The organism is Paenibacillus sp. PAMC21692 (assembly GCF_014303795.1).
In the GTDB taxonomy this organism is placed as follows: domain Bacteria; phylum Bacillota; class Bacilli; order Paenibacillales; family Paenibacillaceae; genus Pristimantibacillus; species Pristimantibacillus agaridevorans.
On record NZ_CP060293.1, the window covers coordinates 1,617,672 to 1,675,342 of the forward strand.

Consider the following 57,671-nt stretch of genomic DNA (forward strand, 5'->3'; position numbering starts at 1 on the left):
AGAGGTTCCCCAACTTCCCGGTGGTTACTTTACAGGCAGGTATTTGGATATCGCGTGGAATAAAGTCGTGCTGGAGAAGAAAAATCCGCGCGTCGTTATGGAACAAGCGGTTGCCGATATTAATCGGGAACTGGAACGGAAGCAGGTCGAGTTCAAGCTGAGAGATCGCGATGGTACAGTGCTGCGTACACTTGATATTCCGCAAATTGTGCAACCTTGGAAAGGAGGAGCGCCATGAATTCCACTGTATCAATCAAACAGAGATGGCAAGCATTCACGACGACGTTATGGAAGCAGCGGGTTTCCTATCTGTTCATCGCGCCCTTTCTGATCTGTTTCACGGTTTTTATCGTTATTCCGATCGTTCTGGCAAACGCACTGGCATTCTTCTCGTTCGATGCTATTTCCAGGCCGACCTTTATCGGATGGGATAACTTTTTGACCATTTTGGCGCGGGATCGCATCTTTTTGCAAAATGCGATTCCGAACACATTTAAATTTGCGATTATCGTCGGACCCTTGGGGTATGCGTTGTCTTTTATACTGGCATGGTTGATTCATCAGCTTCCCAAACGTATCCGCGATATATTCACGATTGCAATATACACGCCATCTTTATCTGCGGGTGTTGCTATGTCGGTCGTATGGCTAGTCATCTTCAACGGTGACCGAGTAGGCTACTTAAACAACTTCCTTTTGTCAATCGGTGTGGTGAGAGATCCGCAACTATGGCTTCAGGATCCGCAATATTTTATGAATATTATGATTATCGTTTCATTGTGGGCAAGTATGGGCGTAGGATTCCTAGCGATGCTTGCCGGCCTGCAGACTGTAAATACGGAATTGTACGAGGCCGGCGCAATCGATGGAATATCGAACAGACTTCAGGAAATTTATTATATTACGATTCCGGCTATTAAACCGCAAATGCTGTTTGGCGCGATCATGTCGGTCGTCGGGACGCTGAAGGCGGGATCGATCGGTGCCATGTTGGCCGGTTCGCCGATTACGCCGCAGTACTCCGGTCATCTTATTACAAACCATATCGATGACTACGCATTTATTCGTTACGAGCTTGGTTACGCGTCGGCGTTGTCCGTCGTTCTGCTTCTTCTCGTCTACGGAAGCTCTAGGCTGTCTTTCCGGTTATTTGCAACGAAGGGAGATGAATAAGATGGAGCCGAATCTTGTTCATATTCCGAAACCCAAGACCGGATTGAGGATAAGGCTTTCGCGAATCCGTTGGAAAAAGATCGATCTGTTTCAAGTTTTTGCAATGATCGGGCTTACTTTGCTGGCGTTGTTCATGCTGTTGCCGATAGTGTTTATTATCAACCATGCTTTTAAACCGATTAGTGAATTATTTCTATATCCTCCAAGATTCTGGTCGAATCAACCGACGTTGTTCAACTTTCAACAGCTGATTCTGAAATCGCAGACGACGGTTATCCCGTTTTCCCGTTATTTGTTTAACAGCGTTCTTACGACCTTAGTTACAGTAGCAGGGGTTATTTTCGTTAGCTCGTTGGCCGCCTACGCGTTTGCCAAGCAACGGTTCATAGGTCGCGAGCTTTTCTTTTCCTTTACAATAATCGCCCTAATGTTTGCTCCGGAAACTGTCGCTATTCCGCGCTATTTGGTCATAGCGAATTTGGGCATTATGGATACTTATCTTGTTCATGTGCTGCCGCTTCTTGCCGCGCCCGTAGGCGTTTTCTTGATGAAGCAGTTTATGGATCAAATCCCTAACGAACTGATCGAAGCGGCGAAAATTGATGGTGCGAAGGAATGGGTCGTCTTTTTCCGAATTGCGTTGCCGATTTGCATGCCAGCGGTAGCCACCATTGGGATTCTTGCTTTCCAGGGATCATGGGCGCAGACAGAAACGTCGGTACTGTTCACCTCTACCGAATCGATGAAAACACTTCCTTATTACACGATGACGCTAACGAACGGGTTGGCCAATAATGTGGTCGGACAAGGGGTTGCTGCCGCTGCGGGATTGATTATGTTTGTTCCGAATTTGGTCGTTTTCCTGCTGTTTCAACGCAGAGTACTGAATACGATGGCTCATTCGGGCATCAAATAAAGGAGTGGAACGATGCCTACAAGCAGCAAGACGCTCAGGCGAATGATTAAAATACTGTTGGCCGTTGTCTTGGGAGTCGTTCTCTTCTTGGGAGCGGATCGGCCAGCTTATGCCGAACTGCCCTATACGACCTATTCAAGCGATACGAATGACGTAAGGATCAGAACCCCCAATGCCTTCGTTCCGAAAGCCGTGTGGGGGGGGCTAAACCATCCGGAGGATTTATTCATGACATCCAAGGATGAGCTGTATGTCGCGGATGCAGGCAATAATCGTATCGTGCAGCTTGACTTGGAGGGGCGTATGGTACGGACGATACCTGAATCGACTGATCAGGATCCCAAGGCAAAGCTGCGAAAACCGGAAGGCGTATTCGTGACGGAAGAAGGCGAAATCTATGTCGCGGATACCGGGAGCCGTAGAGTCGCCGTTTTCGACCGTGAAGGAAAGTTCGCGAAAGAGCTGCTTGCCCCGTCTTCTGAGCTGCTGCCGAAAACGTTTGTGTATGCGCCTTTGAAAGTGGTTGTCGATCAACGCGGATATATTTACTTGGTTACAAAAGGCGGTTATCAGGGACTGTTGCAGCTTGCGCCCGATGGAACGTTTGCGGGTTTTTATGGAGCCAATAAAGTTCCGACCAGCTGGCTGGACAGCTTGAAGAGGAAGTTTTTCACGGAGGAGCAACTGAAGGAAGAGCTTTCGCGCTTGCCGGGCGCGGTTACGAATGTGACTCTTGACGCCAAGAAATTTATGTTCACGGTCAACAAAGATTTGAAGAGCGGGCAGTTGAAGCGGCTTAACTTCGGCGGGGTCGATCTCCTGATGAATCATAATTTCGCACCTTGGGTGAAGCCTTTGGAGCGGTTTTCTTTTCAAGATGTTCACGTGGATTCGCATGGGGTTATGTCGGTGGTGGAAACTGCTGGGGGGAAGATATACCAGTATGATAAATACGGCCAGCTGTTGTTCCTTTTCGGAGCGACTTCCGTAGGCTCGGAACAGCGGCTAGGAATGTTCAAACGGATGACAAGTATCGTTGCAGACTCGAACGGCACCCTCTATATAGCCGATGGGGAACTAAATCGCATCCAAGTCATGAAGCGTACGCATTTCGGAGAACTGGTCCATCAAGCCTCTTATTTGGATAACCAGGGAAAATACGAAGAAGCCCGGAAGCTGTGGGAAGAAATTCATCGCTTGAACGGGATGTACGACAGAGCTTACTTGGGTATAGCCAAAGCTATGTTTAAAGCAGGGGAAAACGAACAGGCTATGGCGTATTTCGAACAAGCGAAGGATAAAGAAGGCTATTCGGAATCGTACTGGCAGGTGCGGATGGACTTTCTTCTTCAATACTTCGGTACGGCAATGACGGTGCTGACTATTGTTCTTATCGGCTTTATTCTTGGCCGGAAAATCATTAGAAGCCGCAAGAAACCGGGGCTTACCGACGATCAGAGCGAGGCATCGGCGGTAAATCTACCGCAGAGAAATAGTCGCTTGGCATTCTGGGCACGCATGCTGGCCGAGCCGTGGAAGCAGATGCTCGCCATGCTGCGGCATCCGATGAACGGGATGTACGACATTACTGCATCGACGCAGGTCAGATGGCGATTCGCTTTGTTTTTTGTAGTGCTCGGCTTTGTAGTCATCATTGCGGGCAAAGCACTCGTAAGCATGCTGTTCGCCGCGCAGCGGTTCGAGACATTGAATCTGACAACGGAGGCCATGAAATATTTTCTGCCCTGGATTTCCTGGATCGTCGCCAATTATTTGACGGGCTCAGTTATGCGCGGCGAAGGCTCGTTCGGCAAAGTTTTTGTCGTGAACAGCTATGCGTTGGCGCCGTACATATTATTTATTTTACCGATACAATGGTTGTCGAACGCGCTGACTTTGCAAGAAGGGATTTTTTACACTGCGGCTCATTATTTGATCATCATCTGGGTGTTTATTCTGATCTTTGTCGGCACCCAAAATGCACACAATTATAATCTGAAAGAAGCGATCGGCATGATGTCGGTTTCCGTAGTCACGTTTCTCTGCCTGTGGGTATTCGGTTTCATTCTGATCGGATTGGTCTATCAGGCGACCGACTTTGTTACTGGCTTTGGGCGGGAGGTGTGGTTACGTGTTCGATAAAGCAATAAAGATGTTCGACCGGAGGCATTGGAAAAAAGGAACTGCGGCGTTGGCCGCCATTCTGATCATCATCTCAGCTGTCTTGTGGATGAACCGGCCCTCTTCCGTTGTCGTGAATTCTGACATTTATTCAACGACTGATGCTATGGCCTTCTTCTCCAGCTTGGACGTTACATCGGATGTACCTCAAGTGGAGTCCCGTAATTTAGATGGCGTGCAATGGTTCAAAGCGTATGAGCAGAAGATGGCTGCTTTATGGTTTGATCCGCAGACCGGACAGGTTGCGGTCGAGGATAAACGCAGCGGAAAGATGTGGCGAAGCAATCCGGATTCCGCGGCGCTGGCGATGGATCAAACAAAAGGATTATGGCGCTCTCATCTGGAGTCTCCTATCGTTCTAAGTTACTTTAACGCCGATAGGACTTTAATCAAAGACACGAATTTGAAAGAATATCCGACGACTGTAAAATGGCATAGCATCGAAGAAGGAGTCGCCTTGATGTACGTTATCGAGGAACTCGGCTTCCAGTTTTACGTCGAATACCGACTGGAAGACAATCAACTGGTTGCCCGCATCCCGGAGCTTGGGATTATAGAAACGAAAGAGAATTTGTTGATGGAGCTTAATTTCCTTCCTTTTATGGGGGCAGCCATGAATGGGTCTGACGGTTATTTGCTTGTACCGGATGGTCCGGGCGGTCTGATCCGCTTTAACAAAGAAGGCCTCGATTTAATAAATGCCTATAATTACCCGGTGTACGGTCAGGACTGGTCGATTCCCGCCACGACTCCCTCAACGAGAAGAACACCGGTTTCCTATCCGGTATTCGGTCTTAATTCGGGCGAGGAAGGTTATGTTGCCGTTATCGAGGAAGGAGCTTCCAGAGCGAATATTGTAGCTACTCCGGCCGGTATTTCGACGCAATTCAATGAAGCGCATGCGAAGTTCGTATACCGTCGAATTTATAGTCAGCCGACAGGTCAGACATCGAGTATCTTATCGTATGAAAAAAAGATGCCGTACGAAGCCGTTTCGGTTCGCTATATTTTCCTCGATCAGAAGGATGCGGACTATGTGGGCATGGCGCAAGCCTATAGGGACTACTTGATGACACATCGTAAAGTAGAGAGGCTCGATTCAAAACTCAATCAGTCGCCTTTGCAGCTCCAGTTCGTCATAGGCGCAGGCGAATCGACGCCGCTGGGAGAGAAGCTTAGAGTCGCAACGACTTTCAAGCAGGTAGAGGAAATCGTTCTAAGCCTTGTGGACCAGGGCGTTACCAACATCGAGGTCGGGTTGGCAGGCTGGCAGAACGGTGGAGATCCGGGAAACTTGCCGAAGCGTTTCCCGATTGAAGGGGAGGCGGGAGGCGAGCAGGAGCTTCGAAATCTGATTGCCCAGTTGGGTGCGCAAGGCATTCAGATAAGCCTGAACGATCGTATTGATACGGCTTCCATCTCCCGGAACAATGGATTTTCTCCCGGAGACGATGGTATACAATCCATCGTAGGTACGCCGCTAATCTATAGGAACGCCGCGGACGAAACCATATACTTGGTCAGTCCGGTTAGGAATATACAGAAATACGTGCCCGACCTGATCGAGAAATGGAAGGAAATAGGGATAAAAAGCGCCAATCTGATTAACATGGGGACCCAGCTTAACAGCGATTATCACCCGAATCGAAAAATAAGCAGGCTGCAATCCATCTCTTACTCGCTCGAGATAACGGATACTGTGCGCCAAGCATTAGGGAGTGTCAAAGTATCGGGAGGGTTTGACTTTTTATTAGGCCACGTTGATCATATGTTCGACTTTCCCCTTGAATATAATTTCGATCTGATTGTGGATGAGCAGGTCCCTTTTTACCCGATAGCCGTACATGGCCTGGTCCCCTATTCTTCAGGCCCGGCTAATCTGAGAGAAGATCAAGCTGTGCAATTTTTGCGGGAAATCGAATATGGGGCAGTTCCGCGATTTTCGCTGACTTACGAGGATCCGCGAATGTTGAAGAGGACGTCGTATGAAAACTTTTTCAGCTCCCAATATGATGTTCTCGAACAACAAATTTTGGCCGAATACGAGGTGTTATCGAAGACGGGAGTCAGGAACAGCTTCATCACCGGGCATCGCAAGCTGGCTGAAGGCGTTTTTGAGACCCGCTATGAGAATGGGCGAAAGGTTCGGGTGAATTACAATAATGACCCGTATCAGGGGGAAGGTTTTACGATTGAGCCCATGTTCTACCAAGTTGCAGAGGAGGAGGAAAGATGAGCCGGATGAACATGGGTACGTTAATGACTAAAGAAGATCATGCCCGGCACAGAAGAATGCAATCGTTAAAGGATGCTTTGCGAGGCTACCTTTTCCTCCTGCCCTGGATGATCGGGATCGTTATGTTTGTCGCCTATCCGTTAATCTATTCCTTCTTTATCAGCTTTCATAAGGTAGGAGTCAAGATCGACGGATCAGGGTTGAAATACGATTTTGTAGGGATGACCAATTATAAACATGCGTTTGTAGTTGATAACGTTTTTCCGATAGAAATGTTTCTGTTTATGCGTGAAGTGATACTGGTCGTGCCGATTACCGTCATTTTTGCTCTCCTGATCTCCATCATGCTGAACCAGAAGTTCAAAGGAAGAATGCTGTACCGAGCCGTTTTTTTCCTTCCCGTTATTTTCGCTTCAGGTCAGGTGCTGCTCGAATTGTTCAATCAAGGGCAGGGCTCATTGCCTCTAGTGGAGAGATACAATCTGACGGATGTGATCTATGATGTACTGCCGTTAACCGCTGCCGGAACGGTTGTGGATTTGCTCAGCAAATTCGTCATAATACTCTGGTTCTCCGGCGTGCAAATCATTTTGTTTCTGGCGGCATTCCAGACAATCTCCAAGACGATTTACGAAGCAGCTCAGATCGATGGGGCGACGCCATGGGAATCATTTTGGAAAATTACGTTTCCAGCCATTTCACCGTTTATTATTTTGAATCTCATTTATACGTTGGTGGAGCAGTCCTCCAACCCGTTTAACCCCGTTATAAGCCATATTCTGGAAAATACAACTAATGCAAATACAGGATACGGTTATGCCAGCGCTTTAGGATGGATTTACTTTGCATTTATTATGTTGCCAATATTAGCACTAGTCTTTATTGCAAGACGTCAAAGCAAGAAAACGGAGGTGACGAGATGAGTGATGGGCAAATCCCGACTAGCGAAAAAAGTAAAGTGGGACATTCTAGCTTGAAGCGTTTGGACGATTGGCGCATCAGGCTGAGGACAAGCGAAGGAATGCAAAAAAGCCGCATGCTTATATTCGGAAGGCACTTTAATGACGGATGGTTATTCAAACTGGCCATCTACATCATCCTATCCGCAGCTGCGTTGTTGTATCTGAATCCTGTTGTCTATATGTTGACGACTTCCTTGAAGCATGGAACCGATCTAGTGAATCCCATGATCCAGTGGATTCCGAGTAAGCTTGAGTGGTCCAATTATGCTTCAGCTATCATCGGCTTGCATTATTGGAAGTCCCTTATACAGACGGGATGGATTTCAATCGCTGCTTCGCTCTTGCAGATGGGGTCGTGCGCGATTGCGGGCTACGGTTTTGCCAGAATGCGGATTCCGGGGAAATCCGTTTTCTTCTTCATCGTATTGCTGACTTTTCTGATCCCGCCACAAACGTTATCCATTCCGTTATATGTACTCTATTCCAAGCTGGGTTGGCTAAACACGCCGCTGCCCTTGCTCGTTCCCGGCTTGTTTGCACAAGGGCTGAAGGGCGCGATATTTATTATTATTTTTCGTCAGTTTTTTGCTACCTTGCCCAAGGAGTTGGAAGAATCCGCTCGCATGGACGGAGCGGGTCCTCTAAAGACGTTCTGGCGTATTATGCTGCCGTTAGCTAGACCCGCGCTGTTGATCGTCTTCCTGTTTTCTTTCGTGTGGCACTGGAACGACTACTACGAGCCTGCTTTATATTTAAAAAACGGCGATTTCACTTTGCTGGCACAAAGCATGCAGTTTTTGCAAGGGAACTTAAATTCGGCTGCTGCCACAGGTTCTTCCATGGGCGGAAGTTATTTCAGCTTAAACGAGTCGATTACGATGGCGGCAGCCTTCTTGATTATCGCTCCGCCGCTAATCGTGTATATGTTCGCGCAAAGATATTTTGTCGAAGGTATTGAGCGCACGGGTATCGTGGAGTGATGAAAGATGATGACTTGATGAATGAGGAGTGATTATAGGCATGAAACCGGGCGTAAGCACTTATAGTTTGGTAGATAAAATCGTATCCAGGCAGATGGGCGTGCTGGACGTCATCCAATGGATAGCTGATCAAGGTGGCGAACATGTCGAGATTGTTCCCGCGGGATACGACTTGGAGAACAATATGGAGCTTGTTGATGCTATTCGGCTTAAAGCTGAGGGGCTGAAGTTGGATATATCCAACTACGCGATCACTGCTAACTTTGTCGCAGGGGATGCACAGGCTTGCGAGGCTGAAATTGCGCGTGTCATGAAGCATGTCGATATCGCCAATCGGCTCGGCGTGAAGCTGATGCGCCATGATGTGGCTTTCCGGCCGGCCGAGGAAATGACGGAGTCCTATTTCCTTGGCGATCTGGATCGAATGGCTGATGCTTGCCGTCGAATTGCCGATTATGCTGCGCAATACGGCATTACAACCAGTGTAGAAAACCACGGACATTACATTCAGGCAAGTGAGCGGGTTGAACGTCTAATTCGCCATGTGGATCTACCTAATTTCAAAACGACGGTGGATATCGCGAATTTTATGTGCGTGGATGAAGATCCAATTCAAGCATGCAAGCGCAACGTGCCCTACGCATCGATGGTTCATGTGAAGGATTTCTACGTGCGCCCTTCGGACTTCGATCCGGGAGAAGGATGGAGCAAATCTGCAGGTGGCAACTACCTCAGGGGGGCGATTCTGGGTCATGGGGATATCAATGTTAGGGAAATATTGAACATGATCAAAGCTTCCGGCTATGACGGCTATCTGTCTTTGGAATTCGAAGGCATGGAGGATTGCCTGACAGGTACTAGAGTGGGACTGGACAATCTGAAGCGGTTATGGTCGGAAATATAAATTAGTTGGTTAAGAGAGGGATGGAGCTAGAGATGAGCATCAGGATCGGATTTATTGGCGTGGGCGGCATTGCCCAAGATCACATTCGCGTACTTATGAAGATGGAAGATACCAAGATCGTCAGCGTGTTCGATCTGAATGCGGATAATGCAAGGCGGGCAGCCGAGGCGACCGGAGCCGAGGTGATGGACAGCGCCGATCAAGTGTTGGATAAACAACGGATCGATCTCGTATTTATTTGTACGCCGCAGTTTGCCAGAGGAGACTTGGAGGTCGTAGCGGCTCGCCGTGGAATTCCGTTCTTCGTCGAGAAGCCGCTTGGGGTTGATGCAGAGGTGGTTCGGCAGAAAGAGCAGATCATTCGCGAGACGGGAATCATTCATGCGGTGGGTTATGTGTTGCGCTACTATGATACGGTTCAGCAAGCGAAGCAATATTTGCAGGGAAGGCGCCCCCATCTCATTCAAGGCATCCGCATAGGTGGCTCGCATCCCGCTAAGTGGTGGAAGCAGTTGGACATGTCGGGCGGGCATTTGGTAGACACCGCCACTCATCAGGTCGATATGATCCGTTATCTCGCCGGGGAGATCCGCGAGGTTCAGGCTGCATTCGGGCGCGTGTCCTTTGATCAGATGGAGCCGGAAAGCACGATTCCCGATGCCGGCGCCATCAACTTCTTGATGGACAGCGGGGCTGTAGGCTCGCTTGCAGAAACTTGTTTGTCGCCGTTCTATGGCGGCTCGGACATTAAGTTTTTCGGTCCTGATTTCTATGTCCATTTAAGCCAAAACGGTAGCCACTTAACGCTGATCGACAACGAACAGAGCTTAAGCGTAACGGCACAATCGGATCCCGGCTATGAGCAGTGCAGAACGTTGGTCGACGCCGTGAAGTCTGGAAATCAAAGCTCGATTTTATGCGATTATGCCGATGCGCTTCAGACGTTGAAGGTTACACTGGCCGCGAACCGTTCTTCGGCCGAACAAGCCGGGTTATCTTTGTAACAAGCATAATAAGAGGAGGCGTTTCCATGTCAATCTTGCGATTCGCAGTGGTAGGAACCGGTTGGGTAGCGGGTGAGTATTTGAAAGCGATTGATGCGCGCCAAGACGCGGAGGTTTATGCCGTAGTCAGCGCCCATCAGGCATATGCCCAGCAACGACTTGCGGAGCTGAACATAAATGCGCGCGTATTCGAGCGCTACGAGGATGCTGTAGCGGATCCGCAAGTGGATGCCGTAGTTCTCTGCTCCACGCCCGGCATCCGTCCGGAACAAGCGGTGCTGGCCGCGCGTCATGGCAAACATATCGTCTTTGAGAAGCCGCTGGCTATGAATCGCGAAGAATTGTGGGAGATTGCGAAGGCACTTGAAGATAATCCGGTGCATACGATCGCCGGTTTTGTTCTCAGATGGAACCCCTCGTTCAACAATACGAAAGCGTTGATCAATGACGATGCAATCGGCCGGGTGTTCATGGCGCAGATCGATTACTGGCATAACATTGGTCCACATTATCCACAGTATCGGTGGAGCAAGACGAAGGCGCTTGGAGGCAGCAGCATGCTATCTGCCGGCTGTCATGCGGTAGATGCTGTCCGCTACTTCGCGGGAGAGATCGAAGAAGTGACCGCATACAGCTGCCGGACATGGGCGGATTCCGAATATGAGTTTGATTCGAACGCGATTGCGATATTAAAACTCCGAAACGGTGGGATCGGCAAAGTATCTTCTTCACTGGAATGCAAGACGACATACAAATTCAACATTCACCTGCTCGGTGAAAAAGGCGCCATCATGAACAATCAACTGTACAGCCACAAGCTGCCGGGTCAGACGGATTTCGCTTTAATTCCGACGATCTTACCGGATAGCGGTGATGTCTCGCACCATCCCTTCGCTGAGGAAATCGATGATTTCATGATATCCCTTCAAGGGAAGACCAGGTCTCGCTGTGATTTCTTCGATGCCATGCAAACGATGGAGGCGTGTTTCGCTATCGATGAGTCCATAGAGAGCGGCCGGAAAATTACGTTGCCGTTGGTCAGATAATGAATAGCCATTAGCAGGCAGCTAGCATCCATTAACCATTCGAGAATTTTAATAGAAGGAGTTGTTTTTTTAGTGTCAGATTCCCGTCAAACCGAATCCAGTTGGAACCGGATTTCAGGACTGTACCCGCGAACCCGATCTAAACGCGTTTATATCCATCCACCTTTGTCAGACACCTTGGTTGAAGTTCGGCCGGATTTCACCTTATTGATCAAAGACGCGCTTGGCCGTAGAGGGGATTTGCGGCGTGGACACGGTTTCTTTATCGGCGAGGAGCAGGGAGCGGAGCCGCGGTTTCTTGATTTTCAAAGCGTTGAGCAATCGCTGTTGTCGCCTCAGGAACCGATTTTGTGTTCTTCGATCAAGCAAGCGGATTTCGATCATAACGTGACTAGTTTAACGTTAAAAGCGTCGGATGGCGGCCTGCGCATCTATCAATATTTGTCGGTAACGAACCTCCACCCGACGCAAGCGAGAACGGGCGAGTGGTATTTCCTGAACGTCGAGGCTAGCCATCGCGATTTCTATCGACATGTGAATGAGGACTATGTGCCCTACGAAAGTAGGGCTGAGGCTTGGTTTGGCGGAATGCCTTTAGCACAGCGTGCGATCAATGAAGCGTCCGGTTGCTTGGTAGATGGGGAGGGCGAAACCATCCTTCGTTACAAAACCGATCCATCCTTCCACGTGGAGTATGTAGCGGAAGCCGGCGATTACCGGAACGTCCTGAAATTCCAAATAAATCTCGCACCGGGCGAGACCAAGCAAATCCGGATCGAGATTTTCGACACGCTTGTTCACAAGAGAGGCAATCCTGAAGCAAGCGGGAATGACCTTTTCCTGGATGAGCAATCCGCAATTTGGCAATCCAGGAAAATCTGGAGAGATGCCTTATCGGGAATGGCAGGTATCCAAGTTCCTGAACAGGTGATTCAGTCGATTTTCGATACCGCCAAGACGAATACACTGCAGTTGATCGCCCAGCAGGATGATGGCTCGGCACTTCCGGGGCAGGGCGGTTTTAATGATTATACGGTTGTGTATACATGGGAAGCAGCTGTGTATTTACGGATACTCAGCCGGTTAGGAGCCACGGATACCGTCAAGAAAACGCTACAATACTTCTTAAGCACGCAAGCTGGAAGTATCGGTCCTGCAGGCGACATTATGTCACCTGAGGGTTCGTTCCGCGCGCATATTTTCTGGATGGGAGAGACGGGATCGGTTCTGGCATTGCTGGCGGATTATTATTTAATGACCAAAGATCGGGAATGGTTAGAGGCCAATCTGTCCATCATTCTTAAAGCCTGCGACTGGGTGAGCAGGGAGCGCAATGCCACTAAAGTGTACGAAGAGGACGGCACTAAAGTGGCCCACTACGGATTGTTGCCCAAAGGGCGCGTACATGATTGGCCGGATAAAGGCTATTTCTTCCTCTCGAACGCGACGACGTGGCAGGGCTTCGACCTCATGGCTGCTGCCTTGGCCGACATCGGCCATCCTGCTGCCGCCCAGTATGTAGCCGAGGCTAACGATTACAAGCAATGCATTCTTGCATCAGTGAAGCAAGCAACCTACGAATTGCCCGAGGATAGGCTCGTCAGGTGGATATCCAACGAAGTGTACACGAAGCCCGATGTCAGGGCAGCCGTGTATGCGATAGACGGCCCGACATATTTAATGGAAACGGGACTTATCGATGCTTCGGACGATATCGTCCCGGAGATCGAATACGTGATGCGCAAGCGCTATGCCATGAGCGATTTGTTTGCCGTTAAGCTGCCGGGGATGGAGGATGCGGAGTTAGGAGAGCTGCAGGAGGCATGGGCGGGAGCGCCGATTGATCTGTATTACGTGAACAATACGGATAAAATATGGCACCGCGTCTGGAGCATGCGGGGCGAGCGGGAAAAAGCGCTGCGCTACTTTTATGCGACGATGGCTTATTCCACGACGCTTGATACAATGCACGTACATGAACGATTTAGTCCGCAGCTGCAATGGTTGTCGCCTTGGCAGCCGAACGGCAGCGGGAATGGCCGGATCATGGAAATGATATTGAACTCCCTATATTTATTGGAGGGAAATACGCTTCATCTTCTGCCCTGTATTCCTGCGGATTGGCTAGATGTTGGCAAAGCCGTGCAAGTAAGCGGAATGGCTACGTTCAATGGAGCGCTTTCGTTCCGCTTGGAAAGAAGTTCGCAGACTACGATTGACGTGGATATTCACCTGCCTGCCGGGATCGAGGAAATGTCCTTACATTTATTTACGAAAGACGAGTACGTAATACAAGCGGTAGAAGCGTTAAGCATGGATGGTCAGGCAGCGGAGTGGAGCGGAAGCTTGAGCGCAAATACGCTGAGATTGACTGCTCCCCGTCGAGAACTGAAATTTAAGGTGGCGCTGTCGGCTCAGGAGGCGCTGTACGAATGTTGAAAAACAGGGAAACGTGGACAAAAGGCTGCTTATCGTTCTGGTCCTGGAACGATAAGCTGGAACCGGAAAAACTGATCGGACAGCTGGAGCAGTTTCGCAAAGCCGGCATGCACGGCGTATTCCTGCATGCCAGGGGCGGGCTGCAAACCGAATATATGGGAGAAGATTGGCTTGCGGCCGTCGGAGTTTGCGTCGACTATGCTCGCCAATATGACATGGAAATATGGCTGTATGACGAAGATGCTTGGCCGAGCGGATTTTGCGGCGGGAAAGTACCGCAGACAGGGGAGCGGCACCAACAAAAATGGCTGGAATACGAATGGATTGCTGCAGGTTTGGCGGCCCCCGGCCCCCGGACCATCGCTTTGTATCGCAAGCAGGACGGGGGACGCTGGACGATCGTGAGTCGTTCAGAATCGCTGCCGGCAAACGAGGAACTGCTCCACGTCTATTATAACTGCAATTCCTATTACAGCGATCTGCTTAACCCGCAGACCGTCCGTTTGTTCATCGATTCGACTCACGAAGTATATAAGAACAATTTTTCCGAAGATTTCGGCAAGACGATTCGCGGTATATTCACGGATGAGCCGCAGTATGCAGCCGGCAAATATCCATGGTCGGAGGCGATTGCTCCTTATTTTGCTCAATTGCAAGGGTATGACTTGTTGTCAATCCTGCCGGATCTGCTGGTTGGCTGCGAAGATGCGATGCCCGTCAAACATGATTACTGGCAGACGATATCCAGCTTGTTTGTGAAGTCTTATGCCGAGCAAGTCGGAATGTGGTGCGACGAGAATCGTCTTTGCTTCACCGGACACTTCGCATGCGAGGATACGCTGAAATTTCAAATGACGGCAGTCGGGGACGTCATGCGCAAGTACGAGTGGATGCATATGCCCGGTATTGATCATTTAGGCAATCGGACGACTAGACCGGTCATTCTGAAGCAGGTTGCGAGTGTAGCTAATCAGTTGGGCAAAAAACAAGTGCTGTCGGAAATGTTCGGATGCAGCGGTTGGAGCGTGAGCTTTCGCGATTTGAAATATATAGCCGACTGGCATTACAGCATGGGGGTTAATGTTCAATGTCAGCACTTGGCCGCCTATTCGCTGCGGGGGAGAAGAAAGCGCGATTACCCTCCGTCCTTGTCTTATCACCAGCCGTGGTGGAAGGATTATACGTTATATACGAATTATGCGGAGGAAGCCCATCGCTGGATTACCCGCGGCCAAGCCGCATCTAATGTGCTTGTGTTGCATCCGCTCACCAGTGCTTGGTGCGTACATGATTCTGGAAATCCCCGGGAGGTATGGGAATTGGATCGGCGTCTGGGAGAGTTGACAGAGCTTCTGGCTTCGATGAAGGTTCAATTCGATTACGGCGATGAGCATCTGCTTCAGAAGTATGGTGAAGTTAACGAGGGTACGCTGCGGATCGGCGAGATGAGCTATCGCGCAGTCATTTTGCCCTCGTTGCTATCCATAGAGCCTGCAACGTTTGCCATTCTCAAGCAATTCCGCGAACAAGGCGGAACGATTATTAGTGCAGGGGAAAGTCCTGCGCGAATCGCGGGTTCGCCGTCACCGGAGCTGAAGCTGTGGTGCAGAGAGCATATCCGCCAAGTCATGCCGATAAGAAAAGCGCTGGAAGCCGTACTTCCCGAAGAGCTGCGACAGCTGACAATCTATAACGGCAGCGGAGCGCTGGACGATATTTTATATGCTAATGAAAGACATGACGGGGAAACAAGCATTTATTTCCTGTATAACCGGGAGAAGCACAGGCAATGGTCGGGAATGTTGCAGTGGAAGGGCACATACCGGATCAGCCTTATTACTATCGGCAACGATGATGCAACGGATCTCGCCGTCACTTATGAAGACGAGCAATCGTTAGTGCGCTTGGACATGGAAGGAGGAGGGTCCGCATTGCTAGTCGTTGTTCCCGTTCACCTTGAAGCAGAGGGAGGACCAGGCGTGTTGCATCGTTCTCAGGAAGTCATCCCCACACCCTATGCGCACTATTCTTCTAGGACGACCATAGCCCTCACGGATACATGGGAGTTGACAACGCCGCTCGATAATAGGCTAGTGCTCGATTACTGCCAATATCGATTACACGAATCGGAGCAATGGAGCGAACGAATTCATCATCTACGACTTCAGGAACAGCTAACCGAGCTACGCCGGCAAGTGGAAATCCAACTTCGCTACGAGGTCCACATTCAGGAAGATTTCGACCTACGGCATTCTCTCCGTATAGTTCTAGAGGATGCGGAGAAATGTACCCTTTATTTGAACGGTAATCCGTTATTTGTCGATGATACGCACGAATGGCTGGATCCGGCGATGCTGTCGATCAAGCTTCCTTCGGGGCTGAAGCACGGCATTAACGAATTAATCATCCATCGTACTTTCCGATCCGGGGAATCCGACCATAGTTATTCGGATGAAGACGATGTATTCGAGACGGAGACGAATCGGTATTTCCAAGCGACGGAGCTGGAGTGCATCTATGTGACGGGGGAATTCGCGGTTATTCCGGGCAGCAGCAGCTTTCAGGATACGAATCTAGTGCACGTTTGTCGGACGCAGCATTTCATCATTGCTCCACAGCAGAACAAGATTAAGCCAGAAGATTTGACCTCGCAGGGTTTCTGGTCTTATGCCGGGGAAGTTGAGATCAAGACGAACCTTCCTTATGCGGCCGGCGATGATGAAGAAGAAATCTATTTGGAGCTGGCATCCCCTCAGGCAACCGTAATTGGGCTGGATGTGAACGGTCAGCAGCTAGGATCACGCGCTTGGGAGCCCTATTTGTTCCGGTTAACACCATACCTAAGGGAAGGAAATAACGTTGTGACGCTTCGGCTAACAAGCGGATTGCGTAATTTGTTAGGACCGCATCATCATGTCGACGGGAACCCTTCCTTCGTTGGGCCCAGTAGCTTTAAAGGGAAGAGTGGATGGGAGGATCACATTTTTGCTTATAATCCGCCGGACGTAACCTGGAGTGATCACTACCACTTCGTTCCTTTCGGAACGGGTCAAGCACCGATAGTCCATGTAGTTTCAGGAAAGGTGGTGGTGACCACATGATTGTGGTTGATCGCTGAAAAACGGATATTCAGTTGCCGGATTGGACGAATGACCTTTCAGCAGTATACGTAGTAAATCATTCGGAAAGGAGGAAGCATAATGGCAGGAATCGGAACGACAGGCTTGATCGTCATAGTTTTTGTAGCATTGCTTTTGTTCGGTCCAAGTAAATTGCCCGAATTAGGAAGGGCATTCGGCCGCACGCTGAAGGAGTTTAAGAACAGTGCGAAGGAATTAACGTCGGACAAAGAACTCGTGTATGAGAGCAAAGATATACCGCAAATCGAGAAATAGTCAAGTACGCCTCCGGAGATCGTTTCGGATTTTCTCATTATTATTCCGTTAATCGTTTTGTTCGAGTTCAGCGTACTGCTTACCATCATGGTGTATCGTAAGCAGCACTCGGTTGTTGGGGAGATAAATGCAACACCTATGAATGCAAAATGAAAAATGAACAATGAACAATGAGGAGGATGTTAGATGAGAGAAGACAATCAAGATTATCTGCAGTCCGAACAAGAGGGGAGTCAAGATACCGGAGGGAAATTGATTAGCAGAAGGAAAATTCTAGGCAGTATTGGCGCGGCAGGTGCGGTCACGGCAGGAGCATGGCTCTTGGGATCGTTCGGAGGAAAACTGCCTGAGGCAAACGCAGACGGGGCATATGCAGAGTGCTGCAAGATGGTTACGATCGCACAATTGAGAGCCCTAACAACGCCGGAAACCGATCGTATTTATTTCGTGAAGGATCGCGATCAGGAAGGTTCTTATTATTACGATGCTAGCGATACGTCTTCCGCAGATAATACGGGGATTATCCTCGTATCGACTTCAGGCGCCAGATTCAGACGGATTTTCGAAGGACCTGCCCATGTCAAATGGTTCGGAGCGAAAGGTGACGGAACGACAGACGACACAGTGGCTATTCAGTTGGCTATAAATTCGTATTCACACATTTATTTCTCTCCCTCCTCCTACAGAATAACGGATTACGTGTTTTTGCAGGATAATTCCCGGATAGAAGGTACTCGGTCTTCCAAGATATTCATGTCAACGAATCCCAACGGAGTAAATTTAATTTCCGCGAAGGATAAAGTGAATATTACGATCGATAACCTATGGATTGAAGGGGTATACGGTGTTGGTAATCCTTTTCCGGTACCTGGAGTGATGGAGGGTCAGGGCGTTACGCTCGCGGTCTATGGGTGTAGGAACGTAGTGATAACCAATTGCTATTTTACTTACAACGGAGAAGGTTCGGGGAATATTTACGTATCCAAATGCAAAGATGTCGTCGTTACGAATAATTTCGTAGAGAAGTCGATGAATGGCATTTGTTTCGATAATTGGTACGGTGATAATGATACCCCTGGCGGAACGCATGTGTTGAATGTGACTGTTGCCAACAATGTGGTCAGTGATATGGGCGGCAGAGCTATTGCATTTGATCTGGATGACAAAAATTCCAACATCGCTGTTGTGGGCAATACGGTTCGGGCAGCTGCTTATGCTGCTATAGCAGTTAATGCCACTGGTGTCACTGTCGTAGGTAATATTATCAATGGCAAAAGAGATGGTGGCATATCCACAGTAGGCGGTCAGCAGTCTCTACCAACCTATTATGGATTTTTATCCAATTTCCATTGTGAGCACGTTCATCTTGCGGACAACATATTTGAAGAAATTTTTATGAATGGTGTAAAGATTTTAAATGGATCAAGTGTATCGATTGTGAATAACAGCTTTTCATTTGCACTTAAATATTTGAATCAAAATAATAACCAAGTATTAGACCTACATGAGCCCAATAATCAAATGATTTCCTTGGAGTGGGATACGAATGCCTACACCTCTCCCTTTACGATTAAGATCGATAACAACACAATCGTTAATGACAGGAATCCGACAGGTCAACTTCCAATCGCCGAGCTTATCTCTTTAAAGGATATTTCTAACAGCGCGGAAAAGGCTGCCTCTTCATTTATCCATGTGACCAATAATCAAATAAGATCGAAGAAAATATCAACGGCTATACAGTATGCCAAATCGTTGTATCAAGAAGGGGGAACCGGTAAATTGTATATTACCGGAAATACCATTTATTCTCCCGTCAAGTCAGGCACTGCTATTTTAGCAACGAGACTTGAGGAGCTCCACATTGAAGGAAATAAAATTAACGGCATCGCTATCGCGATTGAAATGGGGACAGGGGGGCTTGCGAATTTTTCTAGTAATGTCATTCGCAACTATAACACAGCCTATTTCTTCAACGTATCCAATTTACTCAATGAAATCGACCAGCTCATTGTACAAGATACGATAATAGGCAATCCAGCGGAAGGATCATATGTCTTTACTGGACTTGTAACCAACTCCTACATCGTAGCATCTTCGAATGGAGCGGGCATGAAATTTATCGACGTGAATGTGAATCAAATCAAAGGGACTTATTATCCGGAAAGCCTGGTAGTAGAAGGCACTAATTCGGCTCCTACGGCAGGCAGATGGGCAGTTGGCGATCGTGTGACGATCAAAAATGTGACTGCTGGCGGGTATTCGGGATTCATCTGCACGACTTTAGGTACGCCAGGCATGTGGAAACAATACGGCGCGATACTTGCTTGATTGGATAAGCGAGTTTTGCGATAGCGACTTAAAGGAATCAAGGTCATTCAGAGCCATCATGTTCCTTGTATGCTGCTGCCAAGGGTGGAATTGAAGACTTCACAAGAACACTGGCGACGGAGGCTATTTCCACATATGGCTAAAAATCAGCGGCAATCTTGGACGAATCCTAGACTGCCGCTGATTTTTAGCCCTTTTCAGCTCGTCCTTAATACCGATTCTGCTTGCGGAACTCGGATGGGCTTATGTCCATCGCTTTGCGGAACACGCGGCTGAGGTAGAAGCCGTTTTCGTAGCCGCAATTTCCGGCAATGACGTCAAGCGTCCAATCCGTGGTCAAGAGCAGTCTGCACGCATGCTTGACCCGGTACGACGTTAAGTATTGCAGCGGGTTGACGCCATAGCTCTTTTTGAACTTGCGAATCAGCTTCACGGGCGTCATCCCGAACTGCTGCGCGACATCGCGGATTTCGATCATTTCATGGGCATGTTTGTGCAAATAGTCCACGACATCGCGAATGGAGTCGTCATGCCCCGCTATGAGATCGGTGTCAGGGGATTCCATCGCCTGCCGCGTAATCATGAGCCAAATATCGATCAAATAATGCTGCCGCAGCTTTTGAGTTTTTGAATTGTAGGACAATTGCTGATCCGTTTGTCGTAAACTGCTGTAGTTTTCGGACAGTCGCCGGATTTGCGGCAGCCTGATTTTTCGCTGTGCAAGAAGGGATTGAATCTGCTGCGCTTCTCCTTCGGGGAGCAGGAACGTAAGGGAATGAAAGGATAAAGGCGTTAACACATTCCGATGAAAAGTAATTTGGGGCGGGCATACGACCACGTCTCCGAACTCCGCAACTCCGTAATCTTCTCCGATCTGGTATTCAAAACTCCCTTCTTCCACCGCGAAAAGCACCCACGTCGCATAGTTATCCGCTTCCATCAGAAATTTATCTTTTTTAATCCAATAGTTATGCCATATGAGCTCGGGCAAGGTTGCGGGCATCTTGGTTCACCTCGTCGATTCGATGAAATTTTGGATATGGAAAGTAAATTTTATGAATTCAAATGCGATAATAAAAGATAGTATCATTTAATTAAAGATATAGTATAGCAAGCAAAGGAGTCAATAAGATGGGACCGACTGATACGAAAATATGGGATACGGATGTTTTGATCGCCGGCGGAGGGATGACGGGAGTAGCAGCCGCATTAGCAGCAGCGCGCAATGGCGCGCGCGTTATATTGTGCCAGGATCGCTCCGTACTGGGCGGGAACGCCTCGTCGGAGATTCGCATGAATATATCCGGCGCTTCAACCATCGGAACGATACTGGAAGCGGAACGAAGAGAAAGCGGTATCATTGAGGAAATTATGCTGGAATGCGCTGTACGAAATCCGCAACGAAGCGCGAGCATGTTGGATTTGATCTTGTATGAGAAATGCCGCGCCGAACCGAATTTGACGCTGCTGTTGAACACGGCGGTTGTCGGAGCCGATGTCGAGGATTCTCGAATCCTTGCCGTTCATGCGGTTAGAGAGAGTACGGAAGACCGATTTACGATTCATGCTGCCATTTACGCGGATTGTACGGGCGACGGCAGGCTGGGGTTTGAAGCGGGCGCCGCGTTTACAACCGGTCGCGAAGCGGCTCATGAATTTAATGAATCCGGCGCGAATCTGAATAGAGACGCATACCGGCTGGGATCCTCCCTCTTATTCACCTCGAGGGATATGGGCCGCCCGATGCCTTTTGTTCCACCGCCGTGGGCTCGCAAGTTTACGGAGGAGGATTTGCAGTTTAGAGACCACAATGCTTGGGAGTTCGGTTATTGGTGGGTGGAATTCGGAGGGACGCTGGATACGATCAAGCATAATGAACATATTCGCGACGAATTGCTGGCGATTATGCTCGGGGTATGGGATCACATCAAAAACAGCGGCAATCACCCGGATTCCGCCAATTGGGCGCTGGACTGGTTCGGTTTTCTGCCAGGCAAAAGAGAGTCCAGACGTTTCATCGGTCAGCATGTCCTGACCCAAAACGATATTCAACAGGCTGTCGATTTCGAAGATGTAGTCGCTTATGGCGGTTGGTCGATGGATACGCATCCTCCCCAGGGGATTGATGCGAAAAACGAAGAGCCTTGCAATCAACCGTTTACGCCGTATTTGTATAGTATTCCGCTGCGCTCGATGATAAGCAACAATATTGCGAATCTGATGTTCGCGGGCCGCAATTTGTCGGCTACTCATATCGCCTTCTCCAGCACGAGGGTAATGGCGACTTGTGCGGTCATGGGAGAAGGGCTTGGAACATTCGCGGCAACGGCGGTGAAACGCAAGCTGCCGCTAGAGCAAGCATTTTGTGAAAGCGGTGTCGTGAAGGAGGCGCAGCAGCAATTATTGCGGCAGGGCGCGTTTTTACCGGGCCGTATGTTGGAAGGAAATCTCGCGCAGCTTGCTCGAATTTCCGCATCGTCCGAGCAAAAACAAGGAAAATGCAGTAATGTGGTGAATGGGCATACTCGCGCGGTACACGGAGAGAAGGGAGTACGTCCCGACTTGACGACGGCGGGCACGCATCGCTGGATGTCGGAGCCGGGAGACGACAGTCCGTGGCTGGAGCTTGAGTGGGCGGAGCCGGTAACGGTTTCCCGGATTACAATCGTACTCGATACCGGGCTGCACCGATTGCTTATGTTATGCCATCTGGACGTGCTCCAGAAGCATATGCAGTGGGGACGGCCGCAAGCCGAGACGCTGAAGGAATTCAAGTTGATTGCGCAGGACGAAGATGGAAGAAAGGAAGTGGCTCATTTTAAGGATAATTACGAGCGAATGGTTCATTTGCCGACAATGCTGAAAAATCTGAAGACGCTGCGTCTGGAGGTCATCGCGACGAATGGATTGGACCATGCGCGAGTGGTTGAAATCGTTTGCGAGTAATTGCTTTGCGGCAGCGTCCTCGGGAGGAGAATGTGGATGAATAACGGCAAAGCCAGTTCCGTCTGGCTCTACATGAGAAAAAACAAATGGCTGTATCTGTTGCTTATACCGGGATTTCTTTATCTGTTTATTTTCAAGTACGTTCCCATGTTCGGAATTATTATTGCATTCCAGGATTTCAATTTGATTAAAGGCATAACGGGAAGCGACTGGATCGGCTTCGAAAATTTTCGTTATCTGTTCCAGTCGGACGATTTTTTCATGATTTTACGAAATTCGCTCGTCATCAGCTTTTATCAGGTGTTGTTCGGATTCCCGGCGCCGATTCTGCTGGCCATTTTGCTCAACGAAATACGCAGTCTGCTGTTTAAAAAATTTGCGCAAACGGTGCTGTATTTGCCGCACTTCATATCATGGGTTGTCATTGCCGGCATCGTTATTAATATGTTGTCCCCGTCGTCAGGCTGGGTCAACCGGTTGATTGTCGATTTTGGCGGGGAGCCGATTCATTTCCTGCTCAAGCCGGAATATTTCCGGACGATTCTCATTTCCGCAGAAATATGGAAGGAGCTTGGTTGGGGAACGATCATTTATTTGGCCGCGCTGACGACCATCGACCCGTCGTTTTACGAAGCGGCCACAATTGACGGAGCCAACCGGCTGCAAAAAATATGGTATATTTCGCTTCCTAGCATCGCGTCGACGATCATCATCATTTTGATTTTGCGGGTCGGAAGCATTCTGGATATCGGTTTCGAGCAAATTTTCCTGTTGTACAATCCCGCCACGTACAAAGTGGCCGATGTGTTTGAAACTTACACGTACAGGGTGGGGCTGCTGGAAGGAAGGCTCGCTTTTACGGCTGCGGTCGGTTTGTTTAAATCGGTAGTTGGACTCATTATGATCGTGCTGGCTAATCGGATTGCGCGTCTGTTCGGCAAGTCATTATGGTAGGAGGTGAAGGAACTTGCGCAAGAGAATCGAGCTTTTTGACATCGCCGTCTATCTGATTGTATCCGTGATCTGCATGGTCATGCTGTATCCTCTGCTGAACGTTGCCGCGGTCTCGATCAGCTCTCACACCGCGTATATGCAAAACCCGATGCGCATATGGCCGAGTGACATCACATTTGATGCCTATAAGGATATCCTTTCGCATCCCGTGCTGGCAAGAAGCTATCTCAATACGATCATGATTACGATCAGCGGCGTGGCAATTGGGATATTTCTGTATATTATTACTGCTTATCCGCTCTCCAAGGTACATCTGAAAGGCAGAGCGATTATGATCAATTTGGTTATTTTCACGATGCTGTTCAACGGCGGACTCATTCCGAATTTTTATTTGATCCGCTCGCTCGGCATGGTGGATACGCTGGCTGCACTCGTGTTTCCTACGCTGTTCTCGGCGTTCAGCTTGATTCTGATGATCAATTTTATGCAGAACATACCGGAGGAGCTGGAGGAAGCCGCGAAAATCGACGGAGCCTCAGAACCCTACATTTTATTTAAAATTGTCGTCCCGCTTTCGATGCCGATTATCGCGACATTGACGTTGTTCGCAGCAGTCGGTTATTGGAACAGCTTTTTCTCGGCGATCATCTATATTCGCAGCGTGGAGAACTGGCCGCTCATGCTGTTTCTGCGGGAGGTCATCGAGGGAGCCAAAATGCTGCAAATTTCCGCAGGAGGCAACAATGCCGAGATTGGCAATATGAACGTCATGCCGGAGACGCTGAAATATGCGACGATCATGATTGTCATTCTACCGATTTTGTCGGTGTATCCATTCCTGCAACGTTATTTCGTCAAAGGGATTATGCTCGGGTCCGTCAAGGGATAACTCCTTCCGGCCCCTGTCATAGATAAACATAATTAAGGGAGGCTGAATCAAGGTGAAATTAAAAAAAGCAATAGCTTGCGTGGGCGCTGCAGTGCTGCTTGTCGCAGTTACCGCGTGTGGAGACAAAGGCGGTCCGGTGGAAATCGACGACCCGAAGCCGACGTCGGGGGCAGCGGGGGAAACCGCCAAACCGAAAGTAAACATGACGATTATGGGAGAGTTCGCGTCATCCAACTTGTCGGAAACGGACAAGCTGCTTGTTCAATCAATCGAGGAAGCGACGAATACGGCGATCAAATTCGATATCCCGCCGTCGACTGGTTATACCGAGCGGTTGCAATTATCGCTGACAACCGGCGATCTTGCCGATGTCGTCTGGTTTCCAAGTCCGGATGATGCCTCGTTTTTGAAAGCGGTTAAGGATGGCGTTATCATTCCGATCGACGAATATTTGAATGAAGCCGACAATATCCAGAACTATTCCTACGACATTTCCTGGGACGCTCTGCGCGTAAACGGCGACGACAAAGTTTACGGCATTCCGCGTACAACCGTAATCCGTTCCGACGGGTACTGGTTCCGCAAAGACTGGCTCGATAAATTGAATATCCAGATCCCGGATAATAACGAGATTACATTTGATCAAATGCTCGATATCATGACCAAATTTTCGAAGGAAGATCCGGACGGCAACGGGAAACACGATACGTACGGATATGGATGGGCCGCGCAGCCTGACAAATCGATCAGACCGGTTTTCCAGAATGAGCAGGGACTTTACGGCTGGCAGGAGTCCGACGGGGGAGAGTACAAGTATATGAATCCCCAATACGATCTGAACTCGGATAAATACACGAAGGCTTTGGAGCTGACGGCCAAGCTGTTCAAAGAAGGAGTGATCGATCCGGATGGCCCTACGCTCGACGGAGGCAAAGTTCTGGAACAGTTTCAAAGCGGTAAAACGGGTGTAATTGACGGGTTTGCAGGTCATTACGAAACTTTTCTGAATGCCGGTAAACAGATCAATCCGGATTTTGAGCTTGCCTATGTTTTCGTCAAGAACGAGCAAGGCGAGATGAAAGGATTAGGGCAAGGTACGGGCTTATGGGGATTCTGGGCGGTAACAAGCAGCGCGAGTGACCCGCAAAGAGTGGTTGACGTATTTAACTATATGCTTTCGGATGAAGGTTGGGATTCCATCTACACCGGCATTGAAGGGCATGACTACAAGGTGGAAAACAACCAGCGCGTCTACTCGGCAACACCGCTGGAGACATTCGTCCGCAAAAATATGGTTCGCCGCGCCAATGACTTCATGTTCTTTATTAATCCTGCTATGTCGGAGGAACTGAAGCAGAAGCTCCTGCCGAATATCGAGAAGGCCGTAAAAAGAATCGTGATGTCCAAAGATCGCAATTACACGCCAGCCATTGCGAAGACGCCGCCTTACCTCGACTTTAACAAAAAGTTCAGCGAGGTTACGACAAAAATCATTATCGGCGATGCGCAGTCATCCGAGTACAAAGAGGTGCTGCAGGACTGGAATACGAAGTTCGGTCAAACGTATCTGAAGGAAATGAACGAATATATTGACCAAATGGAAAACAAAAAATAAGTAGCAGGATGTTTGTTCATATTTCCTTTTGCCCCACGTTCTACATGAATAAAACGGATGCGCTTTCATGCGGAACGTGGGTTTCTTTTGTTGCGTCCAATCACGATTAGAAGGAGATGATTATTGTGATAAGAAAGCGCTTTCTTTGCTGGGGGATGATTATTATGCTGTTGTTTTCCGTAGTTCCCTCGGTTTTGGCGGAAAATGGCTCAACCGGTTTGCCTGAGGAGATTGGTATGGAGGCTTTGAACACAGTGCCGAATGATACGGGTCCTAAGCTCGCATTGGTCGAGAACGGAGAATCCCGGTCCACGATCATCTTGTCGCAAAGCGCAACCGAACAGGAACAGAAGGCCGCGCAGGAACTCAAAGACTACATCAAACAAATATCTGAAGTTGAGCTGCCTGTTGTGAGCAATTCGATCGGCGTGGACGGAATCAAGATCTATATTGGAAGTGCTGCCCCAGACCTTGATACAGCGAAGGCCGCGATCCGGGCGGAGGGAGATGAACCCGACTCATTCCGGCTGCATGTAGAGGAGGGAGCCATAAACCTGGTAGGGTTGGACGACCGCGACAAAGGAAGCCTTTATGCCGTTTACGAGCTCCTCGAGCAAATGGGCGTACGGTGGTTTATGCCTGGCGATATCGGAACTGTCGTTCCGGAGCTGGAAACGATTGAGGTTAACTATCAAGACACCATTCAGCACGCGGGTCTTTCTTTCCGTTTTTTTCAAGCTACCACGCCATATTTATGGGCTGCCGGTATGCCGATGGGGAGCAATCTCGAAGAGGCTGCACCCTGGGTCGAGCATATGCGCCTTAATCAAAAGACAGTAGGTGCGCATGAATTGTTGAGCTCCCCTCCATCGAGATCAACGCGAGCGGATCTGTATCTGCCCAACGCCGACGGAACACCTTCGTTACACCTCGACGTGACGAAGCCGGAGGTGCTGGATATGGTTGTAGCAGAGTCACTTGCAAAAATGCAGAAAAATCCCAACCTTGAATATCTGAGTATAGGACCAAGCGATGGGCATGTGGTGGTACTCAAGCCTGACCCTGAATGGGATGGGGATGATAGGGATGTATTAACAGGAGCATTATCAACGACGGATCGTTATATAAAATTTTTTAATCTTGTTTTGGAGGAACTTGAAAAAGAAGGCTATCAAGATGTGAAAATTGTTTTCTACGCTTATAACACTTACTATAATCCGCCGGTACGGTGGACGCCAAATCAACGAATTGTACCGATGATTGCTTCCCTCACCCTGGATCGGATACACAGCATCGGAAATCCGCTTGCATGGGAGCGCAACTATCTAAAAGAAGTTATTGATGGCTGGAATGAAGTAAGTCCCACGGTAATGATTTACGACTATCTGTATAACCCTGCTGATCCGGGCCTGCCTGTTTCGCTGGCAGAAAGAGTAGGTACAGAGTACAAGTACTTCAAAGAACATGGAGTTATAGGTATACGCGCCGAGACTACGCCGGAGTGGGGGTATGGAGGCCTGGGACTTTATCTGGCGGCCAAGATGATGTGGAACCCCGATCTGGACGTGGACGCTTTGCGGGAGGATTACTTTACAACGTTTTATGGACCTGCGGCATCGCCGATGAAGGAGCATTTTGAAATCTTGGAAAATGCTTTTGCAAGAGCGGATTATTCCGCCGGAAACATTTATGATTTCCAACACATTTTGACCGATGAGGTCATGCAAGAATTGGCAAGAACACTTGGGGAAGCAAAGGCGAAGGTGGCATCGGATTCGGTATATGCCAAACGGATTGATATGATCAGCATCGCTAATGGTTTCAGTGAAAACTTTCTTGAAATGCTCGAACAGTTCAATCTTTTTCATTTTGATGCGGCAAAGGAAAAGCTTAATAACGTTTATGATTTCAGGGAACAGGCCGTTCTTCACTCCCCAGCCATTTTAAGCAGCTATAAAGCTTATACCTATGTAGAGTGGTTTTTTGACAGAATGGTAAACGGAGGAAAACAACGGGTCAGCAATGGAAACCAAATTGTTGCTGAGTTGCCGGATGAATGGAATGTCAAGCTGTTCCCAAATGCATCCGGCGTTGACCTGGGGCTTTGGAAACCTGGCTTGGGGACAGAATCCTGGAGGAAGCTGAAAACTTATTCAAAGACCTGGTCCGCCCAAGGGCTTCGTTATTACAAGGGACATGCCTGGTACCGGACAACGATAGATATCGCCGAGGAATTTGACACAGGAAAACCGATTCGGCTTTGGTTCAGCAGTATCGATGAGACAGCCAGGGTTTGGATAAATGGCGAAGAGCTGTCATTGGTGCAGAAGGGGACGGGTTTGACAAAACCTTGGGAATTCGACGCTACGCCGGCGGTTAAATTTGGTGAGCCCAATGTCATTGTTGTTGATGTGCGTAATGAAGACATAGATGAACTGGGTACCGGGGGGATCATGGGTCCCGCCATACTTTGGCAGGTCAATACGGAGTTGGATTATCTCCCGCCTGCAGATGTGAAGAACTTGAAAGCTGTACACATCCCCGGTACCACCACCGTGAAAGTAACCTGGGATATACCCACAGATAATACAGGAGTTACAGGATATCAGTTGGAAATGCTGAACCGGGAGAGCGTAGGGGGAGTGCTTGGATCGGTAATCACTACGACAAATGAATATATCGACACCGGTATGGAACCCGGCATGGAACGCAGGTACAGGGTAAAGGCAATCGATACTGGCGGAAATAAATCGGTTAACTATAGTGCTTACGCACGTGTAACCATGAATCCGCCCTCAACGGTGACGGGTTTGAAGGTTAAGCAAACCTCAGCCAACCAGGTTTATATAAGCTGGGACCCTTCTACCGTTTATGAAGATTTCGAAATTGCCGGGTATAGCCTAGAAGTGCTGAACCAGAATCCTCCGGGGGGAGTGCTGGAAACGATAAAATCGTCAACGAATGCGTATATCCTCAGCGGACTGCAACCCGGTATGACACGAAGGTTCAGGGTGAAGGCAATCGATACTGCCGGAAATATGTCTGCTGATTATAGTGCCGTAGTACAGATAACAATGGCGGAAAATGTAACACCTGCCGGCCCGCCTACAACCCCAACGGGTTTGAAATCGGAGCCGCTGGCTAACGGCGCGATGAAATTAAGCTGGGATCCGGCGACATCTGATGTAGGGATTGCCAAATACGTGTTGGAGGTGTGGGATGTAGACGGCGGAGCGGGACAACTTATGACGGTAGAAGCAACAACAAATGAATTTATCTTCACCGATTATTTTAAAATGGGCATCGTACGCAAGATAAGGGTACTGGCAGTTGATAATGCTGGAGGTCAATCTGCCGTGAGTGCTTTCATGACTCTAAAAGTCCCGCCTACAAAGCCTACACTGACCGTTGAGCAGATCTCGGACACCGAGGTGAAAATAAGCTGGACTGCATCCGAATCGGTTTACGGAATGAGGGAGTATGTTTTGGAATTGCTGAATCCGGTCCCCCCGGGAGGAGTCAACAAAGAACTAATGAGAGCGTTAGAAACGGAATTTACCCACACCGGACTGGAAGCTGACGGTAAGACGCTTAGGTACAGGGTAAGGGCAATCGATCATTATAGTACGGCGTTCCCTAATGTAAGCTCTAGCGACATAGTGGAAATCATCATGCAGCCCCAATGACCCTCTAAATTATGGATGATAGGAGTTGAGCATCTTGACAAGAAAACTTTTTCTTTGCTGGGGATTAATCATTGGGCTGTTGTTTGCTTCGGTGCCCCAGACTTTGGCTGCAAATGGCCCTACGGATCCCAAGCTCGTCTTGGTGGAGAACGGAAAATCACGGTCTACGATCATCTTGTCGCAAAGTGCAACCGAATATGAAAAGAAGGCGATGCAGGAACTCAAAGACTTTATTCGGCAAATATCCGGAGTAGAACTGCCTGTGGCTGACGACACGGCCGAGGTGCAGGGCACAAAGATCTATATCGGAAGAGCCGCTCCAGATCTTGATGCAGCTAAGGCTGCAATCCGTGCCAAGGGAACTGAACCCGATTCATTCCAGCTATATGTGAAGGAGGGGATCATTCGATTAGCAGGATTGGATGACGATGACAAAGGAAGCCTTTATGCCGCTTACGAACTCCTGGAGCAAATTGGCGTGCGGTGGTTCATGCCCGGTGATATCGGCACCGTAGTTCCGTCTATGCGTACAATTGCGGTCAGTTATCAGGACAACATCCAGCACCCGGGCTTTGATTTCCGCTTTTTGCAAGCTGTTGCGCCATATGTCGTGGGTGCCGGTTTGCCGGTGGGCGTCAATCTGACAGAAGGTGTACCTTGGGTCGAACATATGCGTCTGAATCAGAAAACGTTAGGAAATCATGGATTACTGATTACATCGCCTACGAATAAAGAACGTCCTGATTTGTTTTTGCCTGATGCCAAAGGAAATCCGACTGGACAATACGATGTGACCAAGCCGGAAGTACTGAGCCTTGTTGTGGCGGAGGCAATCAGAAGATTGGATGCCGATCCCAAGCTTGAATATCTAAGAATGGGACCCAATGACGGGCCCGTAACGGTACTCCAGCCTGACCCTGAGTGGGACGGGGATTTTAAGGGCGCCATACATGGAGGAACATTATCGTTAACAGATCGCTATATGAAATTTTTTAATCTTGTTTTGGAAAAGCTTGATGATGCCGGATATCATGATGTGAAAATTTCTTTCTTTGCCTATGACGAGTATTATTATCCGCCAGTAAAGCATATGCCGGATCCCAGGATAGTACCGATCATCGCTTCCATTAGAACGGATAGGATGAAAAGCATTGACAATCCGCTTTCGTGGGAGCGACAGCACATCAAGGACATGATTGACGGCTGGAAAAGGGTAAGTCCTAACGTAATGATATATGATTATCTTTATAATCTTGCTGATCCAGGGCTACCTTTTTCACTTACAGAAAGAATAGGCACAGAATACAAGTATTTCAACGAACAGGGTATTATCGGCATACGCGGCGAGGCGCTTCCGGCGTGGGCCTATCATGGACCAACGCTCTATTTGGCGGCCAAGATGATGTGGAACCCCGATCTGGATGTGGATGCTTTGCTGGAGGACTACTTTACAACGTTTTATGGATCTGCCGCAGAGCCGATGAAAAGACATTTTGACATTTTGGAAAATGCTTTTGCCCAAGCAGATTATTATGCGGGAAGTATCAATGATTTTCAGCATATTTTAGTTGACAGTGTCATGCAGGCAATGGAGCAGTCGCTAACGGAAGCTGAAGATGCGGCGCAACGGGCAGCGGATCCAGTATATGCCAGACGGGTCAATATGGTGCGTGTTGCTTTTAGCTTTGGCGATAACTTCCTTCAAATGAAGGAACGGATCAACAGCTTTAAGTTTATTGAGGCTAAGGAAAAATTCGATCAAATCTCTAAAGTAAGAGAACAGGCTATTATTCACTCACCTGTCATTCTCAATACCCTTGCCTCCTATAATTATACGGACTGGTTTTTTGATAAAATCACAAATCAGGGAAGTCAACGGCTCAGCAACGGCAACCGAATGGTTGCCGAGTTGCCGGACGAATGGAATGTTATGCTGTTCCCGAATGGTTCCGGGGATAAATTGGGGCTCTGGAAACCTGGGTTGGGAACGGAATCCTGGATGAAACTGAAAACCTATTCGGAGTCCTGGTCCGATCAGGGGATTGGTTATTACAAAGGACATGCCTGGTACAGAACAGCGGTTGATATTGACTCGGAGTTTAATACAGGAAAGCCGATTCGGCTTTGGTTCAGCAGTATTGATGAGACAGCGAGAGTATGGATGAATGGTACAGAGCTGACATTAGTTCAGAAGGGCTCTCCTCTGATGAAACCGTGGGAGTTTGACGCTACGCCGGCGATTAAATTTGGCGAACCGAATTTGATTGTCGTTGATGTGGGAAATGAAGTCCTGGATGAACTGGGTACCGGGGGGATCACCGGTCCTGCAATGCTCTGGCAGGTCAATACGGAACTGGATGTAACACCGCCAACGGCTCCGGAAGGTTTGAAAGCCGAGCAAATCTCCGGCAGCGAGGTGCGTGTAAGCTGGTCGCCGGCTACCGATGATGTAGGCGTTGTCGGATATATTCTGGAAGTGTTGAACTCGCCGGAGATAGGCGGGATTAATGGAACGGTCAGAACGGATTCAACAACATATATTCACGCCGGATTGGAGCCCGGTACGGTACGCAGGTACAGGGTAAAGGCCATTGATGCGGCCGGAAATATATCCGGGATTAAAGATGTCGTTCTTATAAAGACGGTGAACGGGACGACAAGTCCGGGGACGCCTTCCCCGACACCAACACCAACATCTGTGCCTGGAACAACGGTTGAGGATGGACGTGTAACAACGACTATACCTGTAAAACCTGCTACAGATCAGAACGGAAAGGCTGTAGCGCAAATTTCCGAGAAACAGGTAGAGGATGCCATCGCGAAGGCTGAGGCTGAAGCGGCAAAGCAAGGTGCGGGAACAGAGACGACAGTTAGAATTGAAGTGAACGCGGGGGCGGATGCCGGGACGGCGGGTATTAGACTGACAGATGAAGCCCTAAAAGCATTCATAGATAGCAAGGCGGATACCTTGGTCGTTTCTACACCGCTTGGAACGATGACCTTGGATGACAGGACGGCAGAAGGACTTCTGAAACAGTCGGCGGGGACCATAACCATTACGGCTGCGAAGGAGAAAGACACCGGATTGCCGGCTGAAATTCGGAGCCAGGTTGGCAGCAGACCGGTAGTGAGCTTTGATATTACAAGCGGAGAAAAGGGAATACCACAGCTTGTAGGCAAAGCGGAAGCAGCTATTCCGTATACACTGAAAGCAGGAGAAAATCCGAATGCCATTGTCGCCTATGGCATCAACGAAGAGGGGCTACCGGTGATAGTGACCAGTGGCATCTACGACCCGGCAACAGGAGCTTTGACCTTCAAGATAGAAGGAGCCTCGAGGTTTGCAGTCGCGTACAACAAGGTCGACTTTGCAGATGCGGCAGAGGGCGCATGGTACTATGATGCGGTAACCTTTGCGGCGGCAAGAGGAATCACTACAGGGGTGGGCAATGGAAACTTCGGCTCGCATGACAGCGTAACCAGAGCGCAAGCCTTGGTCATGATGATGAGAGCTTTTGGCATCAGTCCTGACGGAAACGCCGGACACAACTTCAGTGATGCAGGGAACACCTACTACACCGGATATCTTGCAGCGGCGAAGCAATTGGGAATTACCAACGGAGTAGGCGGCAATAAATTTGCCCCTGACAGACAGGTGACCAGACAGGAATTGTTTGTGTTGGCATACAATGCGCTTACGAACATCAATGAATGGCCGGCAGCAGGCAACGTCAAAAATCTGTCAGACTTCAAGGATGCAGGGAAGATTGCCGATTATGCCAATCACGCCATTGAACAGTTTGTGAAAGCGGGAATAATCTCCGGTACCAATGGCAACATCCTGCCGCAAGATTCGGCAAGCAGAGCGCAATTTGTACAGATACTCTACAACATCATGACTAAATCATAATAACTAGGCGGAGTGAAAGGGTAACGAACGGAGAACGGTGAGGGCAGGAGGATCATACGTGTACAAAAAGAGCTTAGAGAATAAGGTTATTTGGATTACCGGCGCATTGGGACTGATAGGCAAAGCTTCAGTCGAACACTTCCTGAAAGAGGGAGCATTGGTGATTGGTTCCGATTTGCACGAGCTCTCCACAGTTGATGAGTTCTTGGAATGGAAACGAATTTACGGGGAACGATTGGATCTGTATGCGTCAGATGCGACAAATGAAGAACAAGTTAAAGATGTAATTCAGCAAATAAAGATCAAATACGGCCGATTGGATGGTTTGTTCCATAACGTCTACACCCAAATCTGGAAGACGATTTCCGAGGCGTCGTTGCAGGAGTGGAACCTTGTCATCGAGGGAACGTTGACAAGCACGTTTCTTGTCAATAAATATGTCGTGGAGATGATGAAAGAGTCGGGTGGAGGGACTATCGTCAATACATCTTCCGTGCTCGGCAATATTCCGCTCAAGAATGCTCCGATTGCTTACAGCTCGGCGAAAGCAGCGATCAATCATCTGACTCGTATTATCGCGGTTGAGCAAGCGCCGTTCGGCGTGCGTGCTAATGCGATCGTGCCGGGAGATATCAAATCCCCCGATGGTCTTCAGTCCAATCATAACCTGATCGGGAGAAGCGGCCGTCCGGAAGAGGTCGCCTGTTTGGCGGCATTCTTGCTCTCGGATGACTCTGCTTACGTTACAGGCTCACTCTATCCAATAGATGGAGGATTCATGTGTTGAACGGAATAGACTTTGGCGCATACACACGCGAACAATTGAAGCAATTCGCCAATGACGGTTACACTGTGGTCATTCCCTTGGCCGCTACGGAGCAGCATGGCCCGCATCTTCCGGTGTGGACGGATACGGTGATCTGCGAACGAATATGCCGGGAGGCAATTGGAATCGCCACAGGTGCTGGGGCGAAACTCCTGATGGCGCCGGTGCTTGGCATCGGCTGCTCGGAGCATCATCTCGCGTTCGGGGGAACGTTGTCCATTTCATCAGAGGTATACCTGAAGATACTGATGGACATTGGACGGAGCTTGTGTCTTGATGGTTTCGGGAAGCTCGTCTTCGTGAACGGCCACGGCGGTAACGAGTGGGTGATGCAGCAAGCAGCAGTGGATCTGACTTTACAATATCCGATGTGGACGGCTGCTGCGTCTTATTGGAACTTGGCGAAGCAAGCATTGGTGGACGCTAATGCCGGGGAGATCGGTCCGGTGCCTGGCCATGCTGGCGCATTCGAAGCAGCCATGATGATGGCGCTCAATCCGGAAGTCGTGACCGGCCCCTTCGAGAAGCAGGAGCATCCCGCCATTACTTCGATCGCGCGCGGGATGACGAATGTCTTCGTCGGCCGTCGCGGCATCATTACCGGCTGGGACGGTTATACCGACTCGCCGGGCGGGGCGACGAAAGAGCTGGGCGAGCACTTTTTTTACGTAATTGCAAGGGCAGTTGGGGAGTGGCTGGTCTCTTGCTGCAGTTCTATGGAGAACATTGGGCAGGCAGGGAGTGCGGAGAAGGTGGATCGGGAGAAAGGGGGCAATCGATAATGGGGCAAACGGGTGGATCGGCCAAGCCGAAAGTAGCCGTTATTATAACGGAGTATCGTTACAACTCACATGCCGAAGTCATTGTCGGGCGTCTGTTCGGACAGCTCGGATTCAAGCCGCGCATCGAGGTCGCGTCGCTTTATTTGGATCAATTTCCTGATAACGATATGAGCAGGGAGGAGGCGGCGCGTGCAGGAATACCGATTTGCGGGACGATTAAAGAAGCGATTGTCGAAGCTAACCGTCACGGTCAGGGGCTTGCAGGCGTTCTGATTATAGGAGAGCATGGGCAGTATCCGATGGTCCCGAACGGTCAGAAAGACTATCCGCGCCGGCGCTTTGTGGAGGAAACGCTGAATGCGCTCGATGAGATTGGCGTGCGGGTCCCGATCTTTTCTGATAAGCACTTGTCGTGGCATATGGACGATGCCTTATGGATATACCGGTCATTGAAAGCGCGCGGAATTCCTTTTTTGGGAGGCTCTTCGATTCCGCTCGTTCCGCTCGTTCCGGCCGTCAACGAAGCGTCGTTGCAGAAGCCGCAGGAACTGCTTGCGGTTAGCTTTGGGGGAACCGAGGATTACGGTTTTCACGCCTGGGATGCTTTACAGTCTTTAGCGGAGAGACGTTCGGGAGGAGAAACCGGCGTAACGTCCATTCGAGTTGTCCAAGGCGAACAAGTCTGGGAGGAGATGGATCGGGGAGAGTGGCCGGAACAATTGATGCATCTGGCGCTCGCAACTCATCCGGATCGCCGGGTTGGACATCCGCGGACAAGAGTAAACGGTCCTGTATTGATGACAGCGAGGTACGCGGACGGGTTAACGGGGTATGTGCTGCAACTGCCGAATGAAGTTGAGCAGTGGTCCGTTGCATGGCGAACGTTCGCAAGCGAGGAGTACGCCGTACGGTTCGAATCAGATTTGGCGCGTCCGTTCAATCATTTCGAGACGTTAACGGCAAGGATTGAGGATATGGTCCTTAGCGGGCAATCTCCCGTGCCGATCGAAAGGACGTTGCTTACAACCGGAATGATTCATTATTCGATGGAATCCCTCCATCACAATGCAACGATTCAGACGCCCGCTTTGCATATTAAATATAATGGACAACTGTTATAAAATCATAAATTAATATAAAAGGTGGTTTTTTACATGACGAGCATACCGAAAGTGTTGCCCTTCTCCTCATCTTCCCGAATCGGCGATTCCATATTCGTCTCCGGACAAGGCGGGCTCGATCCGCAGACGGGGGCGGTAGTCGGTCCTGCATTGGAAGAACAGACGGTACAAACGATGGAAAATATTCTCGCAATATTACGAAAAGACAATCTTGATTTCTGCCATGTCAAGAAAGTAAACATCTACTTATCCAGACGGGATCTGTACAAAGAGTTTAACGAAATATACGCTCGGTATTTCACCGCTCCTTATCCAGCGCGAACAACCATATACTGCGACTTGAACTATGATTTGCTTGTCGAAATCGACGTTGTAGCCGAGATAAGCAACGGTACGACGTAATCATCTGAGCAGCAAAAGACCGCCTCTATTTTGCAGAGAGGCGGTTTGCTTGTTGTGGTCTTTCTGATTATGTTAGAACAAAGGCAGGATTTCACCGGTTGGCAAGGTAGAGGTTTGGTGACTTGGGTGACTGGTAAAAAAAGCATGGCATTGTATAATGATAGACAGGATTTCCAAGCTGCTTGGAGCCGTATAATTGTAGAAGGAGGAGAAGTACATATGGGGAAATTCATTGGCAACGAGACGCATCAATACGAAGTGGCCGAGGGATGGGGCCGACTTCCGGAGGGAATCGCTTATGGCTATACACATGGTATTTGCGTAGATGCGGAGGACAATGTTTATGTCCATCATACAAACAAACACTCTGTTGTCGTGTTTGACCGCGAGGGCAACTTCAAGTATTCATTCGGCGATGAGTTCGAAGGGGGAGCGCATGGATTTTATCTGCACCGGGATTCGGACGGCATAGAGTACTTATACTTTACAGATACGGTACGTGCACTATTAGTAAAAACAACCCTTAAGGGTGAGGTGTTGTTAGAGGTTGGTCAGCCAGATCGGCCTGATCTGTATGATGCAGAGCGTAAGTATATTCCGACGGATGTATGCGTGGCGCCTAATGGAGATATTTATGTATCAGATGGCTATGGTCAATATTATGTACATCAATTTACCTCAGCGGGAGACTATGTGCGTTCCTGGGGCGGGAGAGGCTCCGAAGCGGGCAAGCTACTTGAGCCGCATGGCATTTCCGTTAACCTGCGTGGAGATGAGCCGGAGCTATATGTTGCGGATCGCAGCAACAATCGCATTCAGGTATTTACGCTAGAAGGCGGGCATAAGCGGTTTATCGATCATAATCTGGATCTTCCTTGCAGCTTTTATTTCTTCGGCAATGAGATCTATATGCCGGATCTCCACAGCAGAGTCACGATTCTGGATAAAAATGATCGTCTTATTACCCATCTTGGAGAAGATCAACAAGCGTATAAGCAGGCTGGATGGCCGAACTTGCCGAAATCGTATTATCGCGCGGATAAAGTAAGCTCCCCGCATGGCGTATGTGTCGACTCGCATGGCGATGTATATATTGCGGAATGGATTTTTGATGGCCGCATCACGAAGCTTATCCGTCAAAGCTAGCATATCTAGAATCCCGCGCCGTGTTGGCAGATCATTGAAATCAGCTAAAACCCTTGTTATATATGGTTTTCTCATCCCCAAAAATCAGTTCAATGTTGGTCTTTTTTGGTGCCCGAGGTTAAATTTCGGCACCAGTTTCGGCACCAATTTTTGTTCTTTCAGGTCCGTGAAAATATGATATAATTGGGACGCGATAGAACGGCTTATATGGGTGGTCGGCTAGTCTCCCGGAAGGGAGGTGATGCCCCATGGAGATTAAGGATGCTCTGACGTTGATGATCAGTTTCGGTGTGCTAATCGTTGCACTGCTGACGCTGGTTGTTGCCATCGTCGCAGCTCTTAACTCAAAGAAATAGACCGCCCCCCAACAAGGTAACGGTCTATTTCAATTGCCGATGTTGTACAGCCTACCGCCCTTAAAAGCGGCTATTGCAGGGAGTCGTGTTACCAGCACGGCTCCTTTCTGCATTATGTGCTTCTGTTGCTTATAATATAACATCTGGGTGAGGATAAGTAAATCGCGAGTACCTCTCAACGAGAATTACTGATGTATTGTTTGCAACGTTGAATCATTGAGTCAATTGGCGCTTGACTGAGCTCAGTCCAGTCAATGATGGCATTAAGGCGAGTGCAGGCAGCCTTATACTCATCGGTGTCGTTGTAGTTGGTTCATTCCTTTTCACGAGCTATGCGCTCAATCAAACCATCGAGAATTCCAAAGGTTTCGAGATTGTGATCGATTAAAGAGGACTGGCCCAAAAAGGTATAGATGTCGCAACAAGTTGAAATAGACTATAGGAAAGCCACTCGGTATTTACATCGCCGAGTGGCTTATATTTGTTTGTCACTAACTTCGTTTCGATTCCAACTCCTTCCGATACGCAGCAGGAGTCATGCCATATTTCTTTTTGAAGATCGGATAGAACGAAACGGTGGATGTGAAGCCGGATTGAAGGACGATCTCTTCAATGGTCAGCGTGGCATCTGCCATTAGCTTGATTACCTCTTCCATCCTTCTATCCGTAATAAAGTCCATAAGCGATTGTTTCGCTTCCGTTTTAAATAAATTTCGGACGTAATTAACGGATAAGCCCAATTGATCGGATATCAGTTTGGTCGACAAATTTTGATCCTGGTATTGCTGATTGACCACGTTTTTAATTTCTTCAATGATGCTTAAGCTTCTGGGTGAAATCTCTAAGGAAGAAATTTCAGAGCAAGCCTGTCCGAGCAGACGTTTTGTCCAATCCAGCACGGCCTCCAGTGTTTCCAGTTGATCCAGCTGCTTCTGAATCGCCGATAAGCTCCAGTCGCTGGCCTGATATGCCCGGATCGGAAGCTGCCGCAACGTCTTCCCAATGCTGAGCAGCAGCATCGTTGCCGCCAGCTTCGATTCGGAGTAATGAAACTTTTGAATAAGGATTTCAAAGGCGTCCAATTGCGCGAGCAGCGGGATGCTTTCTCCTTTTTTCAGCCATTGGACAATGAGCTTTTCCTTATCTTCGGGGTATTGGAAAGTTGGATTAGAAGGCTCGGCATTGACGGCTTCGGATATAATGCTGCCCCAGCCCAATTGGAACCGGGCATCCGTCAAATGGTAGGTTTGCTTATAGCTTTCGTGCAACTCGTGGACTTGTTCGATTAGCGGGCTGACGGCGACCGTCGTCCCGATCGATAAATAATGCTCGATATTGCCTTGGCAGCGTTTGAATTCCTGGCACAGCTCAACGATATCCGACTCATTTTGCAGATTGAGAATGACGGCAATATGATCTTTGCCCATATCGACGGTTTCGACAGGCCATCTCTCCTGCAGCCTCTCCTTGGCGATATTCGAAACGCCAAACCGAAGAAGCCGCTGATCACGATCCGTATAATGATCGGTAAAGCTCTGGAATTGATCGATTCGAAGGATGGCAACGGTTATACGTTCTGGCGCGATGGTCAACCGAAATTGATTGAACTGCTGCTCCATCCGCTCGGCACGATGGGCAATATCCGTTTCCAGCAGCTCTTGCAGAAAGGATTCTTTTGCCAGCAACCGTTGGTTGCGCGAATAGGCATCCAGCTCTTGAGACTGCTCTGAAAATACGCCCGAAAGAAAGGCAAACTCATTGGAAAGCTGATGGTCTTCGACCATGTGACGATTTCGGGAAGTGACGGCGACAATCAGCTCTTGAATCGGCGAATATATTTTTCGCGACAGGTTCCAAATGATCCAAATCGTGGCGAGCAGAATACAGCCGAAAAAAATAAAGGTTTGCGTTTTCAAGTTGTTGATATCTTTTAAAATTTCGCTTTTGGGAAAAATTTCGATCATGGTCCAAGGGCCGAGAACGTTTAACGGAATATCCTCCTGTACGATCAGAAAACCCGATTGATCCCCCTCATGCTCGTAAAATCCAGGTTTTCTGGCGACATCATAGTGATAGCCGAGCTCGGAGAAGTTTTTGAGAAAATCCGTTTGCGAATTGCCGGAAATGATGTTCTGATTGCCGTCCAGTACATATAATTGACTCCCGGCGTTTGCCGTATTTGTACGGTTGGCCGAAATGAGCGCGTCAGCGTTAATGTTTACGACAAAAGACGAGCCCGAGTAATCGAACTCTAGCGGAATGATAATAGAAATAATCCGGGGTTCTATTGGCGTGATGTAATCCGATTCGAGCAGCCGGGGGACGATGGATTTCCGTTCGTCGGCATGTTGGGCTGCCCGGTCCAGCATGGACAGGATATCCTGATCGTAAAACTCATCGTTTTCCGAGACGCCGTGACGGGTATCGACGACTTTGCGGTTATAATGGTTGATCAAATAAATCGAATCGATATAAGGGTTGTTGTCTTTCATTCCGACCAAAGCGTTCCATATGAGGTTATCCTCGTGCGGAGTCGTTGAAGACCGCAAAGCATAAGATCGAACGGGCGTGCTGAGACTTGATCGTTGCGCGTAATCGAGATTCCAGTTCATCGTAAACGACAGCGTTTCGACCGCATGATGGAGCTGCAATTTCGAATGATTTCCGATTGTCCTCATTAAGGTATTGGAGGAAACGATATAAAGGAATAACGTGCTGATGACCAATATGCCCACGCAAGCCACGATGAAGTAGACCAAAATTTGAGCATACGTTTTACGCCTCTTCGCACCTCTCCATAAGTGGGATATCGAAAATTTCATTCCATAACCTCCATAAAAAATTTAAGAAGCTGCCATCATAACGTTTGCGCAGAAACATAATAGCATACATCCCCCGTTCCAAGAACCGTCCCTCTTCAATTCTGATGGATTTCGATTATTTGATGAATAGTGATGGATATCTGAATTGCCCTATTTGATGGCTTTCTGATAAAGGCTGAAAACGATGAATATTCAACGTGGCGGCGCTATGGTAGCTTAGGTTCTGTCAGGATGGGTCAAGCGATCCTGGCTAATAACTCACCTGCGATTGCATTTGCATTATCGGTGTTGAGGACTAAGGAGATCGTTGCGTTGAACAGCAAAATAATGGAATCATGTCGGCAGGCGTTCAAATCTCCGTTTCTGATTCTTCTCGCGGTGCCCGGTTTGATTACACTATTTATTTTCAATTATTTGCCGATGTACGGGGTGCTTCTCGCTTTCAAGGATTTTGATTATTCGAAGGGGATTTGGGGAAGCTCATGGGTAGGTCTAAAAAACTTCGAATACTTTCTAACGTCCAGTCAACTATTTGTCGTCATTCGCAACACGCTGCTCTTAAACGTCGCTTTTATCGTGTCCCAGACGATTGCCGCGCTGACGATTGCCGTATTGTTGAATGAAATTCGAATCAAATGGTTTGCCCGTCTATCGCAATCCGTTATTTTTCTTCCGTACTTCATGTCTTGGATCGTCGTCGGCATGATCACGCAATCGATGCTCGGAGGGCAAAATCCGACCGTCAACGAATGGCTGATCCAGCTGGGATTATCGGAAGTCAATTGGTATTTCGAGGCGCTTTTGTGGCCATGGATACTTAGCGTCATTAAAGTATGGCACGGCGCGGGTTACTTCGCGATTATTTATTTGGCCGCCATAACCTCCATTCCGGAGGATCTCTATGAAGCTGCCAGAATAGACGGCGCATCGCGGTTTCAAGCCGTTCGCAAGATTACGCTGCCTTTGCTGATACCGACGATCTCCATCTTGACGCTGCTCCTTATTGGGCGAATCTTTAACGGCGATTTTGCGATGATCTATGCAATCGTAGGCGACAATTCGCTTCTGTTTCCTACAACCGACGTCATCGATACGTATGTTTACCGCTCTATGAGGGTACTCAATGATTTTGGGATGTCTTCAGCCGTTGGTTTGTTCCAGTCGGTTATGGGACTGGTCCTTGTACTCGCAGTCAATAGTTTCGTAAGAAGAGTGTCGAAGGAATCGGCATTATTTTAGGAGGGAGGGACAGCTGTGAATTATAGCCTAAGGGATCGAGCTTTTGGAATCGTATCGTATGTGTTTATCGGTGTCTTCGCACTGCTCTGCTTTCTGCCCTTTTGGATGATGATCTCCGGATCGTTTACGAAAGAGTCCGAGCTTATATTAAACGGATATTCGTTATTTCCCGAGTCGTTTTCAACGACCGCCTATTCCGTGCTGCTTCAATCGAAGCTGCTGTGGTCCAGTTATGTAAATACAGCATTAATTACAGTCGTGGGTACTGCGTTAGCGCTGTTTATATCCGCAATGCTGGCTTATTCGCTGGCGAACGGGCGCAATACGCTCAGGGGCGGCATGCTGGCTTTCGTCTATTTTCCCATGTTGTTTTACGGGGGATTAATCCCGTTTTACATTACCGTGTCCAAGTATTTGCAATTATCGAATACGTTGTGGGCCGTTATATTGCCTCTCGTATGCCAGCCGTTCCTTGTGTTTCTGATGGTCAATTTTTTCCGGACGCTGCCGAAGGAGCTGGAAGAATCGGCGAGAATCGACGGCGCCCATGAGTTTAACGTGTTTATTCGAATCATGATTCCGATATCCAAGCCGATTCTGGCAACCGTGGCGCTGTTCTATGCGCTCGGCTATTGGAACGATTGGTTTATGTCGCTGTTATTTATTGATGAAGAGAGCAAATATCCGCTTCAATTGATTTTGCGGAGAATGGTGTCCAACCTGGAAGCGGCCAAATCGCTTATTCCGAGTAATGCAGGGATTAGCATCGAATCGCCTTTGCTCGGTGTCAGGATGTCGACGACGATTGTGACGATCGGCCCGATCGTGCTGTTGTATCCGCTCCTGCAGAAATATTTCGTTAAGGGGTTAACTATTGGCGCCGTTAAGGGCTGATGCGACGATAAGTCTGTACCCGGACACGTTCCGGTTATAGAATAAATATCAAACCGTAGGGGGTAAACGCGATGAAAAAGTGGAGATGGATGGGCTCGGTTACAGTCGTACTTCTGCTCGCGGCAATGAGCTTGTCCGCCTGCAGCAGCAACGGCAATTCAAAGCCGAATGCGGAAAATGGCGCAGGGGCACCGACCGCGAGTGAAGGGAACGCCGAGAAGCCGAAGGAAATCGTGGAATTGAAAGCACTGTTCCCGGGCGACACGCCGCAAGGCTTCGACGAAGTGATGGCCGCGGTCAACGAGAAGCTGAAGAAGGACAATATCGGCGCATCCTTAAAGATTCAATTCATTCCATGGAGCGATTACGGCAACACGACAAGCGTAAAGATCGCCGCGAACGAGCAATTCGATATGTTCCTTGAAGCGCCTTGGCTCCATATGGGGCAGATGATCGCTTCCGGTTCTATCTATGCGCTGGACGAGTTCGTGGAGGGACGGAAAGAGCTTAAACAGTCGATCCCCGAAATGATGTGGGAAGCGAATAAGTTCAATGGCAAGATTATGGGCATTCCGCTCGGCACGACACAAACGATGGTTTATGGCTTCCAAGTCCGCAAAGACTTGCGAGAGAAGTACGGATTGCCTGAAATCAAAACATTGGACGATATGGTCAACTTCCTTTATGCCGTAAAGGAAAATGACAAGGATCTTATTCCGTTCGTCGTCGACCAAAGAACCGCGGGCCACAACGCGCAGCGATTCAACAGTCTGTATTATACGAATGATTTCGACGGATTTGCGGTAACCAACGAATTTTTGGCGACAAGCGACAAAAAAGTGATTCCGATTTACGAGCGTCCAGGATACGAGAATGGGTACAAATACAGCGAGCAATTTTATAAAGACGGCATTTTCCATAAAAACATCATGCAAGAGCAGAACGCTGCCACACTGTTTAATCAAGGCAAGGCGGCTTCCTTCCCATATTATTCGGACGGGGTGGTCAACTACACGGATTTGCTGAAAAACGTTCCTGGAGCGGAATTGGAAATTGTTGTCCCCGCGGGAGACGGCTGGAAGCCGCTGTCCGACTTTAAGCAGTGGAATTTCCTGTCCGTGCCGAAGTACAGCAAAAACGTAGAGCTCGTCATGGACGTGATGAACTGGCTGTCAATCAAAGAAAACCATGATCTTCTCGAATACGGCATCCAAGGCAAGGACTGGAACCCTGTAGGAGAGAGCGGCTACGAATCGATTAGCGACTATTCGTTCCCGGGTTACGTGATGACATGGAGACCGCAATTGGCGAGAACGCCTTCCACTATGATTGCGGATGACAAAAAATGGGTCGATTTCTCCAAAGACGCAAACAACTTCAGTCCGGCCGTTACGACAGGCTTTACGGCTAATCTGGATGCGGTGAAGACGGAAATCGCGCAGATCACGCCGTTAAACGAACAAATTCTTTCGCCGATGGCGGCAGGATTGCACAAATTCGAAGATGGCATTGCGAAATACAAATCGGAAATGGAAAGAGCGGGCAGCCAAAAGGTAATTGAAGAACTGCAAAAACAGCTGGATGCGTTTTTAGCCGGCAAATAAATACGTAAAGCAGGCGGGGCTTAGACTGAACTTGGCAAGTGAAAGCTGGCCAAGTTGCATGAAAGCCCCGTCTGCTTATTTTTTGTGCGCTATATATTTGAGAGGGGGGGGTATGATGAAGCGATGTGGGTGATGCCAGAGCTCTTTCGAAATTCCCTCGGCGTACACCCTGCGTATTTACGGAAAATACGATTAAAAAAACTAATATCGTTAAAGCCGACGTTCATCGCGATGATGGCTATTTTGTCGTCAGATTGCTTTAATGCTTGGCAGGCGCGACGAATTTGGGCAGCATGCTTAAATTCGACCAGACTCATACCGGTCGCGCGCTTGAACTTTGCGGTAAAGGAAGAGACGCTCATGCGACATGTCTCCGCGAGGCTGATAAGCGTCAACTCTTGTTCGCAATGCCGTTCGACGAAGTCGACGATCGACGTAATCCAATCGTAACTGGATGGCGTGTTTGGGACTTGAAGCAACTCACGGTTTTCATTATGGTAACGACTGAGCAGCACCAAACACTCTATCCAACGGCTTTTAATGATGATGGAAAACCCGTCGCGGTGTTGCTTAAACTCTTCATGCATAACGCGAAGATGCGATTCCAGTTGCAGACGTTGATAGTTGTCTAATGAGGTATACGGGACAAACGATGCGTTGTTGCGCAAAAAAGGAGCAAGGTAGAAAAAGTCGATGAATGCAGGAAAACGAAGCAAAGCTTCCATTTCCCGCTCGAGTAACGTCCGATGAAACAAGATGTTGTAAACGATAGTTTCCTGGTCCGAAGACCCGATATAGCCATGTACTGTGTTTGGTTCTATAGCGAACACATCACCGGGAGAGAGAGGGCTGTTTTTGTCCATCCATTCGTGCATCGCGTTTCCGGATACGATGTAGACGAATTCCACGAAGTCATGTTTGTGCGGAGAAATGATTTCATTTTGCTTTATTGTGTACCGATCAATAAAAAAAGGGAAAGACGGATCATCGAAAAACTGCTGTCCCCTCATCTCGATCATTTCTTAATTACCCCCGAGTTTTTTGGTAGATAGTCTTAGTTTTTTCTTCAATACCCCAAGATTGTAAGCCAATGAAGTTGTAATGTAAAGCTAAGAAAGCACAAGTATTGATTGAGAGGGGCATGCAGAAATGTCGGGGAAAAGTGTAAAGGCAACAGAGGAACAAGTGGGGTTTTACCGTGAAAACGGATTCGTACAAATGGATCATGTATTATCGCAAGAGGAACTGGAAGAGCTTCGTGGGTACATGGACGAGGTGATGAATACCGAAGGCGGAAAGGCTGTTCAGACGGATCAACAAGGAGGGGCTTACAGTAAGGTTCTGAACCAGAAGGTCAATACGTGGAGAGATCACGGTGGTATGGGGAAGTTCATACTGCGTAATCGTTTCGCGGAACTTGGCAAGCAACTGACGGGGTTCTCTGGCGTTCGGTTGTTTCATGATCACGCACTATTGAAGATGCCAGGAGACTCCAAGCCGACGCCATGGCACCAGGACCGTCCTTACTGGCCGATGGTCGACAACGGTAAACCGCTGCAAGCTTTCTCTATATGGATCGCCCTCGACGACGTAGACGAGAACAACGGCTGCATGATGTTCGTGCCCAAGTCGCAAAAGATAAAAAATCTGAAAGGCGTGGATTTGGTTTCGCCCGAAGACATTTTCGGACAGGAGGGTGCTTCCAATGCGGATCGGAACACCGCCGTCATCGTCCGGATGAAAGCTGGCAGTTGCACGTTCCACGACGGCATGACCTTCCACTACGCTCACGCCAACAACACCCCCAAGCCGCGCAGGGCGCTTGCGATAATTTTCTTTGAGGATGGAGTTAAATTTAGCGGCGGAAATCATCTAGTGACAGACGGGTCGGGGCTTGTTGCGGGAGACAACTTGGCAGGACCGTTATTTCCGCGTTTAGCTTAAAGAGGAAGAAGGGCTGGCCGCTCCTTCCTGGGAAACCAATAAGCGAGTCCCAAACCGGGGACTCGCTTACCGGCATGGGCGATTATGATGAAAATAATTGCGTTCCCCAAGCTGCAGCAGTTCGTATTTAACGCCGCGTTTGGGGATCGTAAGCGTAGGCTGGCGCTTGATAACCTTTTGCTTGCGCAGCTGCTGTATTTTATCCACTAGAAGCTGACGGTTGCCAATGCGATTAACGATGATTTCATCCGGGTCATGCTCAGCAGCATATTGAACAATAAAAGCGTCTGATAGCTCTGCGTGATCATGAGAGCCTTTCGGCAGCTGTTCGATATAAATGCCTGTTATGAGACCATGCGAAATAGCGAGTATACATACTTCATTGTCGCCAAAATAGAGCACAGCTTGTCTCGTATCCGTCTGGCGCTCGACGATTTGTTTCTCCTTGGCCGCCGCCTCCAGGCTTTGAGCCGTCAGCAGCAGCTTTTGCGCCTTTTCGAAATGCAGCGCATCAGAGCACTTTTGTATTTGCTTATATAGTGAAGCGATTATTTCATGCGAAGGTTTTGAAAGCAACAGAGCAGCCTCTTCGGACTGCAGCTGGTATTGCTTCTTGTCGATCAGCCCTTCGCAAATGCCGCTGCAGCGGTGAATATGATAGAGCAAACATACTTTTTTCGGCATGGCTTCGCAGGAGCGCAGTCCGAATTGTTCCGTTATGTAGCTGGCCAGCTCATCGCGGTAACGGGAGCTTTTGAATGGGCCGAACTTTTTGGCGGCTGCTGATTTCGAAGCAGATATTTGATCATCACGATTTCTATAATAAATTGCTAGACGAGGAAATTCCTCCTCTGTCAGCTGCAAATAAGCACAGCCGCTATCCTCTCGGATCAAGGCGCGATTAAAAGGAGGCTTGTGCTGTTTAATGAGATTATTTTCGAGAAGCAGGCTTTCGGCTTCATTATTGACGAGCATTACATCTATAGAATCAACCTGCTCAACCAGTTGTATTAACTTGCGCTCCGTATGCTGACGGGTGAAATAAGAACGAAGCCGGTTTCTAATGTTTTTGGCTTTGCCGATATAAAGCAGCTCGCCTTCCTTATTTCTCATTAAGTAGCAGCCAGCGCTTGTCGGATATTGATCGGCCTGAAAGCGAAACGGCATCTAGCTTCACCCCCTTGGTTATTATCTAATAGCAGAGAGCCTCTAGGAGTGGCTCATGCTTTTATCCTAATAAATATGCAAAAACATTACAACATGAATGATGAATCTCGAGGAGGAAAACGGATGAGCAACAATTAAGGCGAAAATTTCCATTATGTGTTAATATTAAAAAGATGTTTCTATGGTTTAGGCAAGCCTTGGTCTCGTTGGAAAATGAAAATGGGAGGGCGTTATTAAAATGGCTAAACTGATCTACAATACCAACGTATCTTTGGACGGGTACATGGAGGACGAGAACGGCAATTTAGAATGGTCGATCTCCGGTGACGAGGAGTTTGCGTTCTGGACGGACTTCCAGCGGTCGATTGGCACATACCTATACGGGCGTCGATTGTACGAATCGATGGTGTACTGGGAGACGGCGAGCGCCAAGCCAGGCGATCAACCGGAGGTAATGCGGGAATTTGCGCAGATCTGGCGAGCGGCTGAGAAGATTGTATATTCCCGGACGCTTGAGGCGGTTTCAAGCGCAAGGACCAGGCTCGAGCGCGAATTCGATCCTGATGCGATCCGGAGGCTGAAGGAGTCTGAAGAAGCCGACATTACGATTGGCGGCCCCGAGCTTGCTGGTCAGGCGATGAGTGCGGGACTAATTGACGAGTGTCATCTGCTTCTTAATCCGATCGTCTTGGGCGGAGGTAAGCGAGCATTGCCGGACAACCTCCTCATGCGGCTAGAGCTGCTTGGCGAACGCCGCTTCCGAAGCGGTATTGTTCATCTTCATTACCGCGTGATCGTCTGAGCGTGACGCTAGAGTGAAATTTATTAGTTTATCGATAGGGACTCGCTGAATGCGGGTCTTTTTTTTATGGTCCAAGGAGCGATAGAAGGGATTCGTCATGCCCTAAAACTGGACAACAAAGTCCCAGTCGAGTCAACAGAATCCGATTGTCCGCTTTCGCCGTTGTTTCTACAATTATAGTAGAGCGTGCACCTCTACATTATAGATACTATTTTAATTAGGAGGGTGAATATGGTAAACAAAGTCAGGAAGATGATTACGATTCTAAGTGCGGCAGCCGTGGTGTCCACGATCGCTGGGTGTGCCAATAATACACAGTCCTCTGATCCGACTCCCGCCGCATCGGCAACGGCCCCGACTGAAAGTCAGTCCCCAGAAGAAGTAAAGGTAGATCCCTTTGGGAAATATGATCCGCCGATTGAGATCACTTTTGTCGGCAGCATCAGCGACCAATTCGAAAAAACGACTCTGACCGACGGCGTTACGTTGGAAGACAATGTATGGACGAAGGCATTTTTGGAGGAGCTTGGCATCAAGGTGAAATACAAGTGGATCGCCAAGAGCCCAGAAGAATACAAGCAGAAGCTTAATCTATCTTTGGCGTCAGGAGATATTCCCGATGTGATGACGCTGGATACGGCTGAATTACAGTCCGCGATCAAAGCCGATATCATACAGGACGTTGGCGGCATTATTGAACAATATGGAATAGACGAGGTCAAACAAAATTATACGACCTATAATTTCGATCCGTATGTTGCGGCAAAAAAAGACGGTAAGATTTTCGCCGTTCCGCAGATGTGGTCGGTCAGCGATAACGCAAGCGGCATTTTGTGGATTCGTCAGGACTGGCTGGAAAAGGTAGGCATGACTGCTCCGAAAACGATGGATGATGTCTATGCAATAAGTAAAGCGTTTACCCATAACGATCCGGACGGAAATAACAAAAACGACACTTTCGGACTGGCGATCAGCAAAGATTATATACAAGATTTAGGAGGCATGTTCTACGGCTACAATGCCTATCCGGGATCCTGGATGGAAAAAGACGGGCAACTTGTCAACGGAAGCATCCTTCCCGAAACAAAGGGCGTCATTGAAAACTTGGCGGCGATGTATAAAGACGGGCAAATTGACCCCGAATTTTATGTTAAGCCCGCAGACAAGATTGCACAGGACATTGCTTCGCAAAAGCACGGAATGATGTACGGTTTTATGTGGAACGGCATCTATCCGCTGCAGGACAGCCGCCGCGACCATCCAGAAGCTGACTGGCGGCCTTATCTGATACCGGCTGCGGACGGCTCGGTTGCCAAGCCGAGGGCCGATTCGGGAATAGCAGGCTACTATGTTGTAAACAAAAACTTTAAGCATCCCGAAGCTTTGGTTAAGATGATGAACCTATTAAAAACACTTGGACCAAAAGATCCTAACAAATATAGCAACTCCGAGGACGGCAAAGAACTATGGAAACTGTCCCCTGTATCCGTGCCGACACTAGAAGAGAACCTGCACTATCACAAGAGAATGAACGAATTGGTTAAATCGGGCGAGACTCCGGCCAATGCAGTTGAACAGTCTGTTTTTGACAAGGTTAAGCAATGGACGGATAAAAAGGATGAAACTGTGTGGGGATTTTACCGGATGCTGGGTAACGGCGGAGTGGGAGAAATCGCGCAGGCAGCTATCGAATATTACTTTGATAATGATTTGTGGGTCTATAATGCATACCGCGGCGCTCCGACACAGACGATGAGCGATAAGGGCTCCACCTTGTCGACTCTTGAATCCGAGGCTTTTGTCAAAATGATAACCGGACAGAAGGACATAGGGGAGTTTGACAAATTCGTGACCGAGTGGAAGAAGCTCGGGGGCGATGATATTACCCGGGAAGTCAATGATTGGTATGCCAATTCCCAATAGCTCGACTTAAAGAAATGATGAGCATGCTTGTATTAGGCGCATATGCAAAGTAAGGGGGGCTCTTTTGCCCCCCGTTTAGCGGAGATGATCAACATGAATGTAATTAAAAAATCGAAAAATTTATCTCTACATCTGATGCTGTTGCCTGCGATGATACTCCTGATTGTATTTAGCTATATCCCGATGGCGGGCATCGTCATTGCTTTTCAGAACTTTATTCCTGCCAAAGGGTTTTTGGGAAATCAAGAATGGGTAGGTCTTAAAAACTTTGAGCTGATCGCGACCAACCCCTTTGTTTACCGGGTGTTGCAGAATACCCTTATCATCGCGTTTGCCAAGATCCTATTGGGACTGGCGATTCCCATTGCCTTTGCCATTTTTCTCAATGAGATTCGAAGCTCTGCGTATAAGCGGACCTTGCAAACACTTGTTTATTTGCCCCATTTTTTATCATGGGTTCTTTTGGGCGGGATATTGATCGACATCCTCTCTCCTTCCACCGGGATTGTAAACAATCTGCTAAAGTCACTGGGATTTAACCCGATCTTCTTTTTAGGCGATCCTAAGTGGTTTCAGCCTACGGTGATTATTACGGATGTTTGGAAGGAATTCGGATGGTCGACTATTTTGTATTTGGCGGCAATTACAGCGATTAATCCAAGCCTGTACGAATCGGCGAAAATAGACGGGGCCGGGCGGTTTAGGCAGATGATATCCATTACGCTGCCGGGAATGAGCATGATTATTGCGATGCTCGCGATTCTTAGCATTGGAAATATTTTGAATGCGGGATTTGATCAGATTTTTAACCTGTACCACGCCGGAGTTTATGAAACCGGAGATATTATTGATACCTTTGTCTACCGGATGGGGCTGATCGATGCCAAGTTCGGACCGGCGGCGGCTGTGGGGCTGTTTAAGTCGATCGTTTCTTTGATCCTTATTACCGTTTCCTATTATTGCGCATATCGATTTGCCGATTACAGAATTTTTTAGAAGGGAGGGTGAACTTAACGATGAGAACACGGACAAATAAAAAATATATCTTTCCCGTGGTTAACGGAACCATTTTGGGAATACTCGCGCTTACCTGCCTTGCCCCGCTGGTGCATATATTTGCCATCGCCTTTAGCGATAACAACGAAGTTGTTAAGGGCGCCGTCACTTTGTGGCCCAAAAGCTTTACCTTGAGTTCTTTTAACTTTGTTTTAGAACGCCAGGAATTCTGGCAAGCGTTTGGCGTGACGCTCAAACGAATCGCCATCGGGCTTCCGCTAAATATGCTCCTTACGATCATCACCGCTTATCCCTTATCGAAGGAGAGCCTTACATTTAGGCCTCGAACCTTTTATGTCTGGTTTATGTTTTTTACCATGCTGTTTGCAGGAGGATTAATTCCAACATACATGCTTGTCAGACAGCTGAATATGCTGGATAGCATCTGGGCGCTGGTTCTCCCCGGAGCGCTTCAGGTCTATAATGTCATCCTTTTGCTTAATTTTTTCCGGCAGCTCCCCAAGGAGATATCCGAAGCGGCCTATATGGATGGCGCCGGGCATTGGCAGACGCTGTGGAAAATTTATGTGCCCACTTCGATGGCAGCGCTGGCGACGCTTATTCTGTTTACGGTGGTCGGTCACTGGAACGCTTGGTTTGACGGCATGATCTACATGAATATGCCGGAGAAATACCCTTTGCAAACCTTTTTGCGCACGGTTATTACGATGCCGGACTTTAAATACCTGAAGGCGGACGACTGGAAAAACCTCCAAAGCATTTCAGACCGTACTACGAGGTCGGCGCAAATTATTATTGCCTCCGTTCCGATCCTGTTGGTTTATCCGTTTTTGCAGAAATACTTCGTCAAGGGAATTGTCCTTGGAAGCGTAAAAGGTTAAGCAAAGGCTGTACTCGAGGTTTGAAACAGAAAGGAGCATAAGGAGAAATGATAAAAAACAAAAAGCGCTTATACCGGGGATTGTTGGCCGCGTTGACGGTTGCTTTGCTGTTTGGGGGCGTAAATGCGGCGATGGGACTGATTGTCGCCGCAACGCCGGACGAGCAGTTTCGCATTAATAACGACGGGGTTATCACGGAGTACGTGGTAGCCAATAATCAATTTGCGGTCTATAAGGATATTACGATACCGGCAACCGTGCAAGGCATAACGGTAAGAGCGATCGGGGAAGGCGCCTTTCAGGAAAAAAAGATTAGATCCGTTACGCTTCCGGACACGCTTGAGCGTATAGAAAAACGCGCCTTTTACAGCAATTATATTGAAACGATCACGTTTCCCTCAGCTTTGAAAAAGATCGGCGACGAGGCATTTGCTTTAAACCAAATGAATGCGCTCTCATTGCAGAAGGGGCTCGAGACCCTCGGAGAATCGGCTTTTTCCGGCAATAAGCTGAGCGAGGTAGCCCTGCCGGAAGGGATTCAAACGTATGGCGGGTGGATATTCCAATACAATCCAATTGAAGCGGCGCAGCTGCCAGCGGACATGAAAGAGATACCGGACGGGATTTTTAGTGACAATAAGCTTTCTGCTGTCGTTTGGCCCGAAGGTTTGACTCATATCGGAGCGGCGGCATTTGCTTATAATCAGTTTGCCGCGCTGGATTTCCCCGTTACGCTGCTCGCTGTCGGCGACAGCGCCTTTGAGCAGAATAATCTTTCCGAGGTCACATTGCCGGAAGGGCTTCTGACCATCGGCAGCAGTTCTTTCCGGGGCAATGAGCTGACGGAGCTCGCTTTGCCGGTTAGCCTGACCGACCTTGGCGACCGGGCCTTTGCCAATAATCAAATCTCGGAGCTGACCCTGCCGCAGAGTCTGGCGGATCATATTGGAGAATATGCTTTCCGCCAAAATCGTTTGGAATATGATTATGAACCCGCTCACGAAGGTGAAGGGGAAATTCGGGGAAAAGCGTTGCCTTATGCAAGCATTGCCGTGACTGACAGAGCGGGGCAGGAATTGGGCAAGGCAAACGCCGACGGCAAAGGCGTATTTCGCGTTGTATTTACCGACGGACGAAAGATCGGAACGGATGAGCGTTTGCTGGTAAACGTGCAAGGCGGCGATAGAACGGCAATTCAGGCCATTTCTAAAAAATAAAGTGTGCAGGGAAGGTGTTAATCCTATGAGGAGAACTATTAATAAATCGATATCCTGTGTTCTGTTGCTTGCGATCCTGTTGACCTCCGGTTATACGGTGCCTTCGGCGCGAGCCGTTGAGGCGGATCCGCCGATGACAACGATACATGTACCGACTGTTGCGGATCAGACCCCCGTTATAGACGGAGTCATTGACGACACAGAATGGAGCGGGGCGGCGCAAAGCGCGGGGTTTGCGACCTTTACCAAATCGGAGGCGGTACCGGAGCCCACTTCATTTAAGGTTTTCTTTACGGAGGACAAGCTGTATATTGCGGTTCGTTCGGTTCAAAAGGAAGAGCCAAGCGCCAAGGTGACGGAACACGACGGTCCGGTGTTTACCGAGGATTCGGTAGAGATTTTCTTCCAGCCGGATCTTGCGCAACAGACCTATTATCAGTTTATTGTCAATGCCATAGGAACAAAATTCGAAGGTCAGGGAAGAAACGCCTCTTGGGGGAGCAGCGAGGATTGGATTGCGAGCGCGACAACAGGGAACGGATACTGGGACCTGGAAGTGGAGCTTTCTGCAGGTCTGTTTGGTCTGGCCAGCTTTTCGGCGGAGGAATACGGATTTAATATTGGCCGATCCCAGTCGGCGGGAGATCAGGGCGGTTCCGGACCTTGGTCGATACCTGCCATGATTCAAAGCTCATGGTCACCCTATTACAATGGGACATTTCATGATCCCGCAGCTTTTGGCAGGCTTTATCGGGGGGATCAGGACAATAATTTTGTACGTCAGACCGTCCATGCCAATGATTTGAAAAACGGACTTCAGACGGTTTCCGGCTTTACGAATCTATCCAATAGTGAAGTGACGATCAAAGCGGTTCAACAGGTGAGGAACGGGAGTACCGGCGAGGTTCTGGGGATCGCGCAGGAACAGACTCTGGCCGTGGCTGCCGGAGCCACGGGCAATTTCACGCTGACTAACCCCTTGCAGCAAGGCAATTGGGGTTGCGTCCTGATCGTTACCGACGTCAACAGCGGAAAGGTATACTATAGCAGAAAAATACCGGTTGATATCCCGCCTCCGCTTCAAGTGCGTTCGTATTGGAGCGAGCAGAAGGTGGAGCTCAGCCTGGACAAAAATGATGTTAATACAGAATTTACTGCTGAAAGCAGTCTGTTTGAGCTGAAGAATGAGCAAGGAGGAGTCGTTTCCGAGCTAGAGGCGGGCGCTGATCCTGCCGGTTTATTTAAAGCTTCGTTTGCTATGGGCTCTCATCCAGCGGGGAATTATCAGATTGTTGCAACACTGAAGGGAAGCGGAGATTCCTTTACGCTGCCTCCCGTGTCCCTGGAAAAGCCGGTCACGACGGAATGGTGGGATTCTGACTTGGGTACGGAGGATATTGTGCTCGCTCCATGGACCGGCGTAAAAACGGTTGGCAATAAAGTAGAAGTCTGGGGAAGGGAATATGCTTTCGGCGGTTCTCCATTTGTCAGTCAGATCACCAGTCAGGGCCAGGACCTCCTGGCAGCGCCGATACAGATTGAGGGAGCGGCGGATGCGCAGGCACTCCAGTTTTACGAAACCAATGACATTCGTGTGGAAAAAACGGATACCAAAATAAAATATTTGAATGAGTCGGCGTCGGATGATTTGAAGCTGAGCGTAAACAGCACGGTGGAGTATGACGGATTTGTCCGCTTTGATGTGGAGCTGTCCTCCGATGCTGACGTTCCGGTTCAATTGCAAAACCTCAAGGTGAAAATTCCAATGAAGCCGGAAGCGGCGACGCTGTTTGACGCGGATACGACCGATTCCCCCCTGAGAGGCAGCTATCCATACTGGAGCGGGGGGCGTTCGGGCAAGTTTCCCGATGCGACTACAGGAAGCTTTACGCCTCATATTTTTATGGGGAATGATCAGGTGGGACTGACGTGGGTCGCCGAATCGACAGAAAATTGGTCGTTCCAAAACCCCGATGCGGTGCTGGCGTTGGAAAAGCAAGGCGGAGCCCATGTGCTGGAGATGAATGTGATTGATAAGGCGATCGAGGTTAACCGGGACACGCCCCTGACCTTTACCTTTGCCATCCAGGCTTCCCCTATCAGACCTCAGGCGGAAAATAAACAGGTTTTCATTTATGGAAGCAGTGCTTATGGCGCCGAACAATGGTCCATGAATACCTTTTCGCAAAACGAAGGTCAATTGAGCTATCCCGCCAAAGATTATGTGACGGCAGAGCATGGCGATCTGACGGTCAATGTGGCGCCTTACAATGCGGTCACCGCGAACTGGTCGGGCGGATATCCGGATGATCCGCAAAATGAAATGGCGACGCCGGTCGTTGCGATCCAGTTCCCTAACGGAAACAGCTTTGGCCTGTATTACAGCATGGCTTCTCCGAAGTTCTTTTTGACCACGGAAACAGGTTTTAACACAAACCGCGTGCGCCATAAAATCAAAGAATTTACTTACGAGAACGAATGGCACTTCTGGTGGGAGCGTTATGTCAGGCTGGTCTGGAACGAATCCACCTTGGAGGTTTGGATCACGGATAATACGGGCGCTTTTGCAAAGCAAGCAGAAATCCCCTTTGATTTCAACCTGATGAATGCTTCTCTTCAAGAGGCAAAGATTGTTTTCGGCAGCGGATTTGTTTACAACGATTTTTCCGCAAAGGATCAAAACGGAGACTCCATCGATTGGGTCCAGGTGGAAGATGAGAGCAAATCCGGGAGAGCGCTGAAAGGGAATTATCAGCTGCTGCCTGATGCGAGCAACCCTGCGAGAATTTTTGTAGGGGGTCCCGAGTTTAACAACAACCGGGACTGGCCGTTTTTTTTGAACCGCTTAAAGAAAGACAACTACCAGTTAATCAAAATCCATGAGGACTGGACGGAATCGCAAGGTTATCCGTTGACGAGAGAACCGGGGAGAAAACAGGCCTTCCATACACTGGCGGGGGCTGCCAATGACAATGGAATTCCTATTATTCCGTACATTGGCTTCCAACTGGGGAACAATACGCCGGAATTCCAGTATTACAAGGATGAAATTGTGACGGAGCCGTTTTTCCTGCCCAACGGATGGGTGCGGTCGGATACAAACCATATCGGGGCGAACATCTCATATGCGGGACGGTACCAGAATTTCATGTTGTGGAGCATTAATAAATTGATCGTGGAAGATGGCATCGGCGGTTTATACATGGACGCCACCGCGCTTCCGCCAGTAGACCGGAACCTGCACCATGGCACGGGATACTACGATCGGGACGGAGCTTTGCAATCGTCCTATCCGATCTTTGAGTACAGAAGATTTATGAAACGCATTCGTACGATGGGGAAAGCCATTCGCCCTGATTTCTATATGGACTTGCACACGCCTCTCGGCACATGGACGCCGACCGCCGGCTTTGTTGATAGCATCTGGAAAGGCGAGCAATTCCTTAATGCAGAAGCAAATCCGTCGGAAAAGGCTTTCCGCAGAGAGGTCACGCCGGAGCTGCTGCGTGCCACTATGGGGAAACAGACCGGGTTGGCCATTAATTTCCTCAATTATCATCAGATCGATACCGCATCGGCGGTAAATGCCGTGCTGGATATTCCGGTGAGGTTGGATGGGCTTCTGCGTTCAAAGATGATGGAATACTATGACTTGAACAATGCGCCGTTTGTTTTGTACAGCGACAGTCAAATTGCAGGATCCAACGAGGAGACGCCTATGTCGTACTACAAGCGCCCAGACGGTGCAGTGGTTGCGGTTACGGCGAATCTGAGCCAGGAAGACCAGCCGAGGGATGTGACATTTACTCTGCCCGAAGGTCTGATTTTGCCCGGAAGTATGGCAACCGACGCGATCAACGGGGACAACATGCTTTTGGATGGAAACACGTTGACGGTGCATTTCGAGAAATCATGGCGGTATAAGTATCTATTACTGGCTCCCGAAAGCGTTGAAAATCCG

General features: G+C 48.8%; 40 protein-coding genes (2 of these 40 cut by a window edge). 36 read left to right on the forward strand and 4 right to left on the reverse strand.

The window, feature by feature from the left end:
* The 14 genes from H7F31_RS06605 to H7F31_RS06670 form a co-directional block, all read left to right on the forward strand.
* Window positions 1-238, forward strand: the 3' portion of a protein-coding gene (locus H7F31_RS06605) for an extracellular solute-binding protein (RefSeq protein WP_187103481.1). Its footprint begins 2,723 nt before the window's first position; only the last 238 of its 2,961 coding nucleotides appear in the window; its start codon lies off the left edge, out of view; its stop codon occupies window positions 236-238.
* Entirely contained in the window at window positions 235-1,173 is a 939-nt protein-coding gene (locus tag H7F31_RS06610) for a carbohydrate ABC transporter permease (RefSeq protein ID WP_087570639.1), read from the forward strand. Before H7F31_RS06605 ends, H7F31_RS06610 begins: the two co-directional genes overlap by 4 nt.
* A 1-nt stretch (window position 1,174) precedes the next feature.
* On the forward strand, window positions 1,175-2,089 hold the full coding sequence (locus tag H7F31_RS06615) for a carbohydrate ABC transporter permease (protein WP_187103482.1): 915 nt from the start codon (window positions 1,175-1,177) through the stop codon (window positions 2,087-2,089).
* A 12-nt stretch (window positions 2,090-2,101) separates the two neighbouring features.
* Window positions 2,102-4,231 (forward strand): YIP1 family protein, encoded by a 2,130-nt coding sequence (locus H7F31_RS06620; protein WP_187103483.1) that lies wholly within the window; start codon window positions 2,102-2,104, stop codon window positions 4,229-4,231.
* Window positions 4,221-6,506, forward strand: coding sequence for a DUF5696 domain-containing protein (locus tag H7F31_RS06625; protein ID WP_187103484.1), 2,286 nt, complete (start codon window positions 4,221-4,223; stop codon window positions 6,504-6,506). Before H7F31_RS06620 ends, H7F31_RS06625 begins: the two co-directional genes overlap by 11 nt.
* The gene (locus tag H7F31_RS06630) at window positions 6,503-7,429 is read left to right on the forward strand and encodes a carbohydrate ABC transporter permease (RefSeq protein WP_261800327.1); all 927 of its coding nucleotides are present in this window, start codon (window positions 6,503-6,505) and stop codon (window positions 7,427-7,429) included. Before H7F31_RS06625 ends, H7F31_RS06630 begins: the two co-directional genes overlap by 4 nt.
* Entirely contained in the window at window positions 7,426-8,448 is a 1,023-nt protein-coding gene (locus H7F31_RS06635; RefSeq protein WP_187103485.1) for a carbohydrate ABC transporter permease, read from the forward strand. The genes H7F31_RS06630 and H7F31_RS06635 overlap by 4 nt, the downstream gene beginning before the upstream one ends.
* A 40-nt stretch (window positions 8,449-8,488) precedes the next feature.
* Window positions 8,489-9,352 (forward strand): sugar phosphate isomerase/epimerase family protein, encoded by an 864-nt coding sequence (locus H7F31_RS06640; RefSeq protein WP_187103486.1) that lies wholly within the window; start codon window positions 8,489-8,491, stop codon window positions 9,350-9,352.
* Window positions 9,353-9,384: 32 nt separating this feature from the next.
* Window positions 9,385-10,356 carry a Gfo/Idh/MocA family protein gene (locus tag H7F31_RS06645; RefSeq protein WP_187103487.1) on the forward strand — a complete coding sequence of 324 codons (972 nt, stop codon included), beginning with the start codon at window positions 9,385-9,387 and terminating at the stop codon, window positions 10,354-10,356.
* 26 nt (window positions 10,357-10,382) lie between these two features.
* The gene (locus tag H7F31_RS06650; RefSeq protein WP_187103488.1) at window positions 10,383-11,402 is read left to right on the forward strand and encodes a Gfo/Idh/MocA family protein; all 1,020 of its coding nucleotides are present in this window, start codon (window positions 10,383-10,385) and stop codon (window positions 11,400-11,402) included.
* A 72-nt stretch (window positions 11,403-11,474) separates the two neighbouring features.
* Window positions 11,475-13,841, forward strand: coding sequence for a hypothetical protein (locus H7F31_RS06655; protein ID WP_187103489.1), 2,367 nt, complete (start codon window positions 11,475-11,477; stop codon window positions 13,839-13,841).
* A complete protein-coding gene (locus tag H7F31_RS06660) occupies window positions 13,835-16,942 on the forward strand; it encodes a glycosyl hydrolase (protein WP_187103490.1) in 3,108 nt (1,035 codons plus the stop codon). Before H7F31_RS06655 ends, H7F31_RS06660 begins: the two co-directional genes overlap by 7 nt.
* A 99-nt stretch (window positions 16,943-17,041) precedes the next feature.
* Complete coding sequence (locus H7F31_RS06665; RefSeq protein ID WP_087570629.1) at window positions 17,042-17,236, forward strand: twin-arginine translocase TatA/TatE family subunit; 195 nt, start codon at window positions 17,042-17,044, stop codon at window positions 17,234-17,236.
* Between the two features lie 186 nt (window positions 17,237-17,422).
* A complete protein-coding gene (locus H7F31_RS06670) occupies window positions 17,423-19,567 on the forward strand; it encodes a right-handed parallel beta-helix repeat-containing protein (protein ID WP_187103491.1) in 2,145 nt (714 codons plus the stop codon).
* Between the two features lie 208 nt (window positions 19,568-19,775).
* Here the strand turns inward: H7F31_RS06670 and H7F31_RS06675 are convergent, their stop codons facing one another.
* Window positions 19,776-20,570 (reverse strand): helix-turn-helix domain-containing protein, encoded by a 795-nt coding sequence (locus tag H7F31_RS06675; RefSeq protein WP_187103492.1) that lies wholly within the window; start codon window positions 20,568-20,570, stop codon window positions 19,776-19,778.
* Between the two features lie 128 nt (window positions 20,571-20,698).
* On the opposite strand from H7F31_RS06675, the gene H7F31_RS06680 reads away from it, so the two are divergent.
* From H7F31_RS06680 to H7F31_RS34015, 12 genes are all read left to right on the forward strand, one after another.
* Window positions 20,699-22,513: an FAD-dependent oxidoreductase gene (locus H7F31_RS06680; protein WP_187103493.1), complete on the forward strand. Its 1,815-nt coding sequence runs from the start codon at window positions 20,699-20,701 to the stop codon at window positions 22,511-22,513.
* A gap of 36 nt (window positions 22,514-22,549) precedes the next feature.
* A complete protein-coding gene (locus H7F31_RS06685; RefSeq protein WP_256975905.1) occupies window positions 22,550-23,467 on the forward strand; it encodes an ABC transporter permease in 918 nt (305 codons plus the stop codon).
* 13 nt (window positions 23,468-23,480) lie between these two features.
* Complete coding sequence (locus H7F31_RS06690; protein WP_214627492.1) at window positions 23,481-24,356, forward strand: carbohydrate ABC transporter permease; 876 nt, start codon at window positions 23,481-23,483, stop codon at window positions 24,354-24,356.
* A gap of 52 nt (window positions 24,357-24,408) precedes the next feature.
* Complete coding sequence (locus H7F31_RS06695) at window positions 24,409-25,971, forward strand: extracellular solute-binding protein (RefSeq protein WP_187103494.1); 1,563 nt, start codon at window positions 24,409-24,411, stop codon at window positions 25,969-25,971.
* A gap of 125 nt (window positions 25,972-26,096) precedes the next feature.
* Complete coding sequence (locus tag H7F31_RS06700) at window positions 26,097-29,657, forward strand: DUF4838 domain-containing protein (RefSeq protein WP_187103495.1); 3,561 nt, start codon at window positions 26,097-26,099, stop codon at window positions 29,655-29,657.
* A 34-nt stretch (window positions 29,658-29,691) separates the two neighbouring features.
* Window positions 29,692-33,567 carry a DUF4838 domain-containing protein gene (locus H7F31_RS06705; protein WP_187103496.1) on the forward strand — a complete coding sequence of 1,292 codons (3,876 nt, stop codon included), beginning with the start codon at window positions 29,692-29,694 and terminating at the stop codon, window positions 33,565-33,567.
* A gap of 58 nt (window positions 33,568-33,625) precedes the next feature.
* Window positions 33,626-34,354, forward strand: a complete 729-nt coding sequence (locus H7F31_RS06710) for an SDR family NAD(P)-dependent oxidoreductase (protein ID WP_187103497.1) — start codon at window positions 33,626-33,628, stop codon at window positions 34,352-34,354.
* Window positions 34,348-35,175: a creatininase family protein gene (locus H7F31_RS06715; RefSeq protein ID WP_187103498.1), complete on the forward strand. Its 828-nt coding sequence runs from the start codon at window positions 34,348-34,350 to the stop codon at window positions 35,173-35,175. The genes H7F31_RS06710 and H7F31_RS06715 overlap by 7 nt, the downstream gene beginning before the upstream one ends.
* Window positions 35,175-36,296: a hypothetical protein gene (locus tag H7F31_RS06720; protein WP_187103499.1), complete on the forward strand. Its 1,122-nt coding sequence runs from the start codon at window positions 35,175-35,177 to the stop codon at window positions 36,294-36,296. The genes H7F31_RS06715 and H7F31_RS06720 overlap by 1 nt, the downstream gene beginning before the upstream one ends.
* Window positions 36,297-36,329: 33 nt before the next feature.
* Complete coding sequence (locus tag H7F31_RS06725) at window positions 36,330-36,698, forward strand: RidA family protein (protein ID WP_187103500.1); 369 nt, start codon at window positions 36,330-36,332, stop codon at window positions 36,696-36,698.
* 219 nt (window positions 36,699-36,917) lie between these two features.
* Entirely contained in the window at window positions 36,918-37,844 is a 927-nt protein-coding gene (locus tag H7F31_RS06730) for an NHL repeat-containing protein (protein WP_187103501.1), read from the forward strand.
* Between the two features lie 248 nt (window positions 37,845-38,092).
* On the forward strand, window positions 38,093-38,200 hold the full coding sequence (locus tag H7F31_RS34015) for a putative holin-like toxin (protein ID WP_222622742.1): 108 nt from the start codon (window positions 38,093-38,095) through the stop codon (window positions 38,198-38,200).
* Window positions 38,201-38,691: 491 nt separating this feature from the next.
* On the opposite strand, the gene H7F31_RS06735 is transcribed toward H7F31_RS34015, so the two are convergent.
* A complete protein-coding gene (locus tag H7F31_RS06735; RefSeq protein WP_187103502.1) occupies window positions 38,692-41,022 on the reverse strand; it encodes a helix-turn-helix domain-containing protein in 2,331 nt (776 codons plus the stop codon).
* Between the two features lie 312 nt (window positions 41,023-41,334).
* Here H7F31_RS06735 and H7F31_RS06740 point away from each other — a divergent pair, with 312 nt between their 5' ends.
* From H7F31_RS06740 to H7F31_RS06750, 3 genes are all read left to right on the forward strand, one after another.
* Window positions 41,335-42,261: an ABC transporter permease gene (locus tag H7F31_RS06740; RefSeq protein WP_261800328.1), complete on the forward strand. Its 927-nt coding sequence runs from the start codon at window positions 41,335-41,337 to the stop codon at window positions 42,259-42,261.
* 15 nt (window positions 42,262-42,276) lie between these two features.
* Window positions 42,277-43,155: a carbohydrate ABC transporter permease gene (locus tag H7F31_RS06745; RefSeq protein WP_187103503.1), complete on the forward strand. Its 879-nt coding sequence runs from the start codon at window positions 42,277-42,279 to the stop codon at window positions 43,153-43,155.
* A gap of 71 nt (window positions 43,156-43,226) precedes the next feature.
* Window positions 43,227-44,759 (forward strand): ABC transporter substrate-binding protein, encoded by a 1,533-nt coding sequence (locus H7F31_RS06750; protein WP_187103504.1) that lies wholly within the window; start codon window positions 43,227-43,229, stop codon window positions 44,757-44,759.
* An 89-nt stretch (window positions 44,760-44,848) separates the two neighbouring features.
* On the opposite strand, the gene H7F31_RS06755 is transcribed toward H7F31_RS06750, so the two are convergent.
* The gene (locus tag H7F31_RS06755; RefSeq protein ID WP_187103505.1) at window positions 44,849-45,778 is read right to left on the reverse strand and encodes an AraC family transcriptional regulator; all 930 of its coding nucleotides are present in this window, start codon (window positions 45,776-45,778) and stop codon (window positions 44,849-44,851) included.
* Window positions 45,779-45,908: 130 nt separating this feature from the next.
* On the opposite strand from H7F31_RS06755, the gene H7F31_RS06760 reads away from it, so the two are divergent.
* On the forward strand, window positions 45,909-46,703 hold the full coding sequence (locus tag H7F31_RS06760; RefSeq protein ID WP_187103506.1) for a phytanoyl-CoA dioxygenase family protein: 795 nt from the start codon (window positions 45,909-45,911) through the stop codon (window positions 46,701-46,703).
* A 66-nt stretch (window positions 46,704-46,769) separates the two neighbouring features.
* Here H7F31_RS06760 and H7F31_RS06765 read toward each other — a convergent pair whose 3' ends face one another.
* The gene (locus H7F31_RS06765) at window positions 46,770-47,870 is read right to left on the reverse strand and encodes a GIY-YIG nuclease family protein (protein WP_187103507.1); all 1,101 of its coding nucleotides are present in this window, start codon (window positions 47,868-47,870) and stop codon (window positions 46,770-46,772) included.
* Window positions 47,871-48,108: 238 nt separating this feature from the next.
* On the opposite strand from H7F31_RS06765, the gene H7F31_RS06770 reads away from it, so the two are divergent.
* The 6 genes from H7F31_RS06770 to H7F31_RS06795 form a co-directional block, all read left to right on the forward strand.
* Window positions 48,109-48,672, forward strand: a complete 564-nt coding sequence (locus H7F31_RS06770) for a dihydrofolate reductase family protein (RefSeq protein ID WP_187103508.1) — start codon at window positions 48,109-48,111, stop codon at window positions 48,670-48,672.
* Window positions 48,673-48,903: 231 nt separating this feature from the next.
* Window positions 48,904-50,595 carry an extracellular solute-binding protein gene (locus H7F31_RS06775; RefSeq protein ID WP_187103509.1) on the forward strand — a complete coding sequence of 564 codons (1,692 nt, stop codon included), beginning with the start codon at window positions 48,904-48,906 and terminating at the stop codon, window positions 50,593-50,595.
* A 93-nt stretch (window positions 50,596-50,688) separates the two neighbouring features.
* The gene (locus H7F31_RS06780) at window positions 50,689-51,591 is read left to right on the forward strand and encodes an ABC transporter permease (RefSeq protein ID WP_397373998.1); all 903 of its coding nucleotides are present in this window, start codon (window positions 50,689-50,691) and stop codon (window positions 51,589-51,591) included.
* Window positions 51,592-51,611: 20 nt separating this feature from the next.
* A complete protein-coding gene (locus tag H7F31_RS06785; protein ID WP_187103511.1) occupies window positions 51,612-52,493 on the forward strand; it encodes a carbohydrate ABC transporter permease in 882 nt (293 codons plus the stop codon).
* A 47-nt stretch (window positions 52,494-52,540) separates the two neighbouring features.
* Window positions 52,541-53,710, forward strand: coding sequence for a leucine-rich repeat domain-containing protein (locus H7F31_RS06790; protein ID WP_187103512.1), 1,170 nt, complete (start codon window positions 52,541-52,543; stop codon window positions 53,708-53,710).
* Window positions 53,711-53,735: 25 nt separating this feature from the next.
* A protein-coding gene (locus H7F31_RS06795) for a carbohydrate-binding family 9-like protein (protein WP_187103513.1) crosses the window boundary here: on the forward strand, window positions 53,736-57,671 show its 5' portion. It continues 45 nt past the right edge of the window; 3,936 of the gene's 3,981 nt are visible here — the first part of the coding sequence; its start codon is at window positions 53,736-53,738; its stop codon lies beyond the right edge, outside the window.

Excerpts from the sequence above, each read along its gene's own strand:
- H7F31_RS06680 (WP_187103493.1), top strand. The coding sequence starts at position 20,699 with ATGGGACCGACTGATACGAAAATATGGGATACGGATGTTTTGATCGCC.
- H7F31_RS06780 (WP_397373998.1), top strand. The coding sequence starts at position 50,689 with ATGAATGTAATTAAAAAATCGAAAAATTTATCTCTACATCTGATGCTG.
- H7F31_RS06630 (WP_261800327.1), top strand. The coding sequence starts at position 6,503 with ATGAGCCGGATGAACATGGGTACGTTAATGACTAAAGAAGATCATGCC.
- H7F31_RS06610 (WP_087570639.1), top strand. The coding sequence starts at position 235 with ATGAATTCCACTGTATCAATCAAACAGAGATGGCAAGCATTCACGACG.
- H7F31_RS06650 (WP_187103488.1), top strand. The coding sequence starts at position 10,383 with ATGTCAATCTTGCGATTCGCAGTGGTAGGAACCGGTTGGGTAGCGGGT.
- H7F31_RS06725 (WP_187103500.1), top strand. The coding sequence starts at position 36,330 with ATGACGAGCATACCGAAAGTGTTGCCCTTCTCCTCATCTTCCCGAATC.
- H7F31_RS06770 (WP_187103508.1), top strand. The coding sequence starts at position 48,109 with ATGGCTAAACTGATCTACAATACCAACGTATCTTTGGACGGGTACATG.
- H7F31_RS06685 (WP_256975905.1), top strand. The coding sequence starts at position 22,550 with ATGAATAACGGCAAAGCCAGTTCCGTCTGGCTCTACATGAGAAAAAAC.
- H7F31_RS06615 (WP_187103482.1), top strand. The coding sequence starts at position 1,175 with ATGGAGCCGAATCTTGTTCATATTCCGAAACCCAAGACCGGATTGAGG.
- H7F31_RS06730 (WP_187103501.1), top strand. The coding sequence starts at position 36,918 with ATGGGGAAATTCATTGGCAACGAGACGCATCAATACGAAGTGGCCGAG.
- H7F31_RS06620 (WP_187103483.1), top strand. The coding sequence starts at position 2,102 with ATGCCTACAAGCAGCAAGACGCTCAGGCGAATGATTAAAATACTGTTG.
- H7F31_RS06790 (WP_187103512.1), top strand. The coding sequence starts at position 52,541 with ATGATAAAAAACAAAAAGCGCTTATACCGGGGATTGTTGGCCGCGTTG.
- H7F31_RS06640 (WP_187103486.1), top strand. The coding sequence starts at position 8,489 with ATGAAACCGGGCGTAAGCACTTATAGTTTGGTAGATAAAATCGTATCC.
- H7F31_RS06765 (WP_187103507.1), bottom strand. The coding sequence starts at position 47,870 with ATGCCGTTTCGCTTTCAGGCCGATCAATATCCGACAAGCGCTGGCTGC.
- H7F31_RS06755 (WP_187103505.1), bottom strand. The coding sequence starts at position 45,778 with ATGATCGAGATGAGGGGACAGCAGTTTTTCGATGATCCGTCTTTCCCT.
- H7F31_RS06660 (WP_187103490.1), top strand. The coding sequence starts at position 13,835 with ATGTTGAAAAACAGGGAAACGTGGACAAAAGGCTGCTTATCGTTCTGG.
- H7F31_RS06735 (WP_187103502.1), bottom strand. The coding sequence starts at position 41,022 with ATGAAATTTTCGATATCCCACTTATGGAGAGGTGCGAAGAGGCGTAAA.
- H7F31_RS06665 (WP_087570629.1), top strand. The coding sequence starts at position 17,042 with ATGGCAGGAATCGGAACGACAGGCTTGATCGTCATAGTTTTTGTAGCA.
- H7F31_RS06645 (WP_187103487.1), top strand. The coding sequence starts at position 9,385 with ATGAGCATCAGGATCGGATTTATTGGCGTGGGCGGCATTGCCCAAGAT.
- H7F31_RS06635 (WP_187103485.1), top strand. The coding sequence starts at position 7,426 with ATGAGTGATGGGCAAATCCCGACTAGCGAAAAAAGTAAAGTGGGACAT.
- H7F31_RS06785 (WP_187103511.1), top strand. The coding sequence starts at position 51,612 with ATGAGAACACGGACAAATAAAAAATATATCTTTCCCGTGGTTAACGGA.
- H7F31_RS06775 (WP_187103509.1), top strand. The coding sequence starts at position 48,904 with ATGGTAAACAAAGTCAGGAAGATGATTACGATTCTAAGTGCGGCAGCC.
- H7F31_RS34015 (WP_222622742.1), top strand. The coding sequence starts at position 38,093 with ATGGAGATTAAGGATGCTCTGACGTTGATGATCAGTTTCGGTGTGCTA.
- H7F31_RS06750 (WP_187103504.1), top strand. The coding sequence starts at position 43,227 with ATGAAAAAGTGGAGATGGATGGGCTCGGTTACAGTCGTACTTCTGCTC.
- H7F31_RS06670 (WP_187103491.1), top strand. The coding sequence starts at position 17,423 with ATGAGAGAAGACAATCAAGATTATCTGCAGTCCGAACAAGAGGGGAGT.
- H7F31_RS06675 (WP_187103492.1), bottom strand. The coding sequence starts at position 20,570 with ATGCCCGCAACCTTGCCCGAGCTCATATGGCATAACTATTGGATTAAA.
- H7F31_RS06760 (WP_187103506.1), top strand. The coding sequence starts at position 45,909 with ATGTCGGGGAAAAGTGTAAAGGCAACAGAGGAACAAGTGGGGTTTTAC.
- H7F31_RS06720 (WP_187103499.1), top strand. The coding sequence starts at position 35,175 with ATGGGGCAAACGGGTGGATCGGCCAAGCCGAAAGTAGCCGTTATTATA.